Here is a 57,671-nt window from a genome sequence, read left to right on the forward strand (position 1 = left end):
CGACTCACAAGGTCGCGTCATCAACACCTGGGCTGATGTCATCAACCGCGCTAACTTGGGTATGGAAGTAATGCACGAGCGCAATGCTCACAACTTCCCGCTCGACTTGGCTGCTGGTGAAACAACTCCCGTGGCTTTGGTTGCTCCTTCCATCAACGGTTAATTTTTAACTCTTGATTGACAAAAAGCGCTCCTAGAAATAGGGGCGCTTTTTGTTTGGGAAAATATATTTTTATCAGGTTTGTAGTGAGGACTTTAGTCCTTTGATGCGGAGGGCTGCCGCTTCTTCTCAATATACTGCTGGTGGTAATCCTCGGCCATATAAAATTCACCAGCGGGTTTGATTTCGGTGGCAATATCTTTGTCGTATTTACCGGAAATTTGCAATTTTTGTTTGGATGCGCGGGCGGCTTTTTCTTGTTCCGAATTGTGATAAAAAATGACTGACCTGTACTGTTCGCCTCTGTCGGGGCCTTGGCGATTGATTTGGGTTGGATCGTGACAGTTCCAGAATATATCTAGCAGTGTTTCGTAACTGATTTGCGATCGATCGTACTCCAAGAGCACTGCTTCAGCGTGACCGGTAACTCGGGCGCAAACGTCGAGGTAGCAGGGATTCGGCCAGTGACCTCCTGTGTAGCCCGCAGCAGTCGAGATGACACCCGCAACGGCGCGAAACTTGTGTTCGACTCCCCAAAAACAACCGGCGGCAAATGTGGCTTTTTCCATTGTGTTAAGAAGAAGGAAGAGTTGACAGTTGACAGTTGACAGTTGACAGTTGATAGAAGGAAGAATAGAAATGGAAGTCGGAAGAAGGAAGAACAGAAATAGAAGTCGGAGGACGGCTTTAGTTATCGTCCCGAGAGAAGTGATAAGACATATACAGCAAGCTTTTTAGCGATCGATATTTTATTTTTAATTAGGTGAATTTATTTAATTATTGTATTGGGCTCAAACTTGGCACTCTTATTATGGTTGACAGATTCCCATTAGTGTGCATTCCCAGACTAATCGCGGCTGTACGTAGTTTAGCAAATATTGTCGGGCTTTTTCTAAGGGTTCTAAGGGCGATCGGCTAATTCGGCCTGCCAAAAATTGCTGCCAGTAACAATGCTGTAAATAATCAATTAACCACAACTGAGATTCAGTATCTAAAGTTTTATCAATTTCCTTAGCCAATTCCAAAGCTGAGCGCAAATTTTGAGGCAACTGCTTGACTTTTTGCAGCAAATCCTCGGGTATTGATTGCAGTTGTTGCCAAATAGCAATTGCTTCTCCAGGACTTCCCTGCGCCATCCCGATTACCTCGGGATGGGATAAAATCTCGGCAAATCCCCCTTGCTGCAAAACTTGTCTCATTGCTTCGGGATTCAGCCGCGAAAACTGGATTTTTTGACAGCGGGAAATCAAAGTGGGTAGCAAAGCTTCCACAGTCGGAGCAATTAAAATTAGCGCTGCTTTTCCCGGTTCTTCCAAGGTCTTTAACAAGCCGTTGGCTGCTCCTTCACCCATTGTTTCTGCTTGTTCTAAAACTACGACTGAACGCCCAGCTTCTAGTGGTGGCCTGCTCAGAAATTCGCCGATTTCGCGAATTTGTTCTAGGCGAATTTGGGGCGGTGCTTTTCGCTTTAATCCTGCTTCCTCTGCTTCTTTTGCGGAAAGCCGTTTGCCTTGGTTCATGTAGGTTGGTTCTACCCAGAGTAAGTCTGGATGATTTCGCTGTCGGACGCGATTTTGCAAGGATTCTATCGATCGCCTTTCGGGAAGATTTACTGAGAATAAAAGCTCGATGAAACACTGTGCTGCTAAGCTTTTGCCGGTGCCGTTGGAGCCGACAAATAGATAGCCGGGAGCAATTCGGTTGCGATCGACTGCTTGGGTCAGCAATTCTACTGCTCGATCTTGCCCGATCAATGATGTGAAATATTCCATGTTTTAAGAGTGATAAATACAGCGTATTCCAAGTTTATGAGGTACATTGACAAGTTAAATTACTAACATGAAGGTAACATTAACATCATTCCATTTAGTTTAGTTGAGATGACTGCCCATGATATACTCGCAATACAGTTGGCATTGTAAAAATTAGAATTGTAAAAATGTTTATTTTTTATGTTTAATTTAACAAAAAATATATTTCTCCGGTATCTACTTGACTTTGCCCCTAATCTTGTTGTATATTATTTAATGATAGGAGGTTTGCCAAAATAATATTTTGACATAAGATTTAAATCATTAAGCAGTAAAATTAGTTAAAGTGTTAGCTTTTCTGCCCATTTATGAAAACAATTCCTCTGCTCGCCATAAGTTTTTTAGTAGCAATTTTAGCAAGCGCGATCGGCATAATCTCAGTCCAGAACGCCGCGCCAGTAGCCTTAAGCTTTATCTTGTTTAAATCCATACAGATTCCTGTAGGATTAGTATTGGCCATGAGCATTAGTGCGGGACTGATAGGCGGTGCAGTGCTACAACCGCTTTGGAACCTTTCAGATTCCCAAGACTCGCGTCCTAGATTTAAAGCAAATCCCGAAGACTCGGACACCGCAGAATATTAAGTTAATTTTTCACACCTTCGATGGAATAAACCTGACCTTCAATCAGCAGCCGAGTAATTCCTTTGGCTAGCAAGTAAGGCGCGGCTTTTTGCAACAGCCTGCCGTCGGGAATCTTGAAAACTCTTTGATTGCGAGTAGAAAATCGGCGCGCCACTCGGTGATTATCAAAAACTGGTAGGGTTTTCTCGCGAATTTCGGCCGCCGGAATTTGACCGAGTTCGCCAAATGCTTTCAGAGGTCTGGTGATTAACTCTGCCGCCCGATCGACTACTAAATAGCAAATTTTGGGCACAGATGCTTCGCTTAAAGGCAAAACTTGAATCGGGCCAGCCCGAAGTTCTATCGACTCCCCGGACATCGAACCCAGCAGACTCGCTTCAAACAGAGAATCTTCATCCTCTAAATCTTCGTCGAAGTCGTCATCTAAATCCTCCTCATCCTCATCCTCATCCTCCTCCTCATCCTCATCTTCGTCGAAATCGCTAAAATCTTCACCACCAAGCATTGCCTGTAGTTCCCCAGTCACAACAGCACGGTGGCTGGGTTCGGCAAGATTGCCGACGGGGGCATCTGGTAAATCAGAAACCTCGAAATCCGACTGTAAAGTTCCTGGAATTTCGATTTCTGGTACAGGTTGGGTGGCTGATACAGAACGCTTTCGGATCGTCGGCCTCGAATTTGGGGCTGACTGCGTGACGGGGAGTGACTCAGACAGGGGAGTATCTCCAGGGGCGATGGAGTTCTTAGCCGGCGATTCAGCAGCCGTTTCTGTTGGTTGAGAAAGGCTGCTGGTGCTACGATCGGACGAACGCTTTTGTTTTTGCTGGACTAGAAATGCGTATTCTAACTCGGACAAAGCCCCCTGAAGGATGCGCCTTACAGTCGAACTACTCACTCCGTAGCGCTTGGCCAGAGTGATAGTATTCTCGTCCGACTGTCGGTACAGCCTGAGGAGTTCCCGTTTGTCTGAATCGGAGAGTTTTGTGGGCGTCATGCCAAGTTTTCCAGCAAAAAGACGTGAAAAGACGTAGGAAGTGCGATCGGCAAACTTTGACATTCCCTGACCTAACTAAAGGTACAGGGATTCTTTAGAAGAGGTAACCACCGTTGGTTATTGCTCGTAACAACCACATCGCCATACCGTGCCTTAACACGTATATAGCAGCAGTCCACAAGGGGATGCCAATTCCCACTACTCCCTCCAACTGTGGTGTAACACAGGTATTGGGGCTACTTTTGGTTTTGTTTGATTTACTCGCCCTAACTCGGTTTAACTGGCTTTGGGCTAGAAGTAGAGTATTGTTCAATATCGAGTTACCCATGGAGAGTAAGAACCTTTTAACTACGGCGTCCCAGAGCTATCGGCTTTTCACCATCTTGTTAGAGGTCAACGTAAAGACTGCTAATTGTAACACATAAAGCCGTCTTTAAAGGACGGGGTTTCCACCCACATTTTCGGATGATTTTTCATTTTCGATTTGAAGTTGACAGATGCAGGGAAGGGCAAAAAAGCTTTCACGTTCCCCTCCCTTGCCGAAGCAACCCCAATCTCAAATCGCTACGCGGAGCGACGAGTCCGCCTGCTTTGACGAGAACGGGTGGAGATGTCATGTTCCAAAACAGCTCCTATTCCGAACAGGATGCCACTGAAAACAAAAAAGACTTCCAGTAAACTGCCGCTTTGATAACTACCCTCAGCCTGAGTATCGCGCCATTTGAAGTACATATCTGCGATGTAAAGCGAAAAAGTTGCAGCCGCAATCATTCTCCAAGATTGGGAGAAACGTCCTCCCCAAAACGCCAGCAGCAGCGCAGTAGCAATAATCAGCAGAAAAACGTCCCCGACGATGTAAAACAAATTGATTGCATAGGCGTAAGGTGATAGTTGCTTGTCAAGTGCCATCACCCATTCGGGAGCTTTAGTTGCTTCTGCTGATTCTTCCGATGCCGATTTAGCAGCCGCTGCTGCCGTTCCTTTTGCTTTTGACTGGGCAGAATTGTCCAAAGCAGGGGCTTTTCCTTTGGCAGCCGTTGAGTCAGGTGCAGATCCTGTCACTACTTCCTGGGGAGCAGCCGGAGCCATTCCTAGCTGTTGTCTCCAAGAGTCGGGCGCAGCAACCCAGATAGCTACAGCAATCCCAAAGGCTGCTATTGCCGCTAACAAACCCCATTGCCAAAATTCTAGATTCAGTCGCTTGGAAGTCACAGCTAGAACCATGCCTCCGATCAGTACCACATAGCTGCCCAGATAAAACGCATCTGCTGGGGACACATCTGGGTCTAACTCGAAATAGAGTTCCCAAATCCCGAACAGCACGCCGGCGATAAAATAGAAGAGCATCCCCAAACCAATTCCCAGCCAGACGTTACGCCCGCTTGCCATGTGGGGGCTTTTCCAGTTTCTCAAACAGACTAAAGACGCTCCAAGGTATGCCCCGCATTCAAAAACATAAGTGCCGATCGAGTACCAAGGCGGTAAACCATCTTCTTGTGAAAGAGGGACGCTGAACAGCAAAAAGAACAGCAGCGCCATGACAGCCCAGACAATGCCCACAATCACGAGGGTCTGAGCTGATAGTAAAGAGGTAGATGTAGATGACTTTTCTGAAGTGCTACTCATAGGGATTTCACGATACCTAACTAGCGGTTGAACGCACCCCATCTCAATCTTTGATTGTAGATGAGGATTCTTTCGCCAAAGAACCTTGATCTGACGCTCCGGGAAAAACTGGCGTCCTCAGCGTGTCATCGGGACTTTGGCCTTCGTACACTCTCGGAAGACTAAGCAAAAATACTATCTATTTACTAATTAAAAGAATTAGTTCTTAGTCGATGTTTTGCCCGGGAACAGATGATAGAAATACGGTCTGCGCCTTCACCATTAAGGGTTTTACCGTAGCCTATTAAACTCGGAAATTATATCCTCAAATGTTGTTTTCTCTGTTTTTGGCTTTCACACTCCCCCACTCATATCAATGATTCTGGGTGGGAACTGCGATCGGATTTTAGTTAAATTGCCAGACTGTAGCTGGCCTCTTAACTGATTTAACAATTATGTCGATCGATCAATACAAGTTGGCAATCCAACCTGTATCTCCCTTGCCCCCGACAGTGAAATTATCTCAGCTCGATTATCTGGGCCCAATTGTCAGAGCAATTGTCAAAGATTTTCTATGCTGCGATCCACAACTTGTTGAGGGCTGATTGTTTCAGCCAATCGAGAAACTGAGTGCGATCCTGTGCTGGCATATCTTGCAGCACATCGCTCACTCCCTCAGCGAAGTCGGTATTGCCAAAATATGATTTGCCCAAACGGTGAAGTTCTTGCAATAAGGTTTTGAGATGTTGCTCTTGCCAAGGGGGCACCTTATGATTTTGCAAGGGACTAACGGTCAGCCAATTTTTGATCGCATCAGCGGAGTCTGCCTGGGGGAAGTTTCCTTGCTGAAATACCTTGGTGATATCTTTCTGAAACGATGTGGCTTGCCTTGCGCCTAAGAGGTCTTCTACGTCAAAGTAAACAGCTTGGAGGAGTAGCAGACAACCCTGCGCGAATAGCGGTGCTTTAGCGGATTCTGTACCTGCCGGTTCTTCACCGGCAAGCTGATCTAGACGGACTTTTCCCCAGACGCTGTATCTATCCGGCTCTTCTAGCAGAACACAGGCTTTGCCTCGGTTGTCGGTTAAATCCCGCCACAAGGCTCTGGCGTCTTCTGCTTGCTTGCCGTTGAAGGCGCTAATGAGACGAAAAGTCTGCCCCTGATAATTGAGAATGGGAATTTGTTGATCCCGTTTTGGGTGTTGAAAATTGGATATTTCAACATCCTGCCGTTTCAGAATAAACATGACACTGCGATTTGACTCCTGTCATGGCCGAGGTGCTGTGCTTTTGAAGATCTCCAGGCTTTTAGGCTCGGAGATGCTTGATTCAACGATTTCACTTTAATTAGCAGGATTCCCCTCCTCAAGCGTTCCGATACTTTTTTGCTAACAAATGCTAACAAGTATCTAAGCTGAGATTGTCTCTCAACCATGGCATATGAACTAATGCACGAAGGAAATTCCCCCGCGCACAACTTACGACTGCTGTACTGGCAACGCTTGATTTTTGAGCTCGTGCCGATCGGGCGATTGACTATTTTGCTTTGATGCCGTAGAGGAAGCTTATATATAGGCTTCCTGCCATCAGGGATTTTCACCTGAGTCTTTCAATCCTAGTTCTACCACATTTTTCTCAAATATCAAGTCGAGCAGAATGTTGGCAAACATCATCAAAGATCGGCAAGTTAGTCACGATTGCCTCAACTCATGCCTAAAATCAGGGGAGGATTTCTGGTTTTTCGATCTTGTGGCCTACGTTTGAGGCTTTGTCACTATCGAATTTTAACAATTGTGTTGTTTGCAGGTGAGTCCCTCCAGCTTTTGTGAATTGCTATCCTGGACGCAAGGGCACTCTCATCACTAGCGTGTTCGCTCCCGATCGCGCCGCGCTCCACATCGTAGTTTTTTAGATAGAACCGGTTTCTGTCTAAGTTAAAAAATATTTACTTGCTCGATCGCACACTCCACCGATACAATGATACTGTTAAAGATTTTTTGAGTTGGGTGCGTAACTCAGTTGGATAGAGTAGCTGCCTTCTAAGCAGCGAGCCGCAGGTTCAAGTCCTGCCGTACCCGTTAACCAAACCTATACATGACAATAGTTTCAGACGTTTTCCCCAAAGCTGACAGACTACCTGAAACCTTGTTTGTTTCGCAGTTGTTGCGGATTCGGGCATCCAAAACACCATGAAATTCGTCCTGAAGCCCGACCTGCCAAATTTGGCAAATCTTCCGGCTTCCGCGCGATCGACACTCCTACGCCTCTTCCTCTTATGTTTGACAAGCGAATTTCTGCATGTTCCGCCACGTGATTTATCGGTGGAATCAATCCCAAATCGAAAATCTCAAATCCTCTCTTCCCCCGAATTTATCCGTGGGGTCGCCTCTAAAATCTAAAATTTAAAATCTACAATCTAAAATCGATTGACACACCGGATGTGTTATCATAAAAAGTCTTTTGTGTCAATAGCCGATCGCCCAAAAGTTAAAACAGCAGCAGGCGATTGTGGGTCGAGAAGCCCTCAGGAGTTATCCTTAGTGATCGGGCTATTTTTGGACAGGTTTGGATATGTTAAGAGCAATTTTATTTCATATACCCCAAAATTTAATGCTATTACTAGACCGCAGCGCGATCGACCAGTTACAGCCGATATTGGCGCAAGCAACCGGAATGCCGATCGTGGCATCGGAAAATACCGCCACAATTGCACTGGTATTGGTTGCTGTGGGAATTCTGGGTTGGGGATTTTATCGCGCCAGACCTTTTGGCAAACTGGGAATGTTAGCTTGGTTGCAGTCAGTGGTGCTGATGAGTCCGTGGCTGCTGTTCTTTGGTTTGTTCGGTGCCGGGATTTACCTAAATCTAGTGGCGGTATTGTTGCTGCTGGTGACATCCACGGGATTGTACATTTATCTGGGCAGGCAATTGCGGAAGGCAGCAGCCGATGCAGTGATCGACTCGCGCCCCGATCCGGCCCAGATCGAGTCCCAAAGCGATGGAAACTCCCCTGCAAACGAACAACGGGTACCAGCAAAAGAAATTATTAAGATCGTCACATCGCCTGCAACTAATGAATTAGAAATAATTCCCGTTCCAGTTGAAGACCTCAAGGCAATTCAAGGCATCTTTGGCATCGATACTTTCTTTGCTATAGAAACGATTCCCTATCAAGATGGGGTAATCTTGAAAGGCAATCTCCGGGGAGACCCAGAACAAGTACACTCGCGTTTGACGGCAAGTTTGCAAGAAAGATTGAACGATCGCTACCGCCTGTTTTTAGTAGAAAATCAGGACGAGAAGCCGGTAGTTATTATCTTGCCCAGCACAAACGACCCGCAGCCCACTACCCTATCTCAAAAAATCCTCGCAGTCGTACTGCTACTAGCAACAATTGCTACCAGTTTGGAAACAGCCGGTTTGCTGCTGAGTTTCGATTTCTTTAACTCGCCTGGTAGATATCCAGAAGTGCTGCCAATTGCGGCGGGAATTTGGGCGGTTTTAGGTTCAGGCGAAATTGCTCGCCGAGTGCTGGCAAATCAGTACAAGGTTGGCTTGAGTTGGCCGTTTTTTATACCAACTTTTCAGATAGGTTCTTTTGGGGCGATCGAGCGTTTTGAGTCGCTGCTTCCCAACCGTAAAGTTTTGTTTGACATTGCTTTTGCTGGGTCAGCCGCTGGGGGAATAATTTCTCTGCTCATGCTGGTAACGGGTTTGCTGCTTTCTCACCCCGGCAGTTTGTTTCAAATTCCCGCAGAGTATTTCAAGGGCTCGGTTTTGGTGGGAACTTTGGCAAAAGTGGTTTTGGGTGCGGCGTTGCAGCAACAGATTGTTGACGTTCACCCGCTGGTAGTTATTGGTTGGTTGGGCTTGGTAATCACGGCGATTAATTTGATGCCTGCGGGACAGTTGGACGGAGGTAGAATTGTGCAAGCAATCTACGGCCGGAAAATTGCCAGTCGCGCTACTTTGGCGACGTTTGTGGTGCTGGCGATCGCTTCTTTAGTTAATCCTTTGGCTTTGTATTGGGCGATCGTGATTCTGATTTTACAGCGGAATCTGGAGCGGCCGAGCCTTAACGAGCTGACTGAACCTGACGACGCTCGCGCAGCTTTGGGTTTGTTGGCTTTGTTCTTAATGATTTCTGTACTTTTGCCCTTGACTCCCGCTTTAGCTGGGCGTTTAGGAATTGGCAACTAATCATCTGACCATTGGTGGGCTGGGTGCGCTTGGGCGCACCCCAGATATTTATGAATTAACCCAATAGAAAAGCTCGGAATTTGTTTAAACTTAATTTAGCAAGTAAAAATCACGGATATGAGCATCTAGGCTAAAGTTATGGCTAATCAACTTCCTCCTGTATTGGTAACTTTTGATGCGGATGTTTTGATGGCTGGCAGAACCCAAGTTTGGCAAGAATATGCCAAGGTGGGAAGTTGCTATCTCCCGGAAGTAGTGTATGACGAAATAGATTATCTGACAGGGAAAGCGGTAGAAAAAGCTCAAGAGCAAGTGGCCAGAGAGTTTATGCGCTTTTTTGCAGATAGTGGCTGGATTGTGACTGATGCTCAAGAAACGCATCGGGGCCTAGAACCCTCGATGAAAAATCAAAGCGCACAAGCAATGCTAGTAGTAGCTACAGCTCAGTGCGTTTACGGTCTGGCTCAGGAACATCCCGACGCACTGGTGGTGTTTGTGTCCAACAGTCAGCCTCTGCTGAAGCGGATAGCTTCTGTGGGGGCTGCGAATCTTTGCGGCATTACTGCGGCGATGCTGTTAAATTGGGCGAGGAAAGCGGAACGCCCGCCGGCTGCGACTCAGCAATTGCAAAGTTTGATGCGAACTTTAGCCGATCGCCAATCAACTCAGCGCTCTAACAGTAGAATACAGAATGCTGGTGTTGGCAAAACCGGGACATCTGTTAGCAAGTTCACGATGCGTGGCGCTTCTGATTTGGACTCGCCCAGTAGTTCTACTAAAACTAATCAAACGGGTTTGAGTGGGAGCCCCCGTAAGAGTTCGCGCACCAATGCCAAAAAGCCGGTGCCCAGTCGCGAGGAACGGAAAGATTACGAGCCGGCTGTATATCGGATCAAACACATTACGCCTCCGAAAAAAAGGGATGGCGGTTTTCTGTCTGGTGCGTTCAATTTTTTGGGAGCGTTATTTTTCTTGACGGTAGCGGTGGGTATTTTGTGGCGAGTGTTGGATGCTCGGGGTTTTAGAAAGACTTTTGTACCGGCTCTACCGCAGCCTGTGCAACAATTTGTCAAGTCGATCGACCCTAAATGATATATCGGTCTGAAAATTCCGCTTTCTAGCTTCAATAAGGACTATCACCATCGACAGCAAGTAGCAAAAGTCTGTGATAGCCTTAATCTGTAATTGCCAGCCCGGTTAATTGGTAACTATTCACAGATTGAGAACACATCAAAATAAGCGAGAAAGCATTAGCGGAATTAGATTTTACATCTTTGGGCGATCGCAAATTTTTTCCTTCTCCTGTCTAATTTATTAATTTTTATCATTTATAAGGTTTGATCGTTCGGACTTCAGTCCGCATCAAAAATCAAAGGACTGAAGTCCCATGGCAAACGCATCTAATACCAATTTAAAAAATCCTTGCTGCAACACTCTTAGTTGACTTTGTTTACTCAAGTATTGTCGCGCTTTGTGTCGCTGTCAGATTTTCTGTATTTTTTTTGTACGATCGATGAATCCACACCCTACCAATATTGTTGCATTAATTTTTCAAATTGGCATGAATTCTGTAAGCATTACCTAGCAAGGGTTTCAGCATTTGGGAACACAAATGCACAATAGCCCAAACCTTTGTCTAGCAAGCATCCTAAAAATAAGATGCGTTTGTTCTGAGAAGTCCGAACCCTCAAACCTATTTTATAGGGGTTGTTCGAGCAATAATCCGGACAGTTTTTTTGGGGTGGTGGCTGAAACTGGCATTCTACCGTTAAGATTTCAGCGTCTGAAGAAGCTGAAACCCTTATTATACCGTTCGCGATAAAAAAATGTCCGGACTATTGTTCAAGCCGACATAATATTAATTAAGATTTCACTATTTGCGCCGAATTTAAAAATGCTGAACTGGAACGAAATAATTAGTGGATTAGCCTTAGCTATTGCGGGTTTTATTTATGCTGTATTCTTTTTTGTAGTTCTTCCCTTCAGACAGTACGATTATGCGGCACCGATTTGGGCGATAGGAATTGCGATCGGCCTTACAGTAGGAATGAATTGGCTACTATCTGAATCCTTGCTGAGTGGGTGGATTTGGGTAGCTGCATTATTTGGTTTTCAGATACCCCTGATGCTTTTTTGTAGCGAGTTTCTGGGAGATGGACTCTTGCTGCCGAGTCTGTTATTTTTCGGAACAATGGTAGTAGGAGTTACGAGCGTTTATACCAATTTTTCACAACCAAAAACACTGTTGATTGTGAGTTTCTGTACAGTATTTTTCCTAACTTTAATGTACATATCTTTCATTGGTGGCTATGTGCTCAGAGGCAAAAATCCGTTTCATGGTTCTTCAAAGCAAATGCTGCCGCTGTTGAATCAGAAGGTAGAAATTCACACTGACGATCCCAAACAATTGCAATTCAATGGTAAAACAGGCGAACTCACTCAGATCGATCGCTATGAAGTGACAGTCAGGCTAGATGATGATAAAGTATTCTGGCCTTATGTCCAACTTTGGTGGGAAGATGTCAAGCCTGCTAACTAACAGAAATCCTCAGAGTTATCAACCCTCAATAACTTTCTCCCCTTGTCTTCTCTGTGCGCCCTCAGCCCCATCTGCGGTTTATTTCGAGCCCCGAATTCTGTCAAGCAATTTTAATAAACCCGCACTGACTAAGCCTCCTGCAATTCCCAAAAGCAGACTCAACACGAGAACTTGACTGGCCGACATCGGATTTTCCGGGCTAGCGGGGCTTTTGATTTGGCTGGCGTAGATGCTGGCGGCGACTCCGCTGGTGCCAATTCCCACGCCCACTGTACCAATGGTAAAGTTTAAAGTGCGATCGCTCTTAGCCCTCTCAATCTCGATAATCCCCTCTACAGTCTCGATCGCATTTTCCAACAACCGCAAACCCGCACTCAAACTTCTATTATCCGCTTTAACTTGGGTGACATACTTTTCCTCAGCAAAATCGCTGAAACTTGCCATAAATTTTAACTCATTTTTGTCATTTCCCATTCTTTCCGCTATAGTTTCTAGCCGTTTATTATAGTTGTTCAGATTAGTTTTAATTGTATTTTCTTGTTCTTCCAATCGACTAATATAATTAGCATAAATCGAAAAAATTGTCAAGCAATAGACCAAATTTTGCTGCAATTGTTTCAAGTCAACTTTAGCAGCATTGACTTGTTCTGGCAGTAGGCTGACAATTTCTTGAATCTTCCGCGAAGCATCCTTGAGATTCGACTTAAGTTGGCGGCTTTGTTGATAAGCCCAAATCACTTTATTGCGGTATCCAAATAATCGGAGGAACTGCGGATAAAGTTTAGTCATTTTTTGGCGAGTAGTGGGAATTGATGCCTCGCCACTGTTAGAAAACAAGCAAATTAACACATGATAATTTTGGCTGATATTGCCTCTATCTCCCGGAGGTAGCCACAATTCATAAAAATTTGCCCCTAAAAATTGCCCTGATGCTTTTAAATCCCGATCCCATTTAGCATTCGGGACTAACTCAAGTTTGTTGTAGCAATTTTTGGCAGTTTTTAAAGCATCTTGCCCGCTAGTCAATTCACCCCAAACTAGCCAACTTTGACCGATAGTAGCAGGTTGATTGAAGCGCGAGATGATTGTAGATTTCAGCCATTCTAAACAATCGATTTCTTTGGGTACAAATTTCTTATCGCTGTCGGGTTCTATTTTGCCGGATAAGTCAAACTGCACCGCATAAGTATCGCCGAATTTGACAGGATAAGCATAGCCATCGAGGGGAGATTCAAATGCTACTACTTTTTGGTTGCCGAGTAAATCGATGTAATCACCGATTTCGGTTTCAGCTTGTTCGATTTGTGTTTGCTGTGGCTGCGAGAGTTTATCGCCATAGATTTTTTGCCAAAACTGCTGGCGGTTTTGGCTGATTTTGTCTTCACTTTGTCCGATACCGTCGGCTAAATCGTAGACAAACAAATCGACGGTAGGGTAAATCAGCCAATTTTCGTTAGTCATGGGTGAAACTGTCTGCTATTGACGATAAAATTGTATCGCGACTTGCTTGCACTGAATCCCCAGCTTGCAAGATTTTTCCCAGAATTTTTTTTAACCCTCGCGGCTTAACTTTGGTATCGATTTCATTGATGATTTTTGGTAAATTTGTTAAATCGCTGATATCGCTGGCTGCGTTACTAATTTCGGGGTTAGTAGTGTTTTCTTTTTCAGATTCACTATCCGGCAAAACATCTAATCCTTTGCTACGTTCATTGCTATGATACATCAACCAATTATGAGTTTCTTCATAAGCAGCTAGCAGAGGGGGATGCAATTCGGCAAGTCTTTCGATATCGATAATTGTGAAAGCTTCATCAATTTTATTAAACTCTAATTGAACTGGTGCGGGTAGCGGTTCTGTTTGTTGGAGTACCGCGCCAATGAAAGCTGTAAAAATATCGTCATTATTATTTTTCATCATAATCCCGTTAGAGTGAAGGCTGCCCAGTAATACGGATGTTGATAAGGTTGGTCTGATTCCATTTTAGCCAAGTTTTGCTGATTGCTTTTAAAGAATCGGCGCAGGCTAACTTCAGCTACAGAAAGTTCGCTGCTGTTTTCGGAAATCTTGTCAATTTCCCGCTGATACCAAGCGGCTAAATCTTCGCGGGTGGCTGATTGCAGCCATTTTTGAGAATTTGCTAAGGCGACGGGTAGCGAATCGCCCTCTTCTCGCCACCGTCGGTAAAAGTCTATCATTAATAACGTACTCGCCCCGGATTGGACTGGCCACAGGGTACTGACGACAAAGCCAACTCCCGCCCGCATAAAACCGCTAGTCAATCCTACATATTCGGCGAGAATTGTTTGCTTGTCTGTGACTGCGGTTTCGCAGGCGGAAAGGCAGATTAATTTGTAGTTACTGAGGTTGAGTTGGATGATTTCTTTGACTGTTAATCGGTGAGTATCGCTTAAGTATAAAGTTGATTGTTGAGGATTGTCAAAATCATAGCTACCGTGTCCGGTAAAGTGAAAAATGTTGTGGGGCTGTGGCAATAATTTGGTGACTTCATCGAGGGTAGCTGCATTTTCTCCCCGTCGGGTAGAGTTGGCAAACATTCGGCAAATAATTTCGGATTCTATCTCGGCGGCTGGTAAAGGAAGCAATTCTTTTCGTTTGCCGTTTTCATCAATGATTATACTGTTGGGATTTTCGATACTGAGGATAGAATTCACTTCCCCTTCTTCAACCCGCGGAGGCGGGTTTTGTCTGTGTAGCCGCGAATTCCATTCGCCGACTGTATTTGGTGTATTTGCTGTATTTGCCGCAGTTGGAGGATTCAACCGATGTTTCAAATTCAACCCAAATTGAGCGCTAGGCAAATAACTAACCACAAAATCCCGACTAAACAAAGCATGAATCGGGAAGCGGTGCAAGTCCCGATGCGGAATCAAAATTAACTGGGTAATTCCCTCTAATTGCTGTTCAATCGCATCAATTTTCAGGATTGCATTGAGTCGGGCAAATTTACTTGCCATTTCCGCACGCCAAGGATGATTTACTTGACTTGTTTTCTCCTTAGATTGATAGTCGGTGTATTGTTGATTCCACTCCTTCACCCATTTTTCAAGTTCATCGGGAAAATCGCTGAAACAGGTTTCGGGAGACAACAAGCCATCGGATTTAATGATGAATGTTGTCAGGGATGCGTCGCTGAGATGCCAGTAAATCGCGGCTGTTGTCGGATTGAGGAGTTGCTGAATTTGGGCGTGAGTGACTGTCTCTTCTGTTTCGTAATCGGGAATTGGCAAGGCATCCACCAGCCAAGATAAGCAGACATTTTTATCGGTTTCTGCTGTGGCTAAGGCTTCGGCAAACTGCCCAGATTGCATGAATATATTTACGGTTAATTGTTCAAAGCTAACTAATTTGTCGGTGAGTTGCTGTTGGGTGAGTTGGGAATAGTTTTGCTGTTTCAGTAAGCGTTGCAATAAATCGGTGGCATCTCGTCGTAATTTATTTGCTTCATCAGTTTGCTTTAAGCTGACTAAGGTTTTGATTAATTTCTGCAATACTTGTAGATGCAGTTTTAGGAAAGTATCTGGTGTTAGAGTTTTGAGGGATTCTTGGTAGTTGGTGGTGGCTTTATTCCAATAGGTGTTGGGAGAAGTGAGTTTTCCGCGACTATAATGAGCATCTCCTAGTGCTTGATGCAGTTCTCCATATCCTTCGGGGTGGGTATTTTGTTGGCAATACTCTAAGCCTGTTTTTAATGTTAATATTTGACCTTCATAGCCGCGCTGTGTCAGGTTGTGAGTTATGAGAGTTCTGGTTACTGGTGGAGATTTAGGGAATTGTCCCTGTAAGATTTCATAAACTAGCAGCCTATGTTTAGGTGCATTTTCGACTGCTATACTCCGATTTTTCCAGGCTGCGTGGTCATCTGGTTTGATTTCTAAAGCTTTGTCACAGGATGCGATCGCCTCTTCTAACTTTCCTAAATGATACAGTACACCGCTCCGATCGAACCAGGCTTCCTCTTTATCTAGTTTAATTTCTAAGGCTTTGTCGTAGGATGCGATCGCCTCTTCTAACCTTCCTAACTTACGCAGTGCAAGGCCCCGATTGAACCATGCGTTGTGCTCATCTGGTTTAATTTCTAAAGCTTTGTCCCAGGATGCGATGGCATCTTCTAACTTTCCGAAATTATCCAGTGCAATGCCCATATTGTACCAGGCTTTGTCAAAATCTGGTTTGATTTCTAAAGCTTTGTCGAAGGATGCGATCGCCTCTTCATATTTGTTGAAATTGTCACAAAGAATACAGCCCCGATTAATCCAGGCTTGGTAAAAATCTGGTTTGAATTCTAAAGCTTTTTCGTAGGATGCGATCGCCTGTTCAAACAAGCCTAAATCATTTTGTTCTTTCCCTCGCTTATACCAAACCTCAGCCTCCAGCCCCCGCGCCAATTCCTGAAGCGATGACACCGCATCCGCAGACGCTGTACTCCCCTGCGCGCCCTCCAACAATCGAGATCCAAACCTCGGCAACCAAGCCGCCAAATCACCATTTTTAATTTGTTTTGCGATTAAGAATTCCGCAACATCGCCTCTTCCCCAGCCCTGATTCACCCATTCTAGAAGTTTCATCAACTTCGCCTCGTATTCCGCATCAGTCAAAGTTGGAAGAACCCCCCTCAGTCCCCCCTTGCTAAGGGGGGAAGCAAGATTTGTTCCCTCTTTCCCCCCCGCTGTTGCTAAGGGGGGAAGCAAGATTTTCTTTCTTGTCCCCCCCCTTACCAAGGGGGGGGGCCAGGGGGGGTTAAAATACTGAGTATAAGCGCACAAAATCCGCTGAATTAATTGTTTGAGGAAGCGCCAGATTTTATCTAACATTGGTGAGATGGTGAGGCGGTTGGTTTTTGTTATTGTAGCAATAATTGTGGGGATTCGCGATCGCCTTGAGCACCCGGCGGTTGAAACCGCGTCTACACAAACAATGTCCGCCTCCGCGGACTAAGAGATCAGTCATTGTAGGGTGCGTCGCCCTAGAAAATCTCTGAATTAGAGCGATAATCTCATAGCGACGCACCTTTGCTATTCAAGGGCTTCTGGAAATAAACCTAATACTTGTTTTTACCGGATATAGACATGAGGTGCGTCGCTATGAGATTTTTCATCTTTTTTTGAGATTGTTGATGGACCTAATACTTGTTTTTACCGGATATAGACATGAGGTGCGTCGCTATGAGATTTTTCATCTTTTTTTGAGATTGTTGATGGCGACACACCCTACAAGTATTATGGTAAGTGGCTCGCGCCGGACACGGCAATGCCGTTTCCCTACAAATATTATCAATTCAACGCGGGGGCTGCGCCTTCTACTGGCCTCACAATTGCGGGTTTATTCGTAGATTTTGGCTGAAAAAGTGCCTTCAGTGCCTTGTCGAGATTCTCCGCCATCACAATTCTATTTTCGTAGGCAACAATCACTCTAATTAAAGTTGGCAAACTATTGCGTTCAGCCTCCAAATAAAGAGGTTCCACGTACAGCAAAGATTGTTCGATCGGAATTACTAATAAATTGCCTTGAATCGCCTTTGACCCCTGCCGATTCCACAGAGATATTTGTTCGGAAATCACCGGATCTTGGTTGATTAAAGCTTCTATCTGTTCCGGGCCGTAAACTAATCGCTGTTTGGGGAATTGATACAATAGCAATTTACCATAATCATCATCATCCGATCGCCCTGCAATCCAAGCAATTAAATTATTACGACTGACTGGCGTAAATGGCAATAGCAAAATAAACTCTTCTGATGTTTCTGTCGGTAGTTTTGTAATCAAATAATACGGTTCTACGGGCTGCTGTTTGCCACCATAAATCTCATTAGGAACGCGCCACAAATCCTCCCGATTGTAAAATACCTGCGGATCTTCCATGTGATAAGTTAACAACCGTTCCGATTGAATGCTCAACAAATCTACGGGATATCTAATATGTTTGCGGAGTGCCGGAGGCATTTTGTCCAGGGGTTTGAAGAGTCCGGGAAAGATAGCCATCCAACTCTTAATAATCGGATCGGAAGGATTGCTAACGTAGAAGTTGACAGAGCCGTTGTAGGCGTCAATGACGACTTTTACCGGGTTGCGGATGTAGTTAAATTCATTGCTTCCTGGATCTGAATAAGGGTAGCGATCGCTCGCTGTATAGCCATCGATAATCCAGTAAAGATAGTTGGGAGATTTATCGTTTACCGAGGGTGAAGGTTTAATCTTGTTGCCAATTTTATCCGGTTTTTTTTCGATTTCGCCTTTGCTGAGATTGGCGTTTGCTACTACCAAATACGGGTCGGAATCGTAGCGCAAAAAAGGAGCGATCGCCCGGACTCTTTTGTTAATATTGCGGCGATAAAGTAACTTAGTTTCTGGTGTGAAATTGCGGGTTAGCGCCATTTGCCAATTTTTGAGATAACTCGCAAACAGCAAGCGCTTCCATATAGAGTCGATCGCAATTCCGCCCGTACCGCTGTAGGTATTGTAAACATTGTCTTGGCCGCTGGGATAGTCGAATTCCTTGACTTTTGTCGGTGCGATGGCGTCTGTATCGGTGACTTCGCCGTAGTAAATGCGCGGATAGCCGATCGGGATACTGGCCCGAATGCTATCTTTAGTGACATCTAAAACACTCTCTCCTGTCTGGGCTGTAACCCCAATATCCTTGACAAAATAATCGGGTAAACCGCCGGCACCGACTGTGTTTACGGGAGAAAGAGTAAAGCCGTAACCGTGAGTGTACACGAGGTGTTCGTTTACCCAAGTTTGAGCTTCCGGCGCCACCGCTGTGTAATCTAATTCCCGCGCCGCCAGAATTACTTGCTGGCTTTCCACATCTCCCTTTTTTGCTGTGGCGTTTTTGATTGTGTAGCGATCGATATCCGCATCAGGAAATGTATAATAAGGTCGAATTTGCTGTAACTGTCGGTTAGCTTGCAGCAGTGGCTGCTTGTCCCACAGCCGGATGTTGCTAATAGTAAGTTGATTTTTTTCTAAGTCTTGATATGTAAGTTTTCCGCCTGGATCGAAAGTTTTAATTTCAATTTTTTTCAGGTCAAAAGCTTGTTGAGTAAAGGCAATGCTGCGCTGAATGTAGAGCTTTTCGCGGGCTAATTCGTTGGGTTTGACTATCAGTTGCTGCACGATTTGTGGTAGCAGCAAACCTAGACAAAAACTTACAGTCAAAAATGCTAAGATGATTTTTTTAAAGTTATGATTATTGATCTTTAATTGAAAAACAGGCCAAAGCATGAAAAGTGCGATCGCCCCAGCCACTATACTCAAAAATCCATAGACGGGCAGCCGCACTGTCACGTCTGCATAATTCGCCCCGTAGCTAACGTCTCCGCGCGAGTACAGCAAGGTGTAACAGCCCAGCCAGTACCGGAGTGAGACGGCTACCATGCAAGCTGCTCCCAAGCCGTACAAGTGCCGCTGTTGCGATCGCGAAAACCCCAAAAATATCCCTTGACTGAGGCTGTTTCCCGACAGCAAATAGGTTAAAGTGCAAGATACTAAACCGTACACAGATACAACAGTCAGCCCGAAACTTAGTAATTCTAAGATGGGCAAGATAAATACATAAAAGCTAATATCTTGATTAAAAATCGGGTCGGTGATGTTAAAATTAGTAGGGTTAAAAAATTGTAAAAGTTTAGTCCAGCGACTAGCGGCAATTATCCCGATCGCCAAACTGAGCAAAAGAGCGATCGCCCGCAACCAAAAATCCGGCTTAATTGCTACAGCTAACATCATCCCCAGCAGCAAGCCCAACTGCCACAGGTGAGAAGATAGCTGCACAACTATTTCCTGGATTGACTGAAATCCCAAGTGAATTGGCGGCGCAGACAAACCCCCGACTATCCTAAAATCGCCGATGCTACCGGCGGCTAAGAGCCCGCAGTGAATTACTGTTAAACTGGCGATCGCACTTAATCCAAATATCGCCAACAACAGCCAGGGAAACGCAATTTGAGATTTAGCAGCAGGTGATTGATGATTTTTCTTCGTGTTTCTGCCACTTGCGGGCGCGATTAACTGCCTAAAAACAGGTGATTTAATGTTTTCGGTGGGAAGTTGCAGGCGGCGGGCTAGGGCTAAATTTCCGCAGAAGAAGGCGGAAGATACCAAAAGTGCGATCGCGCCCAGCAACCCTTGAGTTTTCAGTTTTAACAGCAAAACCTGAAGATATCCAACTTCCTCAAACCACAGCATTTCTGCCGCAATCCGGGAGGAAAACTCAAAAACTAACCACAGCCCTACAAGCAATAGAATTAATTGATGAATTCGCTTAATAGTCATTAGTTGTTAGTTGTTAGTTGTTAGTTGTTAGTTGTTAGTTGTTAGTTGTTAGTTGTTAGTTGTTAGTTGTTAGTTGTTAGTTGTTAAACTGGTTCCCAGGCTCTGCCAGGGAACCGATATCGAGAGGCTCTGCCTCATCCAAAAATGGAGGCAGAACCTCCGAATCTGCGTTACCAAGCTCCAGCCTGGTAACAAGTAATATTTTTTGCGGTTACATCTCACATCTTGCCGCATTCTCAATAACAGGCAAGATGCCTGTTCCACAAAAAATAAATTTTCTTGTGGGATGGGCATCCTGCCCGTCCGTGAAAGGCTAGTTAAGAATGGTGCAAGATATCAGTTACATCGGAATTATACAGTGCTGTCCCCGCTCGCGCGACTCGCCAGCAGGGACAGCAATGCACAAAATGATCGTTCCAATGCAAACAGAAAGGATATAAAACGCTAAATTTGAGTTAAGAAACCCCATTACTTAATGAGCAAATGGGTAAGTCCTAATTACATTAAAAGCTGATGCAAAACATCACCAATGACAACTGTCAACTGTCAACTGTCAACTGTCAACTGTCAACTGTCAACTGTACTGCTGATTTACATCAACATCCAAATTAAACAGAGTTTGCAAAGTGTGCATCGCTTGTCGGCGCGCCTCAATATCCTGCTGCGCCCGCAACTGCACCATCGGATCGTGCAAAATCTTATTCACAATCCCTCTTGTTAAAGATTCAATCACATCTTGATGTTTCTCCGAAAACTCGGAACCCAGACGCGATAAAGCTTTTTCTAACTCTTGTTCTCGAATTAATTCGATCTTATCCCGCAAACAGCTAATGGTAGGAACAGTTTCTAGACTGCGCCACCAGACATCAAAAGCCTCGACTTCCTGTTCCAGCAAGCCCTCAGCTTCCATTGCCATTTTGCGGCGGCTTTCGTGATTTTGAGCTACCACTGCTTTCAAATCGTCCACATTAAACGACTTGACGTTAGCCAATTCCTTAGCATCCGAGTCAACGTTGCGCGGCACAGAAATGTCCACCAACATCAAAGGGCGATCGGGTTTTAAGACAGCTTCTAATTTAGCTTTATTTAACAGCGGATCTGTAGCGGCTGTACTGGTAAACACCAAGTCAGAATCCCCAATTACCTGCATCATGTCCGAGAGCAAATGCAAGTGCAGTGTAGCATCTTTAAACAAACCGGCCAATTCCTCAGCGCCTCGCATCGATCGATTGACGATCGCAATATGACTCGCTCCTTTCGACAGCAAATGCTGCACCAACAAGCGCGACATCTTCCCAGCACCGATAATTGCAATCCGGCTAGTTGCTAAATGCTGACCTTTTAATTGAGCTAATTCCGCCGCCGCTGAACTAATCGAAACCGCACCGGTACCAATGCTAGTTTCCGTGCGAACACGCTTCCCGGCTGTCAGAGCTTGCTTAAACAAACGTTCTAAAATTCTGCCAACACCTTTGTACTGCTGGGCGAGTTTGTGAGTTTGTTTCACCTGAGCCAAAATTTGTCCTTCTCCGAGCACCAAACTGTCGAGGCCCGCAGACACTCGCATCAAGTGCATCACCGCATCTTCGTGCAGCAAAATGAACAGGTGAGGGCGCAAAGACTGCAAAGGAAGTTTACTGCATTCCGAAAGGAACTGCATCACTTCTCGCACTCCCGGCTCTGACTCTGTGGTAACGATATAAATTTCTAAACGGTTGCAAGTGCTGAGGATTGCAACTTCTTGAATGTGGGGGTAGCCGCGCAATTGGGCGATCGCCGCTTCAATCTTTTGTTCTGGAATGCTGAGTTTTTCCCGAACTTCAACCGGCGCTGTTTTGTGGCTGAGACCTACGACTGCAATATTCATATCTGTCATTTGTCACTATTTATTTCTTAGTTATCTACAGTCACCTGTGATTAACTCTTAGTTTATCGCTAATTGTTAATCACTGGTGACTGTCAACGGTTAATAGTCAAAAATTAACATTTAAAATTTAACTGTTAACCGCTAACTAATGATTATTTCAATTGCAGAGATTTAGGCTGGTCAAACATATGGATTGTATCCACAAACCGAGCAGTCTTCGACTGAGAAGAAATAATCAAACTTTCAGTACGAGCGCCGCCACCAAAGAAGCGAACTCCTTCCATCAGCGTTCCGGGAGTAATTCCGCAAGCCGCAAACAGAACTGTTTCTCCAGATGCCAATTCTTCAGCATTGTAGATCTTGTCTGGATCTGTGATGCCCATTGATGTAAGTCGAGCGATATTGCTCTCTTTACTTTCACCGATCAAACCAGTTTTTACAACAGCCGGATCGTAAATTAACTGTCCTTGGAAGTGACCGCCCAAACAGCGCATGGCTGCTGCGGAAATCACACCTTCAGGTGCAGCACCAATACCCATCAGGGCGTGGATGTTGGAACCAGAAAACGCACAAGAAATCGCAGCAGAAACGTCGCCGTCGCTGATCAGTCGAACTCTTGCACCAGCTTGGCGAATTTCATTAATTAAATCTTTGTGACGAGGGCGATCCATCACCACAACCACCAAATCTTCAACACTACGGCCGAGACAATCAGAGATAATTTTGAGGTTTTCGGTTGGTGTCTTGCGAATATCTACATGATTTCTGGCAGCCGCAGGAGCAGCCAATTTGTTCATGTAGAAATCGGGAGCAGCAAACAAACCGCCTTTTTCAGAGATTGCCAAAACAGCCATCGAACCGTTTTGACCGTAAGCAACCAGGTTAGTACCTTCGCAAGGGTCAACAGCGATATCAATTTCGATCAATTCATCTATGTTGCAGACATCTTTAGCATCTTCACGAGTACAAATACCCACTTGTTCGCCGATGTAAAGCATGGGTGCGTCATCGCGTTCGCCTTCACCGATCACGATGCGGCCGCGCATATGAATTTTGTTCATCCGCTCGCGCATTGCTTCTACAGCCACTCTGTCGGCTTCATCTTTCTCGCCTTTGCCCATCAATCGAGCGGAGGCGATGGCTGCCTGCTCAACTACTTCGATAATCTCTAAACCGATTGCATTATCCACGAACTATATACTCCCAACTAAGTCTTGCGTGCCTTGTGCTTTTTGCACTCCCAGCCATCAAGTTTATCAGAGGCGGGGATCTGTGCGAGCGCAAGCAGTTGGTTTGTTTGTGTTAACTTTTACTTCTTTGAGACTGGGGCTGATAAATTGGGCAAAATAAGCTGAAGGCTCGATCGCCCGAATGCTTGACTCTTGCGATGGCGATCGTCTTACACAGGCGGGCCCGATCGTCCAAGAGCGGACTCTCGGAGGCGGAGGCGATCCCAGGCGTAAGTTGCGATAGTCATGGTAAATCAGGCGTCCCACAATCGAGATACACTCTAAGTGTATGAGCTGGGAGCAAGAAAAAATGATGATGAAAGCCCAAGATATTATGACAAAGGAAGTTGTCACCATTCGTGGTTCGGCAACGGTAGCTGAAGCAGTGGCGATGATGAACGAACTGTGTCTGCGCGCGCTAATTGTGGAACGCCGCCACGAACAAGACGCCTATGGCATAGTCACAGAAACGGATATTGTTTACAAAGTAACAGCCTACGGAGTAGACCCGCAAAAAGTCCGCGTCTTCGAGATTATGACCAAACCGTGCATCACGGTGAATCCCGACTTGGGCGTGGAATATGTGGCGAGGTTGTTCGCCAATACCCGCATCCGTCGAGCTCCGGTGATTAAGGACAAACTGCTGGGCATTATTTCGGTAACGGATATTTTGACAAAAAGTGATTTTGTTGAGAAGCCGAAGAGTGTTGTCTTTGAGGATGAAATTCAAAAGGCGATCGCCGATGCTAGAACAGTCTGTTCAGAGAAAGGTGCTACTTCTAAACAGTGCGCCGTAGCTTGGGACATCGTAGAGGAAATGCAGGCTGAGGCCGCTCACCAGCGATCGATCAAGCTTGAAAAAACGGCTTTTGACGAGTATTGCGAAGAAAATCCCGACGCGGCCGAAGCCCGGATGTACGACAGTTAATTTAGTCAGTTGACAGTTGACAGTTGACAGTTGACAGTTGACAGTTGACAGTTGACAGAAGGTAGAAAGCTGAATTTTTAATTATGCCTTCTACCATCTGCTTTCAAATACTAACGATCTCGCTGGTAAGCTTTAAAGTTTGTTTTGAAAGAGTTCAATAACCTGTTGCCACGCATCAGCAGCAGCTTCTCTGTATCCTATTATATTAGGATGGTGTGCTAAAAACGGGTACTTATCTACGAACAATCCACCAAAGAATCCATGTCCTGCATCGTATCGAAATACACGATGATTGATTTGATGTTTCTGTAATTCTGCCTCAATTTTTTGGTTTTCTTCCTGTGAAACCAATGTATCCTTCGTACCAAAAAATGTATAAATCGTGCCTTTGATTGCCGATGTGCGATCGATAGTTGGAGTATATTCTCCATAGCTAGAAGTTGTAATCCCCCCGCCATAAAACGAAGCAGTTGCTTTGATATCCTGTAAGGTTGCAGCCATATAAGCAATATGACCACCAAAGCAAAAACCAATGCAGCCAATAGAATCAGCTTTAACGTTGGGTAATGTGTTTAGATAGGCAATAGTTGCTTGAATATCGCTGAATATTTCCCAATATTTGACTTGTTGATAGTATTGCAACCCCAATTGGTAAGCTTCTGGACTATAACCAATATCTGGTTCGCTAAACCCAAATTCAAAACCGGGAGCAATACGTTGATACATCGCAGGTGCAATTGCTATATATCCTTGTTGTGCTATCAATTCGGTAATATCCCGAATATTTTCATTGACACCAAAGATTTCGTGAAACACAATAACCGCAGCAAAAATTCCCTTTTCTACTGGTTGGGCTAAGTAAGCATCGATTTGTAAGTTGTTGTTAAGGATTTTGACTGTTGTGGTATTAATTTCGCTATTTTTCATTTGCTTTTTCCAGCTTCGCTCGTTCAGTTTTCTAATCCTGCTCATAGCTTAGAAAATTGGCGATTCTGAATTCTAGAAAAAAATTGCGGGATTTTGGTAGATTATTGCGATCGCCCTGACTGAAATTGTTTAGGTGTCATCCCCAGCAGGTGCTTGAAACATCGAGTCAAGTGACTTTGATCGCAAAATCCGACTCGGAAAGCAATCTCTGCGATGCTCAGTTTGCTCTCTTGCAACAGATACTTGGCTTTGTCGATGCGGCGCTGCAAGATATACTGGTGAGGTGTTATGCCCATGCTTTGCTTGAACAGGCGTAAAAAGTGATAAGGGCTGATTTGGGCGATCGCAGCAAGTTCAATTAGTTTTATCTCTTGATGAAGATGTTCGTTAATATATTCCCTCACCTGTTGCAGTTTGGGTTTAGATAATCCATCCGTATAGCTAGAAAGCCGAGGTTGTGTGGTGCAGTAATTCCGCAACAGGTGAATCGCTAATGCGGTTTTAAGACTATCAATCAGCAAATAACCGCCGATTTGTCCAAATTCTAATTCTTGTCTTAAAGCGCCGAATATCCCTTGAATCAGGATATCTTGTTCTTCCATGTAATGAGGAATGAGTTCAATGCGATCGCAATTTACCAAATCTTGACCCACTTGTTCCAGGAGTGTAGGGGCGATCGCCAAAATGGTAAACTCAGATAAAGTATTCCAATTGCAGCGCTGGGAAATACCCGCCGGAATCACCGCAATGTCTCCCTGATTCCGGGCTTCTGTTTTCAGCTTACCATCCAACCATCGTTCTCCCGATCGCTCTCCCGATACATCAAAAGCAGGACAATGGGCAATAACGTGCCATGTACCTTGATGTTCGGGCGTGTCAAACTGCGGCTGTTGATGGTGTTCGTAATAGATTTTATCCCATCCCGAACTTGTCAAGACAGCAGGCTGAGGCAACATAAAATCTGTTGCCTTTTCTTGGCTGAAATCAATCAGTTTTACCTCTGGTTCTGATGTTGTCATCTTTTATCGTTAGCGCACTGGTAGTCAGAAACCGGGTTTTTACGAGAATACTTGATGACAGTGGAGAAACTCGAAAAAACCCGGTTTCTTTAGTCGGATCCGAAAAATCTTAACTGTTTGGTTCAATCATACAAAACACGTTCAACTTATTTCCATCAAGATCCCGGAAATATCCCGCATAAAACCCCGGCAAAGCGTCTCTCGGCCCTGCTGCTCCTTCATCCTGAGCGCCAAGTGCGATCGCTTTGTTATAAACTAAGTTGACTTTTTCGGGACTGTCAACTTGAAGAGCTATCATTACTCCATTGCCAACAGTTGCTCGGTTACCATCAAATGGTTTTGTAATAGCAAGTCCTGGCATCTCTGGAGAAACGCTCCATGCGATAAATTGGTCGAATTCCATGAATCGTTGAGCGCCAATTTCAGCAAGCAAAGTATCATAAAAGTTGGCTGCACGTTCAAGATTGTTTGTGCCGATTGTAACGTATCCGATCATATTTTTTGTCCTTTCAGTGATGTTAAGATGAAGAAAAGTCTTTAAGAATATCACAACTGAGTTTAACTGTAATACTCCTCGACTTCTTAGTCTGCGGAGGCGGACTTCCTGTGTGTAGACGCGGTTTCACACCGCCGAGTTATAAGGGGATAGCTTGAATGCACTCAGGACTGTCTTTAGTTGGACTGTTGACGATCGCACTTACGGCATTTGCTATCATTGCTGCTGGATCGTAGGGCTTTAACAGTGGCAAAACTTCCTGAGCCTTGTCAACAGAAGGATCGAGCCATTGTTCCCAATCGCTTGCGGGGAGAATCACCGGCATTCGATCGTGCACGGGTTGCACTGTTTCGTTAGCAGCAGTAGTAATTATACTGCAAGATACAATGTTTTCTGCTTCGGCAGATTCCCAATTTTCCCACAAACCGGCAAACGCAAAAGGTTCGCTGTTTGTCATTGTAAAATAGTAAGGCTGTTTTTTCTTGCCCTGCGGTTGCCATTCGTAGAAGCCGTCAGCGATTATCAAACACCGCCTGTGCTTGATGGCGCTGCGAAAAGCAGGTTTTTCTGCTACTGTTTCCGATCGGGCATTAATCGTATGGCTGGCGATTTTCATATCTTTTGCCCAACTGGGAATCAAACCCCAGCGCATAAATTGAAACTGTCGCTGATTTTTTTCGGGAGAAACTGTGACGGTAGCAATTGATTGACTTGGGGCGATGTTGTATCGCGGTTTGATGTCGGGAATTTCCGAGAGTTTGAAGAATTCGGCGATGATTTTAGCTGGAGTATTTAACGTGAATCTGCCGCACATAATTTATAGTTGGTATTAACAAGAAAGTAGATTGCGATTTACCGTTGGGTGGGGGCGGGTTTTTGAGATTATTCGTATTAGGCCGAGATTGTTGGCGAACCCGCCCCTAGGAGACACTGCTAAATTGTGGAACATTTGCAGACAACCATTCGGCGCGCAACTTGTCAATAGCTAATTCTTTGAATTTAGCTTCTACTTCAATCCAAGGAGCATCATAATAGCAATTGGGCATATCTACAATCAAGTCGCTGTGGCGCGGATCTGCAAAAAATTCTTTGCCATTTGATATGTGGACTAATTGCCATTCAGGAACAGGCCAAGAAGTGCGGGCTGCTGCGAGCATTTCGGCAACGTTTGGATCGTTGTAACTTTCTAAATGTTCGTGAATGACGTGGTGGTGCGCGTCAAAAACCATTGCTACGCCTGTATCGAGACAAACGTCTAACAATTCCGACGAACTGTAGGCGTATTCGTCATTTTCAAAGGTTAAGCGCGATCGAATAGATTCGGGTAAGTCGCGGATGACTGATTTGAGTTGCGAAGTGCGATCGCCCTTACCGCCGTGAATGTTCATCAGTGCCCAGGGCGATCGGGGTTGTTGCAACTTGTCCATAATTAAAGCATGAGTCGCCAGAATTTTAATGCTGTTTTTCACAACATCCGGCTTGTCGGAACTGAGGACAACGAATTGATCGGGGTGGAACACCAAACGGATATTGAGGTCAATTGCGCGATCGCCAACTCTTCGCAATTCCTCATTCATCGAATCTAAAACTGTTTCCCCCAAATCTATATCTGCAAAAGGGAAGAGTGCAGAAGTCATGCGATACAATTTAATCCCATTGGCGTAGCAGAAATCAAGCGCTTTGTCAAGTCTTTTTAAGTTATCTGCATACAACTCGCGCAATACTTTTTCTTGTTCTATTTCTGTAAGTTGCAACAGCCGCTTCCGCGTGACCGTGCGGAAACGAACTGCATCGGAAGTCGTAATGCAGACTAATCCTAATTCTGGCTGTTTTTGACTTGATGACACTTGGTTAAGTTTGCTCATTTAAAATAATATCTATCTCTAATCTTACTTTAACATAGGTTTGTAGTCAGGACTTTAGTCCTTGTTTCTGGAATTTGGAGAAACTTGCATTTGGTGCATCTCATTTTGGCAAGGGCGAAGCATTTCGGCAGACAGTTTATTAGTGAGAACCAGAGATTTAATCCCGAAATGCTTCGCCCCTACGAATATATTTGCCAAAATTCAGATGCACCCCTGGCATTCCCTACTACAAACCTTAATCTAACTTAGGTTTGTAGTAAGGAATAAAATCCTTAATTTGGAGGGACTGAAGTCCCCACTACGAACCTTTTAACTCCGCAAACGCCCAGACCTGAGAATACTCACAATCAACCAAAAACCCAAAAAACTCGCCGCCCCAAACAAACCGTTGCTCAAAAAAGATAGCTGAGCAGTTTGCGCGTTAGAAGAAATAATTGCCGCCCCCATAATCAGCGAACCTACCACAATACTAAAAGAAAGTCGGTTCGCAGAATCCCCCAGAGTGCGGCGCAGCGGATCGAGTTCTTTGATGCTCAAGTTCCACTTCAAAGTTTCTGAAGTAACCCGGTCTAAAAGCACTTCCACCTGTCGCGGAGATTGTAAAGATAAGCTTTTTAGATCCAAAGCAGTTCTCAGCAAAGCTTGCACCGGGTCTTCTCCTAATAACTGACGCCGAAACATATCGGTCATCAGCGGTTTGACCTGTTCTACAATATTAAATCTGGGATTAAAAGAACGCGCTACTCCTTCTAAATTAGCGAGAGTTTTTGCATACAAACCGAGATTACTGGGAAGCCTAATCTTATTTTTGCGAGTGATTTCCAGCACTTCATAAAAAATTTCCGACAAGTTCATTTGCGACAAGCTGACATTATAATACTTCCGCAGCATTCGAGCCAAATCGTTCTCTAGATTAGCTAAACTTGTAGGCTGAGCAAATTCTGCCATTTGCAATGTTAATTGAGCGCAGCGCTGAGCATCTAAATCGACAATTGACAGCAACATTTCTGTCAGATTCTGTTGGGTGCGCGGGTCTAATCTGCCGACCATGCCGCAGTCGAGCAAAGCTATCCGGCCGTCTTTGAGATAAAATAAGTTGCCTGGATGCGGGTCTGCGTGAAAGAAGCCGTCAATATATAACTGCTGGAAGAAAACGCGGCAAAGCAGGGTTGTAATTTCTTCGCGTTCGGCATTTATATCTCCTTTGTGGCGAATTCCTTGCAAATCGCCTGACAAAATTGGGACTCCGTTCAGCCACTCCATGACTAAGAGTTTTTTTGTAGTTAATTCCCAGTTAATTTCTGGGAGGACAACTTGTGTGGGGTCAAACCAGCGACTTTTTGATAAATTGCGGCGCAGTTCGTCTGTGTAGCTGGCTTCTTGAATGAAGTCTAATTCTGCACGCAGGGCGATCGCAAATTCTTCTGCTAGGGCCACAATATCGTATTGTTGACCGAGGTCTGTCAGCATGACAAGTTCTGCTAAACCTCGGAGCACGGCGATGTCTTGTTCGATGACAATATCAATACCGGGGCGCTGAACTTTTAGGGCGACTTCGCGGCCGTCTTTTAAGGTAGCTTTGTGGGTTTGGGCGATCGAACCTGCGGCGATCGCCTGAGTGTTAAATTTGGAGAAGGTTTCTTCGATCGACTGTTTGAGTTCCTGGCGGACGATTGCTTCTACTTCCAACCATGATACGGGCGGCACTTCCGCTTGTAAAGAAGAGAGGGTTTCGATGTAAGCAGCGGGTAAAAGGTCGGGACGGGTACTCAACAATTGTCCCAATTTTACAAAAACTGGGCCTAATTCGACGAGGATGTTGCGGAGAACCGCTGGAGTTGGGAGACTGGGTGCGTCGGTTTTGCGGCCGGTGAGGAGACTTTTCATGTAGTCCCAACCGTTGCGGAAGACGACCTCTAGAATTTCTCCTTTGCGAGAAGTGTTTTGAACTAGGCTGAACACGTGGTGGCCTCCGGGTCGATCGGGTTTAAGGGCTATATAACTACTAGGATAGCGCTGTTAACCAAGCTGACCTTGGTCTTGAGGAATAACTTTGGTAGAAATAGCGGGAATGGGTGCAATTCCTGCTGGGGATAGCTGCGCCGCGCGTACTTTGGGGTGTGGGGGAGGGCGATGGCGTTCCGCCCCGCAAGCTACGGTTTTTGGCGGTGGCATTAATCCTCATGCTAATATTACAGTTAAACCAGACACGATCTTTTTATAATTAAAATTATTGAGTTGAAAAATTGTGTCAAAGACTTGAATTAGTAAGTTATTACAAGCCAAATTCTAAATGTGTTTCAAACCCAATAAAAAACATGATTGCCATCCAATCTCCTGCAACCTCGATCGAATTATCCATAGACTTAACTGACGAGCAATTTTTTCAGCTTTGTCAGAACAACCGCGATTATCAATTTGAACGTACAGTATCAGGGGAGTTAATTATTATGCCACCAACGGGCAGCGAAACTAGCAAGCGCAATATGGATCTATCGTATCAACTTCAAGCCTGGAGCAGGCAAAATAATCTAGGAGTTGCCTTTGACTCTTCTGGAGGTTTCACCCTCCGTAATGGTGCCGATCGCTCTCCTGATGCCTCTTGGGTCAAAAAAGAACGGTGGGATGCTTTAACACCGGAACAAAAAGACAGTTTTGCTCCTTTATGTCCCGATTTTGTAGTTGAGTTGCGCTCAAAGACTGATTCGTTGAAAAAGCTGCAAGATAAAATGCAAGAATATATAGATAACGGTGCGAGATTGGGTTGGTTAATTGACAGGCAAAATCGGCGGGTAGAAATTTATCGCCCCGGTCAAGATGTGGAAATTCTCCAAAATCCTGCCACTCTTTCAGGGGAAGATGTACTGCCGGGTTTTGTGTTGGATTTAGTAGAAATTATGTAATTCTAGAATTATAGATATCGAGTAAGGACACGGCAGTGCCGTGTCCCTACGGAATTAGTTACAGTAAATCTTTCAATTTCTCATCTTCTCCCAATACTTTAATCACCTGTTTTATCTCCTGCGTCCTGTCTTTTTTCACAATCAAAGTCACATTACCATCTCTGACAACGACGACATCTTCTAAACCGATGGTGACGATGACTTCATTCTCATCCGCTGCATAGAAAATAGCGTCTTTGGTATCAATTCCGATGTGTTTTGCTAACTCGACATTCGGCTTGTCTCCTTGCAACAAACGGGCGATCGCATTCCAGTCACCCAAATCGTCCCAACTAAAGCCTACAGGTAATACACAGGCTTTTTGCGTCTTCTCCATCAGCGCGTAATCGATGCTAATTTTCGGCAATTCCGAGTAAGCAGCAGCGCCTTTTGCTTCCAAAGCTGCCATCATTTCCGGCACATGATTTCGCAATTCTGTCAAGACAGTGCCAACTTTAAATACAAAGATTCCGCCATTCCAACTAAACTTGCCGCTGGCTACAAATTCCTCGGCGGTGGTGCGATCGGGCTTTTCCGTAAACCTAGCGACGCGATAGGCCCGAAAACCGCCAAAATTGCCAATTTCCTCGCCTTGTTCGATGTAGCCGTAACCAGTAGAAGCATAACTCGGCTTGACTCCCAAAGTGGCGATCGCACTTTCCTTTGTCGCCAATTCAGCCGCCGCCTCCAAAGTCTTGACAAACTCCTCCGGTTCCCCAATCCAGTGATCCGCCGGGAAAAACCCGACAACCGCATCCTCACCGTAACGTTTCGCAATTTCGATCGCACTCCAAGCCACCGCCGGCGCAGTATCCCGGCCTTCCGGTTCCGCCAGCAAATTCTCAGGAGGTAGCAGCGGCAATTGTTCCCGCACTCCGTCGGCCAGCATTTCCGATGTTACTACCCACAAATCTTCCCAGCCGTTACCTAATGTTAATAGTCGATCGGCTGTAGCTTGCAGCAAACTCTTGCCGCTACCGTCGAGACTGAGAAACTGTTTGGGGCGCTGCTTGCGACTCAGCGGCCAAAAACGTTCGCCTTTACCGCCGGCCAGAATCACAGGAATTAAGGTTCTACTCATGGTTTAAAGTTTAAACAATTGATGTCTATATTTTAAATTCTACCTTCTATCTTCCACCTGTCACTTTGTCAATCCAATTAGCATAAAATGATACCCGCGTGTCGCCGGAAATTTCGCCAAAACTGCCATTATCGTCAATTTTATCAATATCGCCGATATTTGTTTTGAAAAATCCGCGATCGCTATAACCCCAAGAACTAATCCCCGCAATTTTCCCGTCCACAAACGAAGGCCCGCCCGAATCTCCGCTAGCCGTAGCTATTTCATTTTTCCCCAAACCGCGATCGGCTAATTTAGGAAAATGCCTCCCCAAACTATCGTGTTCGGCGGTTCCGTCATCAAAATCAAAAATTAACTGACTCCCCAAGACTAATTCAGACATATCAGATTCAGTAGAACTTTTGAATATTTCGCCTAGTGCATCGTAGCGGTTTTGACCTCCATATCGTTTCGCCTCAGAATTAGAATTCTCATTTTGTCCTTTATTACCCAGGCCGATATATCCATAGCCAATTTTTGTAAACACCTTGCCAATTTCATTTTTATTCCTGTTAATTTCGTACTGTTCCACAGTACGCGGTGCGGTTTTTTTAAGCTTTAAAATAGCAATATCGTTTCCGACTTCTGATTCGTAACCAGTCCATCCCGGATGGATATAATAGTTGCTAACAGGGATAGTAACTTGACCGCTGGGCAATTTAAAAGTTGCCGTTACAGCAGTTCCAGCAGGAACCTTGACCCCGCCTTCATTGAGGCAGTGGGCGGCCGTGAGTACGTACAATCCTCCGGTTAACACCGAACCCGTACACTGCACCGGTTCGAGGTAGGCGACACCTGTATATCGCTCTAAAGCTAGGGGTTTGCGGGAACTGCTATCGCCAAAAGCACTAATTATCGATCGCCCTGCTTCGGCTGCTTCTAAAACTAAAAGTACAGTCAAAACTGTCATTAATAATATTTTTATAATTTGCTTCATTTGATGCTGTTGATAATTCGTGAAAAAATTAGGATAGTTTGCGATCGCACTCCGACTCAAGAAACCGGGTTTTTGGCAGAATTACGGGCTGTAACCAATAATTTTGGTGAAAAAACCCGGTTTCTGGCTACCCGTTCGTCAGAGTCGAGAAACCGGGTTTTTGGCAGAATTCAGCCCTGCAACGATATATTTTGGTGAAAAACCGGGTTTCTGGCTACCCGTTCGTCCTATATAAAATTGCGTAAGTCCTGAATAGGCGATTAGCTATTAGGAATGAGAATTAAATAACTTACACAAGTTTGTGGGGTGTCCCGCCCGCTCTTTTTGGACGGGCGGGACGCCCATCCCACAATAACAATAAAAATTGTAACTTATTTAATTCGCGATCCTTAGCTATTTATTGGACAATTCGATGTTAAGTTCGTTCACGACACGGCGCTTGAGCGGGAGCGATTTTTCTCTAGGAAGCAAGTCGAATACTTTCCGAAAGGCATCATCTACCTTCTCAAAAGGTATTTGTCCTTTTTCATTAAAAACTACTTTTCCCGATTGGTCGAGGATGACAGTTTGAGGTACGAAACCTTCGTAATAATGACCGGGTTCGGTTATTTTTGGTGACGGTTGCGAAGGCAAAGAGTCAATGCTTATCGGCATAAAATCTGCTTCGCGGCCGTAAAATTCCTGGAGGTTTGAGACAACGATCGCGTATTGCTTGGAGTCGCTACTGTCGTCAGTGTAAAAAACTAACAATGCGGGTTTTTTGCGGTTGAAAGAATCTGTGAGCTTGACTTTAGGAGGAACGAGGGAACCGTTGCCGGCGTAGAGAGCGAAGATGGTGCCGTCGAAGCGATCGTCCGTGAGTGTTGCGAAGGCGGGCGGCTGACCGGTGAGCAGTATCAAGCTAAGTGCGATCGCCACAGTTAAAAGACTAGCAGACACGATTCGCCGCAGCCAGCGTTTGCCTGAAGCTGCAATCAAAATTAATTTTTGGGAATCAGAAAATATCATAGGTGGTTGGCAGTTGCTGTAAAGTGGCGAAAAAGCGTGCAAAACATTATTAAGTTTATCAGCAAATGCCTGTATTTACAGTTGAGTAGGTTAAATTGGTTTTTGACAAACTATTTTAATCTGCTTTTATTGGCGATCGACAACACTATGGGTAGGGATACGGTACTGCCCATTGGTTTCAACTTAAGACTAAAACCCTTGATAAATCTCGCTTTTAGTCGAGTCTAGATCCCCCTAAATCCCCCTTAAAAAGGGGGACTTTGAGTAATTTCTTGTCCCCCCCTTAAGAAGGGGGGCTAGGGGGGATCTGAGTTTTATAGTCAAACAGCAATCTCTGACTACGTTTGAGTCTTAAGTTGACACTCCTTTGGTACTGCCGCGTTCCTACAGATATCCCGTACAATCCACGGGATTTGATATCAACCGATCGCTGGTGACTGACAGATAGAAACTGACAACTAGGAACTGACAACAAATGATGATTGCTTTGCTTCACTTATTCGCGCAAACGCCCGTTGCTGAGGCTTCCGGGCCAGCTCAAATTAATATCTTACAGGCTATTGTTTTAGGCATTGTCCAAGGATTAACGGAATTTTTGCCAATTAGCAGCAGCGCTCATTTAAAAGTCGTGCCTTTAGCCCTCGGCTGGGCCGATCCGGGTGTTGCTTATACTGCTGTCATTCAATTAGGCAGCATTGTGGCAGTGCTGTGGTATTTTTGGAAAGACTTAACAAATATAGCTATTGGTGGATTTAAAGCTATTAGGCGCTCAGACTACGAATCCCAAGAGTTTCGGATGGCGCTGGGGATTGGTTTGGGAACTATACCAATTATATTTTTTGGATTGTTAATCAAGATATTGGTGCCAGATTTTGATAAATCACCGCTGCGGAGTTTGGGAGCGATCGCGATTGCTTCGATCGTGATGTCGCTGCTGTTAGCGATCGCCGAAAAAACTGGCAAGCGCGAACGGGATTACGAAAAATTAGATATCAAAGATGGTATTTTAATGGGATTAGCTCAAGCAATGGCAATAATTCCTGGTGTTTCGCGATCGGGTTCTACCCTAACAGCAGGATTGTTCCTCGGATTGCAAAGAGCCGCCGCCGCCCGATTTTCTTTCTTGTTAGGAATTCCGGCAATTACTCTGGCTGGTTTAGTCGAATTGAAAAGTGCTTTGGGTGAAGGCGCCAGCGACGCTGGAGTTGTAGCTTTGATAGTCGGAACAATTTCAGCTTTTATTTTTTCCTATATTTCGATCGCCTGGCTGATGAAGTTCCTGCAAACTCAGAATACGTGGGTGTTTGTGTGGTACCGGCTGGCCTTTGGCGTGGCGATTTTAACTGCTCTCGCAGGTGGTGTATTACAAAATCCACAAGGATAAGATAAATTTTGTAGGAGTGGCAAAAGTCACTCCTACTATACCCGCTAGTCAGAAAAAATGACAGAATTTAACTATGACCGCATATCACGAATCCATCATCGACCAGTTCACCCGTCAAGCTGTACCATTCTCTAACTTGTACGGCCACACAAATCAAGAATCTCTCGATTTACTGATGAAGATGGCAAGCATATCTGACAAGGATACAGTTCTAGATGTGGCTTGCGGCCCGGGTATTGTGGCTTGTGCTTTTGCGGCAGTTTCCAATCGCGTTACGGGCATCGATTTAACACCGGCAATGCTAGAACAAGCCCAGATTTTGGCAGAGCAAAAAAACTTGACTAATCTCTCGTGGCTGCAAGGCGATATCGAAACGCTACCGTTTCCCGATGATAGTTTTTCCATTGTGCTGAGTCGTTACGCTTTCCATCACTTCTTGCAGCCCGATGTTGTGCTGTCGGAGATGGTTCGGGTGTGTCGCGCGGGCGATCGCATTTTGATTGCTGATGTGGCAATGCCACCGGAAAAAGTTGATGCTTACAACTATATTGAGAAGCTGCGCGATCCATCTCATACTCGCGCCTTGACTCTGGAAGAGTTGCCGAAATTAGTCGCAGATGCGAATCTGCAAAATGTCAAATTAGCATTTTATAAGGTAGAATTGGAGCTAGAACAGCAGTTAGCTGCTTCTTTCCCCAACCCCGGCGATGACGATAAGCTGCGACAACTTTTTAGAGAAGATATTGGTGTTGACAGTCTGGGGATTGGCGTACATTTTCGAGGCGATGCAATTCATTATGCGGTTCCCATCGCTGCGATCGTTGGCGAAAAAGCAAAGTTATATAGCAATCCTAAATGATTTAAATCAATTTGTAGGGGTAGTGGATGGTGCGTGCCTACCCCATTGATTTTCTAAATATAATGTGCGTCGCCAGTAATAACTCTCGCTGCTACAACTATTAAGTCCAGGTACGTTGTTGCGCTTTAGCGCTCTTTCCAATATCCCAAAAAGAGCGCCCAAGCGCAACAACGTACCTGCTCAAAAATAAAATGCTAAGTCTTTAATTATAAGAGACGATTCCCTACGATCGCACCAGCAACTCCCCAAATCGAATACCTACTCTAGATACCAACCTCCCGGTTCAACCTCCAAATCCAGCATTGTTTTGAAATCAGCCAAATAGTTGAACATTTCCGAGTTCAAATAATTCTCTTCATTTTTGAGTCCACCCTGCCACACCTTTTTATCGAAGGTTCCGACAACAAAATAGTCATTGCCGATCGCCTGCGGTGCGATTTTCTGCAAGCCTAATATCAATTCTGCCTCCAATTCATCTTGATGCGCCATAATTAACTCGCATTTAGAGCAGTAGCGACAGGTTTTTCCCTGTATGAGTGGGCCCAGGCCCTCAATCCAGATAAACAAAGCAAATTTCCGCAGATGTGTCAGTTTTTCACACTTCGGGCATTTGCTCAACCGGATATCGCTATACGGGTTCAGCATGAAGGAATATCGAGGTTTTAATTTGCCAATGTAAGTTTTAGACTTAGCCATCGCAGTAATCCCTGGAAAAATCAATGATTTAATGTTAGCAGCAAGACATTCGATCGGAGATAAGATGCAATCTTTGTTGCTTTTTGTATAGGCCCGATTGTCGATCGCGTTGCTCCTGATAAATACGATCTGTTGGTAGGATGGATTGCATTGCTGGGCGTGTTGGTGATTACGCACCTCGCAGCTAGCAGCCGGAGCCCGGGGAATTATACCATTTTCAATTTTCAATTATTGTAGAATGCAGCGGGCTCTCCAAGTCGATCGCGCTCTGGACTTGTTCGCAAAGTCGATCGGCTAAAATTAAACTTGAACTCGGGCGCAGGAGTAGCTATGCAAAAAGTAGCAGTATTTGGCAACACCGGAGGCGGTAAATCCACTCTCAGCAAGAGATTATCGGACATCACTGGATTGCCCCTTCACATCTTAGACAAGATTCAATATCGATCGGGCGGCGCTGAGGTTCCAAAGGAAGATTTTAAGCGCGCCCATCAAGAAATTTTGCAGACTGACAGATGGGTTATTGACGGGTTTGGTTGCATAGAAACCCTCTGGCTGCGACTTGATGAGGCGGATACCCTGGTTTTTATCGATCTACCGCTATACGTGCATTTCTGGTGGGTGACTAAAAGACTGATGTCGGGTTACTTTAAACCACCCGCAGGCTGGCCGGAAAACACCCCAATATTAAAGAGTTCGCTTACCAGTTACCGCGTGCTTTGGTTGTGCGACAAATATTTGAACCCAAAATATCGCGAATATATCGATCGGGCACGAAGTACCAAAAATGTTTATCACATCACATCGACTGAGCAGATTTCGCAATTTTTTGAATCAATTGAAAATGAGTTTAACTTTGAAAATGGTGCAGCAGCCTCACAAGCGGACTAAAATTCTATCATCGTCGATCGAACTTGGAAATTATTGGCGAACTTCCTCGATAGTTTGTGCTTTGAAAGTCACTACATAGGCATAGAAAGCTTTGCGATCGTCTCTGTAGGTGAGAATGTATCGCTTTAATTTGCGATCGCTCATTCCAGCATAATTGACGTTATTCATGGCTCAATATTCCCATCTATTTATAATATAGTATCAAGGGCGATCGCTCTGCGAAAATACTCCTCTTTCGTTCGATCGAAGGCAAATCGAGGGCGATCGTATCCTATTTTTCTCACCTCCTCACTCAGGCGGGCCAAAGCGATCGGGCAAGTCATCAAGAGTTAACCCACGCGATCGCAAAAAATTTGCCAAAGCTTTCATTTGGGCAATTGTGAATGTCGGCACGTTATCTCCGGCTTAAGAGCGACTCACAGTCCGTACCGATGTCCCAATTTGCCGAGCAAATTCTTCTTGGGACATTCCTAACTCATCTCTCAGTTTTTTAAGCAGTGATTCGCCAGCTTCTTCTTGAGGTTGTCTTCGCTTTGTCATTACAAAATCTGACATTGTGTCTAGACCGCTTGACAAGACAATTTTGTCCAGACACTATGTCTATATAGACAGCAAAAGGGCAGAGTACGGGAAATCAGCCCTGCCTTTCTAGTGTCTCATTTTGCCCGCAATCTATGGCAGAACTAGGATGAACTACAAACAACAACTTTACCCGTGGGTGATTTACCGTCACCTGCCCAACCTGCAACGCCTGACTGTGGCGCGTTTTCGCCGCCGAAACGACGGCGAGGAACACTTGCGGATTATCAAAAGATTGCTGCCGCAAGTGGAGTTTGCGATCGCCTTTGAGGTGAATTCGCAGCAGCCAACAAATTGTGCAAGATAGTATAAGAGCGATCGCACTTTGGGAATAAAAGGGCGATCGCATTTCCCAGAATTGTAAATTGAGATATAATAGAGAGCAAGCAAAAACTCTTACAACCAAGTCTATGTTTACTTATAGCAAGGTACTGAATCAAGTTAAAAGCCTCACGCTTGCAGACCAACTGCGGTTATTAGAAGACTTGAAAAAAATGATTCAGTTACGAGAAGAAGTTGCAGAAGATGATGAAGTGATTTCAGCAGAAGAAATAGCAGAGAGTGAAGCTGCTTGGCAAGATTATAAAGCTGGTCGCGATCGGGGGATATCCTCCCAAGAACTCAAATTGAAGCTGTTGGTAGAAAAAATTGCAGCAAGTAATGTCTTTGAGGATATTAGCGATCCGGTGGAATGGCAGCGAGAGTTGCGTCAAGATCGTCCACTTCCTGGTAGGGATGAATAATATCGCACTTTGGAAAGATAAAGGCGATCGCACTTCCTTCGATCCTAAATTGCTATAATGACAATCAGCCCAAAAATATCAACATAAAGCCTATGTCTACTTATAGCGAGGTACTGAGTCAGGCTCAAAGTCTCACTCCTGACGAGCAACAGCAGCTTTTAGAAGTATTGTCAGCATTGATGCGCGATCGCCTAACAACCCATATTCAGGGTAGCAGTGAAAGATTGTCCAGGAAAAATTTAAAGAGATGGCGCGGTTTTTTGCCGTATCGTGTGGATGCTTTGGAATTCCAGTTGCAACTTAGAGCAGAATGGGATGAGTAAGAGAGGAAAGAAAAGGGGCGAGGCAGTCATCAAGAGCTATAATAATAAAAATAAAGAATAGTTGATATTAGCTATGCAGCGAATATTTGAGGCTATATTGAAGGGAAACCTTTTAGAATGGGCTAATGAGGTTCCAAAACAGGGCGATGAGCCTGTCAAAGTTTACGTTACTTTGCAAGAAGAGCGATCGACTTTAAGTGCTGAGTTTCCCCGTCAGAGAATAGTTGAAATATTGGAAATAATAGCAGCAAGTAATGTCTTTGCTGATATTAGCGATCCGATGGAATGGCAGCGAGAGTTGCGTCAAGATCGTCCACTTCCCTGGTAGGGATGAATAATATCGCACTTTTGGGAAAAAATGGCGATCGGCTCGCTGGTGAAAAGAGACAAGTTGCGATCGCCTACTTGATGACTTAAAATAGAAGAGACATAGAGCTGCGTGGTCAAAATGGACAGAATCTCCGTCAACCCTCAAATTCACTTCGGTAAGCCTTGCATAGTGGGTACGCGCATTACTGTACAGAGCGTTCTCGAATTACTAAATGAAGGGCTTTCTTTTGGAGAAATTATCCAAGATTACTATCCAGATTTGGAAATGGATGATATTCGGGCGTGTTTGCGTTATGCGATCGCACTGGTGGCGGCGGAAGATGTGCATTTGGCATTAGCTTAAATTATGAAATTTCTGATAGACTAAGATGTGTACGCTGTCACCACAAAGTTTTTGATTGATGCAGGACATGATGTAATTGTGGTCGCTCAAATGGGTCTAGCGCAAGCAAGTGATGAAGAAATACTGAGAGTAGCCCAAACAGAAAATCGCATCCTGGTTACGCGAGACAGAGATTACGGAATTCTTGTTTTTGTGAGGGCGATCGGAACAGGTGTAATTTACCTTCGAGTCTTACCTAAAATGGTGAATGAAGTTCACAAGGAACTAGCAGGAGTTATAGAAAATTACTCTGAAGTAGAACTAAAAGGGTCATTTGTCGTTGTAGAACCTGATGGACATCGGTTCAGAAAACCTCTGAGATAGGGAGTTAATTAGTTTGGTCTTGGAATAAAAGGGCGATCTAACTTTGGTGAATTTCAGACTATCTGGTATAATTAAACAGGTAGCTCTAATAATTTTCAACAGCTATGAACTATGAAAACTCAAGAACTTCGCCAGAACCTTAAGCAATCGATAGATAGCTTATCTCCTGAACGGCTGCTCGTTGTGGCTGATTTTTTAGCTTATTTAGCAGAACGTGAAAGCAATGAAGCTACGATAGAATTATTGAAAATTCCCGGTTTTATAGAAGCATTTAATAAAGCCCAAAAGGATGTAGCAGCAGGTAAGGTGACGACCGTTGAGCAACTCAAACGAAAATACTGATGAAAATCTGAATTTTTATTCAGTGGTTCTTAGCTTTGATGCTCAGGAGTTTTTTGAAGAAGCATCAGCTTCTTTACAACGCAAGCTAGATCGATGTTTTGAAATGTTGAAAACTGACCCTCGCAGTCATCCAAATATTAAGCAACTCAAAGGCGACTTAGCTGGATACTATCGCTATCGCGTTGGAGATTATCGGGTTGTTTATGACATTGATGAGGAGCAAAAGCGGGTGGTTGTGACTGTTATTGCTCATCGTCGTGAAGTGTATTAGGGCGCAATGCAGGGAAGATAAGGGCGATTTCCTACGGGATAGCTGCGATCGCGCGCAGTCCCCTCGATCCTAAATTGCTATAATGACAATCAGCCCAAAAATCTTAATGCAGAGTCTATGTCTACTTACAGCACGGTACTGAATCAGGTTCTCAAACTTGCACCAGATGAGCAAATGCGACTCATCTCTGAATTGTTTACACATATTCGTCAACGGGTGATTCTATCACCCAAGCGCAGTATTTTAGAATTATCAGGTTTGGGTAAGGAAATTTGGCATGGGATTGATGCTCAAGAATATGTCGATCGGGAACGAAATTCATGAAATGGATAGCTCAGTTACAGAGACAACTGTACTAAAGTTGCTATTATTTATTGATAATCCCACAGACTAGGAGATTAAGATGCAAGTCAAAGATATGACAGTTGAGCAACTGCGGGACTTGATTCGACATACCGTTGAACAGTGTTTAGAAGAATATTTGGGCGATGCTGATGCAGGTTTAGAAGTTAAGGAAGAAGTTAAGCTGAAATTGTTAGAGTCAATGAAGCGTAAACAATCAGGAGAAAACAGTCTTGAACCTGTGGAAGTTCATCAAAAACTCGGCATGAAGGCGTAATGAGCTATTCGGTGCTATAATAACAATCAGCCAAAAAATCTCAACATAAAGCCTATGTCTACTTATAGCGAGGTTCTGAGTCAGGCTCAAAGTCTCACTCCTGACGAGCAACAGCAACTTTTAGAAGTATTATCAGCATTGATGCGCGATCGGGTAACAACCCAAACTCAGAGTAAACGATCAGAAATTGATGCAGCACTGATTGAAATGGCACAAGATCCAGAGTATCAAGCTCAAGTGCTACAGATGGAGGCTGAGTTTGCCGTAGCGAGTTGGGAAGCGTTGCAATTGGGAGAATCTCCTGTATGAACCGGGGAGAAGTCTATGATGCTAGACTTGAACCTGTTGAGGGTTCTGAACAAGGAGGAACCCGTCCTGTGATCATCGTTAGTCGAGCTACAATCAATACATATAGCCCTGTAGTTTTGGCTATTCCCTGCACTACTTATCAAACTGGTAAACGAGTTTATCCCACTCAGGTATTAATTAAAGCTCCCGACGGTGGATTAACCAACGATTCTATCGCTATGGCAGATCAAGTACGGGTATTATCTAAATCTCGTTTATTGAGTTTACGAGGAATGCTTAGTGATGAAGCAATACTTCTGCTGAATCAAGCTTTATTAATTGCGTTGGATTTGCCTGGTCAAGTTTAATTGCATTTGAGGAAGATAAGGGCGATCGTACTTTGGGGAAATAAGGGCGATCGCGCTTGGGGAAGATAAGGGCGATCGGTTTACTCATCATCATACCTAGATAACCAGGCTCCTATCAGAGTTCCTACTATTCCAGCTCCTGAAAAACCTATTATTATTGGAGCGTTTAAAAGTCCGGCCACAGCAGCTCCAAATCCCGCCGCTGTTCCCATTGACTGCAAAACTGCCTCAACAAATTTTCTTCTAATAATAGCTTTTTGTGCCTTGTTAAAACGGGTTCGCTTTGTTATACTCGGAGTCAAAAAACTTAGTAAAGCAATCATACCTTTCATAGATACACGCTCCGCTACTACTGTAAAAAATTCTCCAAGCCATTCCTTACCGTCTGGTGTTCTGTCACTTTTACCATCAGGTGTTGTGTCATTCTTATTAACTATTGCAACTGCTGGAATCTGATATGCTATATCCGTATCTTTTATGCATTCGGCTATTGCTTGTCGAACACTTTGTGTTCTCTTAGTTAATTTTTTTTGATACTCTGAAGCACTAAGCTTATCAGCAAAAGTGAAAACTATAACAGCGTGTTTCCATGATTCTATACCCAATGCTTCTGAAATAATTTTGATTCCTCGCTTATCATTGTCTGTGATTCGAGTTTCGTCGAGCCTGTTTACATATAACATAGAATCAGGCTCTTTGATTTCGGAACGTATCTTCTCTATGTATATACGATCGTTTCCACTACCATCGCAAAGACCAGGAGTATCAAATATTATTGCTTTAACACCATTCATTTCAAAATTAAACCCAGTAATATCTGTTGTTGTTGTCTCATGATCGCTAACTTCACATACATCTTGACCTACTAATGAGTTTACCGTGCTAGATTTACCCCAACCTGCACGACCAATAACAAAAAATACTAGCCGTTGTCCCCTAAGTGCTTGCACCTTTCTTTCAAGAAATTCAATGAATTGTGCTGCTTTTTGGTCATCCATATTACTTTACTTTTTAAATTTATTGCAATAATTTACCGATCGCCCGTTTGTACAGCAGACGATACAGTCATCAAGGTATATTTTCTGCTAAGCCGTCAGTCGGAAATGTCGGGACTTTCCCAAGACAGCCCGATCGCAAATGTCGGAATCTTGTCGGAAATATCGGAATCTTGTCGGAAATGTCGGAAAGATCGGATATAATACGACAAATCGCAGCACACGACTGACCTATGGAAATCGCAGAAGTCTTAAAACTCGCCGACGAACTAATCTTCGCCAAGACGGGAGAACATATAGACTATCTGCAAAAAGCTATCCTTGAAGGGACATTCCAAGGTCGGACATACCCACAAATTGCTGAAGAGACTCATTCCAGCGAAGGTCATACCAGAGATATTGGTTCGGAATTATGGAAAATACTCTCAGAGGGATTCGGAGAAGATATTACTAAAAGAAATTTTCGAGCAATATTAGATAGTGGTAAAATTTACAATATTTCATCACCTATAGGCAAGAATTTTGTAGAAATTAATAACGTCAATATTTGCCAAGAAAGGGCGAGAAGTCCAACAAATTCCCAAAACTCCCCACAAACTCCTAAACAACTCCACATAGACTTAGGCGACGCACCGGAAATATTCACCTTTTTCGATCGCACTTCTGAACTCTCCACCCTCGAAAACAGGATAACGCGCGATCGCACACGCCTCATTGCACTCCTCGGAATCAGCGGAATCGGCAAAACAACCCTCTCCCTAAGCCTAATCGATCGCATCAAAACCCAATTCGATTACGTCATCTATCGCAGCCTCCGCTTTTCCCCAACCCTAGACGCAACCCTCACCAACCTGCTGCAAATCTTTTCCCAACCATCCGAAATTCCCCAAAACATCGAAACCAAAATTTCCCAACTCCTCGATTACCTGCGAAAATATCGATGTCTGATTGTCCTCGATGACGTACAGATGCTTTTTAGCAGCGGACAACTCGCGGGACAATATAAAACTGGATATGAAGATTATCAGTTATTTTTTAAACTTATTGCCGAAGTTTGTCATCAAAGTTGTTTGATATTGAATAGTTGGGAAAAACCCAGAGAAATTGCCAGATTATCAAAAGATAATCGTCCCGTGCGATGTTTTGTATTGGGAAGTTTAGGAGTAGCAGCTAAAGAGATTTTGAACTCCCAAAAGTTATCCGATGAGGAAACATGGGAAACTTTGATTGATATTTATCAAGGCAATCCTCTGTGGTTGGAGTTGACTGCAACCCTGATTCGAGAGTTATTTGGGGGGAGAGTTGCGGAGTTTTTGCAGTGCGAAATGCCGATTTTAGATGAATCGCTGCAATTTCAATTATCTCAACCTTTTGGGCGTTTGACTCCGGCAGAGTTGGCAGTGATGATTCACCTGGCTAATCAACCTGAACCCGTTGGTGTGTCGCAATTTTTCAACAAAATACCATTTTCCCCGTCAGAAATAGTCAATGCAGTGCGATCTCTGGGAAATCGGTTTTTATTGGATGCAATAGAAGATGAAAAGATAACTTTGTTTAGTTTGAATCCCGTGATGAAACAGTATGTGCAAAGATGAAACGGCGGTTGAAACCGCGTCTACACAAACGAAGTCCGCCTCCGCGGACTGAAGAAAATAAGATAATTTCAACTGCCCGGTCTTCTTCAACCCGCGGAGGCGGGTTTTGTCTGTATAGACGCGGTTTCAACCGCCGGGTATTATGCCGTGTTCGTATCCGTGCTCGCGCCGGAGGTGGCACTACCGTTTCCCTAGGGTAGCTGATTCTGTAAGCGCGATCGTACCCACTCTCTAAACTCTCTAATTCTCGCATTCTCTCCCTTTTCTGAGTCTAAATTCATAAACTGTGCGAGTTCTTTGACAGGAAACGAGGCAAATGCCAAACTCGTTTCCGACTCGGCATAACCCGTATCAGTTAAAATGTTAATTATTAGTTTTCCTTTCTTCCAAATCCAAACTTCCGGCACTTTAAGTTCCGCATAAACCGCCATTTTATTAATAGATGAGCTAGTCAAATCCATTTCCACAACTAAGTCTGGCGGCGGGTCATTTTTGAGATCGATAGTTAACTTTCCCCGCATTAAAGCTTCATTTTGGATATAAAAACATTCATCAGCTTCGTTGCCAGCTTTTTTCGGTTCCGAACGCCAAGTAGATGATTTTAATCCGATAATTTCAATCCCAATTTCCTCAGAAAGTGCTACAATTAGCCGCCCGAGAGTCCAGCTATACCTCTCATGTTCTGGTAAAGGTACCATGAGTTCTAAAGTTCCCTGATAGTAAGTCATGCGCGGCGTTGAACGTTCCGCAAATATTTCTAACAAGTGTTCGTAGGTTTCCCAACTGATATCATGTAAAACGAGGTGAGAACCTGCAAGCTCTTCTTTACTGTACGTCAGGGTTTGAACCATTGCCAATACTCCACGAGAACTTTAACTCTATTTTACTCTATTGAACATTGGACAGGTGCGATCGCACTTTACCAAATCGACTCAAGATTCAGCACAAATCCGGGGAGAACATCTTCACCTGATACAGTGACTGGAGATTCTAACACTTCAACTTCTTGATTCGGACGATAAATTTCTACTTGTCGAGACTTGCGATTAATTAACCAACCTAAAACAGCACCATTATCTCGATACTCTTTCATCTTATCCTGAGTTTCTTTCAAACTATCACTGGGAGACATTAACTCGACGACGAAATCAGGACAAATTGGGGGGAATTTCTTTTGTTGTTCGGGAGTCAAAGCATCCCAGCGTTCTAATTTTACCCAAGAAGCGTCAGGCGCTCTATTTGCATTATTAGGAAGTTTAAAACCTGTTGAAGAGTCAAACACTTTACCCAGTTTTTTTTGCTGATTCCAAATCCAAATCTGTGCCGTTAATCCTGCATTGCTGCTTCCAGTTTCTCCTCCTGCTGGTGACATGATAATTAATTCTCCCTTAGCCGTGCGTTCCAATCTAATATTTTCATTCTCCTGACAGAGTTGAAAAAACTGCTCGTCTGTCAGCTTGATAATGGGGTTTAGGTTGAGGGTGAGGGTAGTCATAGCGGTATTTTATCGTGGCTAAACGACCTATATTGGCGATCGTAGCATATTGAGTGAGTTGTGAGGACGATCGTGCTTCGTAAGTAATGCTTTTGCTAAATGGTAAACCACAGGAATTGATACAGCATGATCCAGAGGATAATCCACATTTATTCACTGCTTTTTACGTGGTGTTCAACATAAGAGCGCAGCACAGCATTCATCAGAGATTGATAACCTTTTCCTTGACTTTTAAACCAATCTAATACATCGCTATCGACTCTTAAAGAAATAGCTTGTTTTGTTAGCGGTTTTACCAGTTTAGCTGTTTCCCAAAAACTCGCATCTAACTCAGAAATATCAGAGGTATCGATCGCAGATTCTGGAATGTTTTCTAATTCTTCAAGTCGTTTGGGCGAGATAGTCATATTCAAACGGCAGAAATTGTATATACAAAACGTATCTACTTATAGAATAGCATAAAGGGCGATCGCCTGTGATGCTATTTCAACTACGCAAACATCGATCGATCTTTCGGTTGAGGAATAGGATAACCCAGTGCGTTAGCCGTTTCTATCCACTCCTGCATAATAATCTCTAGATTTTGCAATGCTTCTTGATAAGTTTCCCCATCCGCAGCACATCCCGGCAATTCAGGTGCTTCGGCAATAAATGCCTGGTCTTCCTCACTCCAGTAGATGATGACTTCGTACTTCATTATGGTTCAACCCCCGCCTTTATTAAAAACTCCCTCTCATTAAAACCCGAAAGCTAAAGCATCCATCATATATTTACTTTTCTCACGTCCCACTTCTAAATATATTTCCAATAATTCCTCGTAAGCAGTAGCTCCGCCTACAATATTCCAAAATTCATCTCCAATAACTACAGCTTCATCAAAAGGCAGATAATTCCTTGCCTGAGACCACTTATAAACAGCTTTTGTTACACCATAGGGATTATAAGGCATCGCATAGTAAGCTTGCAACTGCGGACGCTTTGCACCCCGCAGTAAATGAAACCTCAACAGACGCTGGATCACTTCTAAGCATTGACCTTTATTGGGCTTAGGAGCTTTAATTTCAAATAAGTATTCTGTTCCGTCATTAGCAAAAATATAAAGGTCAGCGCGTACAGTTTTTGTTGCCAAATCATCGGTTCGTCTAGCATTCAGCACTGCTGTTATCATCTGCTCAAAAGATGGTTTAGTTTGTCCTTTTTTATCCATAGATTCATAGTATTCTTTCTGACGTTGAGCTTCTTCAAAAGCTGCAATACTTACTTCCGCTCTGATATCATATCCTCGACGTGCATCCTGATGATGTTCAAGGGCGATTAACTTAGCGCATTCTTCAAGAGAGTTTCCTAATCTGGTACTTAAACCTCGCTCAAATTGATTAATTCGTATTAATTCTGTTGGAATTAATGCGGCTTGAAAAGGTTTTAATTCTCCATTAGTTGAACTGCGCGATAGATACTCTATTCCAGTAGTTGACTTGTGAATAATCCGACCTTTATATTCATCTACAATACCCTGAATAAAACCTTCAAGATATCCTTTAATTATTTCTCGTTGTTTTGTACTAATAGCTGCCATATTTTAAGTCACAATTACAAAATAATTTCGAGTAATGCTTTGGCTAAATGGTAAACCACAGGAATTGATACAGCATTACCCAATTGATGTTTGGCTGTAGTTTCATTTTCAGAAATTTTGAACCATTCGGGAAATCCTTGCAATTTTGCGTAATCCTGTGCAGTTAAAGGTTGAAAGTTTTTCTTTTCATAAATTTCCCTAATAAATGTTTCCTTATATGCTGCGGGTTCTTGACATTCAATCGAGATTGTTGCCACAAAGTCTCTAGTTCCAGTTGCGGTTAAAGTTGCGATCGCATCCGCATGAGGTAAGAAAATTTTAGAAATACCGTTAATCCCTGAAGAAATTTTAGAATTCACAAAATCATAGCCTTTCTCGTCTACACTCCGCAAAATTTCTTTTTCAACTAAGTTGTCAATTTCTGTTTGTTTCAAATCAGGAATTAGTTTGGCTAACACTTTAAATTCTAAAGGATTACCGTCCTTTTCTCCATAAATATTTTTTCTCCGATTTTTCATAATCGTTTGACAAATTAATTTTTCCCTGCTAGTTGTTTCGATTAAATCCCAAGAATGGATGGTAGTATGTCCATCTCTAATATCAGTAAATAAGAAAAAGTCGTTTAATTCATCTAGCTTTTGAAATCTGCCTCTGGAACCCGGTATTTTGCCATCAAATAAAACGGTTGGTGAAAATTTTTGCTTCGTAAAATTGCTACGCTGAATCCCTGGTATCACATCATAAAGCTTTATAGCGCTATCGATGGGTTTAGGAAATGTAAATCCCCAGCATTTTTCTATGTCATTCCTAATGCCAACTATAAACATTCTATCTCTATCTTGGGGTAGCCCAAAATCATAGGAATTTAGCACTTCGTATTTGACAACATAACCAGATGATGTTAAATTATCAATTATGTATTTCAAGCTTTCTATATTTCTTGGTTCTGTCAAGCCTTTGACATTTTCAAATATAAAAGCTTTGGGACGATTAGCTGTTACTACCCTAAATACATCTGTCCATAACTTGCCTCTTGGGTCGTCTAAACCTTGCATTTTACCTGCAATAGACCAAGGTTGACAGGGAACACCACCCACTAATAGATCTATGGCAAAAGGCAATTTATTTAGATTGGTAATATCTCCTAAATATGCCTCATCTGAATTGGCATTTTTAATAAAATTATCTCGATAAACTTGAATGGCTTTTTTATTAATTTCTGAATAGCCTAAGCATTTACAGCCTAATTCTTCGAGAGGAATCCTAAAGCCACCAATCCCAGCAAATAAGTCTACGAACGTTAATTGCGATCGGGTATTTTTAATAGAAGTTGGATTGAATAGTTCAAATAATTCAAGTTGTTGAGCATACATAGTTGGATTCATTTTATTTTCGTTATGACTGACCTTCGACATAAGATTATCGCATATTTACCGTATCTACTTATAACATAGCATAAAGGGTGATCGCACTTTGGGAAGACAAGGGCGATCACTATCATCTGTTATCTAAGTCACGTTTTTCTGTAGTCGAAATACTCATCGAAAATTACTCTCAAAGCCAAAACTTTGTTCTAATTGCTTCATGTAAGTATTCAATTTGTTTAAAACGTAGCCTGCTAAATAACCAGGAGTATTATTAACGGTATAACAAAATTCTAAGGCAATATATTTCTCATTTTTAGCATTTACTAATATATCAGGTCTAATATTTGGTAGGTCTGGATGGGGTTTCTCACAACTAAATGATAAATTGGATTCTTGATATAAATCTTGTAGAGCTAAATATAGACTTTTATTTAAAAGGCTATCGCTGATTTTATTATTGACTATATCTTTATTAATTTTCTCAAAAGGGTCTTTAGCATTTGCTAGTCCCTTTTCTACAGTACCACTTTTACGTTTTCCAGCAGTGATAGGACGACTTAATAATTGGAAGTATAAAGGAGTAGTAGATAAAGTGTTTTGAGCCGCTTTTTTTCCAAACCAATGATCAAGAACTTTATATTGGTTAATAAACTCTTCTCTAGAAATAGGAATCTTTGCCTCTTTAGAATAGGCAGCGATGCAATTCACTAAAGCATTTGTTGGTAAGTACATAATTTTTGTTGTTAATATGCCATTAAGTGCCAAAGTAAGACGACCAGGTTTCCAATCAGCTTTTCTTTGGTTATTTTCTTTAATATAAGTGAAAAGCGCACTGTAATTTGCGTTCCACATTTCGTTAATGTTATCAGACTGTTTAGCAAATTGAGCTACAACGCTTTCTGCTTTAGGATAAGAGAATATAAACCAGACTTCTGTCGGTCTAGGAACATTCTGCATCAACTGTTGTGTATATTTTGTTCTATCTCGTGAAAGATCTCTTATGTCTCTTAAATAGTCCCTGATAATAATTCTATCTTTGGGTTTTTGTTCATATTTATCCTTAATAATGTCATCAAAATCATCATCGTTTAATTGAAAATCATAACACGTTTTTCCTTGGTTAAAAAATGCAATTGTGTTCTTAGCAATAGTTGGATATTCTTCTATTGGTGGTCCAGTAAACTCTAGAGTAGGTATTTTTTGATAAAACATTGTACTAGAAAAAGTTTTTGCTAAATCTTGCATAGTTGTTAAATCTTGCCTATCTGTTACTGGCCAAATAATCAGAATAGGGTATTTACGTAGTAATCCATTTAAATCTCTAAAGAAAGCTATTACTTGCTCATTATCTTCACCCTGTAAGTTTTCTAAATAATCAATAACAATGCACAACTTATCTTTATTGTCATTTTCCGCCAAAAACTTAATAGACTCCTGCTTGAGACGAGTGAGTAGATTTTGCAACTTCAAACTTGGGTCATTAGTTAAATCACTTGCATCAATAGGCACAATTTCTTTGATACGAATATGTTTCCTCCATTCCAATGAACTTATGAAAGTTGATTTTCCTACTCCTGAAATACCGTATAAAAATAATAGATAACCAGATAGTTTAATTTGACTAACTACTTGAATTATTTTTTCTTCAAATTCAATTACAGGCGTAATAAACCGTGCCATTAGAGCTAAATTTTGTGCTATTTTTTGTTGATTGACTTCTTGTTGTAGGGTTTCCTCATAAGTTTCAGGTATAATTAATTCCAAAATTTCATCAGACAATCTATTGAAAGCAGTTTCTGTTATATTAGCAGATTCTGAAATTTTATTTTTATCAGTTTCATTCGAGACAACTGATGTATTAGTATCATTTATATATTCATCTACGGACTTCATGTAAGATTCGGTATCTGTTTTATCTGTAGATTGTACTACTTCAACCAAGTTTGATTTTTCAATATCATAAACTAAATCTAGCTCTAATTGTTTGTAACCGTTATTATCATTATCTGCTTTTTTTCTAGCCATATGTAGTTAACGCCATAATTGAGAATTACGAGTTAGGCAAGATACCTACTTATATTATAACCCAAGTTCTGCTCTTTAATTGTCTTAGACCAACAAGCTTTACTTAATGAGACTTTTAGGACTGTTAGATTAGCGCTATCATAGTGCGTCTTTTATGATTGGGAAGATGGGCAGGCCCAAAAGCCTGCCCCATACTAAAATCCTACTCTACCCCTTCAATCCGATCTTCCACCTCCTGATAAAGTTCACGCAACCTGTCCAAATTACTCTCCGAAGTCTCCCAATAACCCCGACCATTCACCTCCAGCAAAGTGCTGACAATCTTGCGGAAAGAATGAGGATTCAAATTCAGCAAACGCTTCTGCATCTCCTCATCTTGGATAAACGTACCGTTCACATCCTCATACACCCAATTATCCACCGCGCCGGCAGTCGCACTCCATCCAGTCGTGTTCACCAGACGCTTAGAAATCTCCCGCACGCCTTCATAACCGTGCGATAACATCCCCTCGTACCACTTCGGATTCAGCAGCTTTGTCCGCGAATCTAAACGCACGGTTTCTGATAGCGTCCGTACCTGGGCGTTGGCTGTTGTGGTATCAGCAACAAAGGATGTTGGTTTCTTCCCATCTGCGCGCAAACTGCCGATTAATTTAGTTGGATCGGAGTCGAAATAGTGCGACACGTCGGTTAGCGAAATCTCCGCAGAATCTAAGTTTTGGAAGGTGACTTCAGCAGTTTTTAAGGATGATTCAAAAATCTGCCTGTCTTGTTCCATTGTTCCGGGATTGTCGGAAGAAAAGGCGAAGGATTTGCGGGTCAAGTACATTTCCTGCAACTCGGCTTCACTTTCCCAAGTGCTGTTTTCTACCGCTAAGTTGACGTTAGATGAATAGGAACCGGAAGCATTGGAAAAGACGCGGGTGGCTGCTTGGCGCAGGTTGATTCCCATTTCTTCCGCTTGCTTCAATGCGTGTTTGCGGACGAAGTTCATTTCTAAGGGTTCGTCGGCTTCTGCTGCCATTTTCACGGCTTTATCTAACAAATTCATTTGGTTGATGAACAAGTCGCGGAATACGCCGGAACAGTTAATTACTACGTCGATTCGAGGCCGTCCCAACTCTTCTAAAGACAGCAATTCCAGTTTGTTTACCCGGCCTAAAGCGTCGGGTACTGGCTTCACTCCCACCATCCACATTACTTGGGCGAGGGATTCGCCGTAAGTCTTGATGTTGTCGGTTCCCCAGAGCACAACGGCGATGGTTTCGGGATAGTTGCCGTCGTTATCAGTGCGCTGTCTTTCTAATAGCCGATCGACTACAACCTTAGCAGACTTAATCGCCCCTGTGGTGGGGATTGACTGCGGGTCCAAAGCGTGCATATTCTTGCCAGTCGGCAAAACATCCGGGTTGCGAATCGGATCGCCGCCTGGGCCGGGGATAATGTATTCGCCCTCTAGCGCGCGCAATAGTGCACCTAATTCGTTGTCGGCGCAAACTTGCTGCAAGCAGAATTCCAGATACTCAAACAGCGGTTTAATCAGGTCTACATCGACTTTTTTGTAACCCGCTGCGTGTAAGGATTCAATCCAAGGTGTTTTCTTGCCCATGTTGAAGAAATTCAACTTGGAAACTAGGGAAACTCGACCCTCAGCATCGGTTTGTTCCTTCACTAAAGCGGTGACGGCATCGCGGCAAGCTAAGGTGATGTTTTGCAGCAATTCGACATCGGTTAAAATGCCTTTGTCGTTGTTGGTGTAGATATCGTCAATATTCCGATCGCAACTTAAAGCAATAATCCGCGACAAACTGACTAATCCGTCTTCTTCCCGGTCTAAATTAGCGATATTGACGAGTGTTGCGATCGCCTCTTCCGCAGTCGGTGGCTTCCCAACAACGTGCAAACCACAAGGTAACAACCGCGATTCAATCTCCATCAACTTGCGGTAAACCAAGCCAACTAAATTGTCCCGATCCTCCGCAGTCATGCCCGCAGCAACGCCTCTTTCCTGTTCCGGAGGTAAGGTGATATCCTTGTCCAAATTGACCAAACGGCATTTTTCGACGATCGCATCCACGATCGGCACACCCCGGCCCGTATCCTTCAAAGTTTGATAGGAAGCAATCAACTCGCTGAGTTCCTGCAAACCTTTGTACAAACCAGCATTTTCTGCCGGAGGAGTCAGATAGCTGATGGTTTCAGCATAACTGCGACGCTTAGCAATTGTTGCCTCGCTGGGATTGTTGGCGGCGTAATAATAAAGGTTAGGAATCTTGCCGATCAAACTGTCGGGATAACAATCGATAGACATTCCCATCTGCTTACCAGGCATGAATTCTAGGGAACCGTGAGTGCCAAAGTGCAGCACCGCATCCGCACCCCAAATGCGCTCTAAATAAGTGTAGTAAGCAGCAAAACCGTGGTGCGGACTAGCAGAACGAGAGAATAACAACCGCATCGGATCGCCTTCATATCCAAAGGTAGGTTGCACTCCGATAAATACGTTGCCGAAATGTTTGCCGAAAATCAGCAAATTTTGTCCGTCGCTGTTCAAATGCCCAGGAGGCGGGCCCCAATTTTCTTGCAAACGTTCCGAGTAAGGAGTGAATTCTTCGTATTCAGCTACCGACATCCGGTAAGCAATATTCAATTCCGGGCTTTGGTATTGGGCTGTTGCATCGTGGATGACTTCTTGCATCAGTTTTTCGGCGGAATCCGGCAGTTCTGGCAAGTCGTAACCGTTACCTTTTAGGGCTTTCAATACTTCGTAAATTGAGCCGAAAACGTCCAAGTAAGCGGCTGTGCCGACGTTGCCTTTGTCGGGCGGAAAGCTGAAGACTGTGATCGCAACTTTCTTGTCTAATTTTGGTTTGCGCCGCAGCATTGCCCATTTCATGGCGCGCTGGGAAATCGCCTCGATTCTATCTTGCAGGGCGATCGCCTTTCCAGTTGCGCCATCTCTACCCGACAAAATAATTGGTTCGATCGCACCATCCAACTCAGGAATCGCCACTTGCAAAGCAACTTGAATCGGGTGCAAGCCCAAATCGCTATTTTCCCACTCTTCCGTCGTTTGGAAAACCAGCGGCAAAGCCACCATATAAGGGCAGTTGAGCTTTTTCAAAGTCTCGATCGCCTTTGGGTGATCTTGTTTCGCCGGGCCGCCAACCAACGCAAAACCAGTCAGAGAAACTACCGCATCTACGATCGGCAGCGGTGCCACACCTTTGGGCCCAACTTCCAAGAAAAAGCTTTCAACCGGTTTCGAGAAGTCCAAACCGCCTGCAAAAATCGGTAACACCCGCGCCCCCATTGCCTCCAATTCCTGCACAATTGCTACGTAGTGCGCGTCATCTCCAGTAACTAAGTGAGTGCGCTGCAACACTAAACCAATGCAAAGTGCGAGGGGATCTTTGAGGTCTGCGGAAATATCTTTGCGGGCATTATACCAGTTCAGATATCCTTTGACATCCTCAAACATGGACGGTGCTAAAGGATGCCAAATCCCCATGTCGGGGTAGACAACAGGTTCTTGAAAAGTTAACTGTTCCTGGCCTTTGAATACATATTTATGTGACAGCATCAGCAAGAAGTTTTCCAAGTTTTCTTGGGAACCGCCCAGCCAATACTGGAAACTTAGCATGAAGTTGCGGGCATCTTGAGCTTTGTCGATCGGCAAATATTTCAGCACTTTCGGCAAAGTTTGCAGCAGTTTCAGCATTCCGTCTTGGAAGGAACTACCGGATTTTTCCTTCCGTTTTTTCATGAATTCGCCGATCGCGCTTTTGCTTTGTCCCAACTGCGCCATCGAGAAACTGCCCATTTTATTGAGTCGCATCACCCCAGGCATCGACGGGAAGACGACGGCGACATCCAAGCTGTCGCGCAGCGGTTCCACAGCCGCTACCACTTTTTCGGCCAAATCTTCGATAAAAATTAGAGAAGCAATAAATACATTGGCATCAGCCACATCCCGCTTGAAGGCCTCGTAATTTTCCGGGCTGCGGAGTTCTTCGATCAGATAGCCGCTGATTTCTATTGCCAGATTCGGATTTTTGTTATTTATCGCTCGAACCGCTGCGGAGAGGGCGCTTTGATACTGCGGTTCTAGTACGACATAGACCACCTTCATGAGCGATCGCCCCTGCAAGTTTTCCGGCACGACGTGGCGAATGGTGGGCTTGACGTGAGTGAACATCCGGTTAGGCTCCTTTAAGATGCTGTTTTCGGCAATCGGGAATTTTTTTGTCCCCTAAGCATTTTTACCAGAAAACGCTTGCCATTAGGCGATTCGATCCTGCTAATTACACAATTCGACAAATTTATTGCAATTTTTAGTTACATTATTTTACAAATTCCTTGAGCAAATGCTCCAAATTATCTTTACAAAAATTTACTTGACATATCTTATAAAATATGTTTAAAGCAAGCTATCATAAAAAAATCCCCAAAAATCAACAAACCTTTGAGAAAAAAAATCCCGAAACAAGCTCGAACTTTTGTATAACAGATCATACTTGCGATAGAGCAGTTAATTGAGGGGGAAAAGGCATAATCTATGAAGATAGAATAAAAAATTCTAGTAATTTGTATGTCACAAAACTCAATATTTGCCTAGGAACTTAAAACCATTTTATAACTTCTGAATTCTATACAGTATATGCCAGGTTTATGAAGTGCAGTAGGGACAAGGCAATGCCGTGTCCCTACCGGAATTTCTCGATCCGAGGCGTACTTCATAAACATGGAATCTGCTGTAAGTTCCCGATCCGCGATCGAGTCAATGAAAAGCTAATTGGTATTCACAATCAAGCTCATCAAAACCATAGGTATAAAACATGGCTAACTACGCAATTTTCGACGAAAAATACTACCTCGCCCAATATCCTTGGGTCAAACCGGCCATTGATGCCGGAGTAATCGCATCTGGCAAAGAACACTTTGAAAAATTTGGTAGAGCAGGTGGCTTAACTAAAGTATCGCGTTATTTTGACGAAGCTACTTACCTTGCAGGCAACCCAGATCTCGCACCCTTTGTCAAAACTGTCAACCCAAACGCGCCTTTTGCCACCGGCCTCGATCACTTTATTCAGTTCGGTTACGATGAAGGACAGCGCCGCACTAAAGTATCGCCTGAGTACAACGAAGATTTTTATTTGGCAAATAACTCAGAATTGCGATCGTTTATCGGGGCTAATGCACCTTTCAAATCAGGATACCAGCATTTCATTCAATTCGGGGCCAAAGAAGGCCGTTTTGGAACTTCATTTTTTGAACCGGAATACTTAAAGAAAAATCCTGATATTGTGCCATTTGTCAACTCTGGAAATTTGAAAACTGGTCGGGAACACTACTTCAATTTCGGGAAAAACGAGCCAAGCCGCGATGCAACTTTTGTAGGCAGCCGCAGCAACGACATTATCACAGGCGTTGGCGTGGGGAATACCGAACTTGTGGGAGTAGAAGTAGGTATCGATCGCAACGGAAACCGGCAGTATGAAAGCTTTGGAACTAATGAATTCGATGTCCTAATTGGCAGCCCGGGAGTTGATACATTCGTCCTCGGAGTTCCTGCATCAGCCGGGAATCCCTCCGCCGCAGCGCTGTATACAGGTAACGGTCAAGCTACGATTCGCAACTTCGACATAGAAAATGATTTGATCCAACTGCAAGGAAATTCTTTAAGCGGTTAC

59 protein-coding genes, 1 tRNA gene and 1 pseudogene (1 of these 61 running past the window's edge) are annotated in these 57,671 nt (G+C 43.8%); 26 read left to right on the top strand and 35 right to left on the bottom strand.

What is annotated here, in order from left to right; all coding sequences use genetic code 11:
• A pseudogene (locus tag JGK16_RS00005) lies at positions 1-163 on the top strand (photosystem II q(b) protein); the annotation flags it as partial.
• A gap of 92 nt (positions 164-255) precedes the next feature.
• On the opposite strand, the gene msrA reads toward JGK16_RS00005, so the two are convergent.
• Positions 256-729, bottom strand: a complete 474-nt coding sequence (gene msrA / locus JGK16_RS00010) for a peptide-methionine (S)-S-oxide reductase MsrA (protein ID WP_293186763.1) — start codon at positions 727-729, stop codon at positions 256-258.
• A gap of 240 nt (positions 730-969) precedes the next feature.
• Positions 970-1,932, bottom strand: a complete 963-nt coding sequence (locus tag JGK16_RS00015) for a DNA polymerase III subunit delta' (protein ID WP_293186762.1) — start codon at positions 1,930-1,932, stop codon at positions 970-972.
• A gap of 347 nt (positions 1,933-2,279) precedes the next feature.
• On the opposite strand from JGK16_RS00015, the gene JGK16_RS00020 reads away from it, so the two are divergent.
• Positions 2,280-2,555, top strand: coding sequence for a LapA family protein (locus JGK16_RS00020; protein ID WP_293189100.1), 276 nt, complete (start codon positions 2,280-2,282; stop codon positions 2,553-2,555).
• A gap of 1 nt (position 2,556) precedes the next feature.
• Here the strand turns inward: JGK16_RS00020 and JGK16_RS00025 are convergent, their stop codons facing one another.
• The 3 genes from JGK16_RS00025 to JGK16_RS00035 form a co-directional block, all read right to left on the bottom strand.
• On the bottom strand, positions 2,557-3,549 hold the full coding sequence (locus JGK16_RS00025) for a hypothetical protein (protein WP_293189267.1): 993 nt from the start codon (positions 3,547-3,549) through the stop codon (positions 2,557-2,559).
• Positions 3,550-4,113: 564 nt separating this feature from the next.
• Positions 4,114-5,175: a hypothetical protein gene (locus JGK16_RS00030; RefSeq protein WP_293189102.1), complete on the bottom strand. Its 1,062-nt coding sequence runs from the start codon at positions 5,173-5,175 to the stop codon at positions 4,114-4,116.
• Between the two features lie 551 nt (positions 5,176-5,726).
• The gene (locus JGK16_RS00035) at positions 5,727-6,401 is read right to left on the bottom strand and encodes an Npun_F0813 family protein (protein ID WP_293189104.1); all 675 of its coding nucleotides are present in this window, start codon (positions 6,399-6,401) and stop codon (positions 5,727-5,729) included.
• A 757-nt stretch (positions 6,402-7,158) separates the two neighbouring features.
• On the opposite strand from JGK16_RS00035, the gene JGK16_RS00040 reads away from it, so the two are divergent.
• The 4 genes from JGK16_RS00040 to JGK16_RS00055 all read left to right on the top strand — a co-directional run bounded on the left by JGK16_RS00040 (position 7,159) and on the right by JGK16_RS00055 (position 11,893).
• Positions 7,159-7,232 (top strand) — tRNA-Arg (locus JGK16_RS00040).
• A 595-nt stretch (positions 7,233-7,827) separates the two neighbouring features.
• On the top strand, positions 7,828-9,354 hold the full coding sequence (locus JGK16_RS00045) for a site-2 protease family protein (protein WP_293189269.1): 1,527 nt from the start codon (positions 7,828-7,830) through the stop codon (positions 9,352-9,354).
• Between the two features lie 138 nt (positions 9,355-9,492).
• Complete coding sequence (locus JGK16_RS00050) at positions 9,493-10,446, top strand: PIN domain-containing protein (protein ID WP_293186757.1); 954 nt, start codon at positions 9,493-9,495, stop codon at positions 10,444-10,446.
• A gap of 802 nt (positions 10,447-11,248) precedes the next feature.
• A complete protein-coding gene (locus JGK16_RS00055) occupies positions 11,249-11,893 on the top strand; it encodes a hypothetical protein (RefSeq protein ID WP_293189106.1) in 645 nt (214 codons plus the stop codon).
• A 78-nt stretch (positions 11,894-11,971) separates the two neighbouring features.
• On the opposite strand, the gene JGK16_RS00060 is transcribed toward JGK16_RS00055, so the two are convergent.
• From JGK16_RS00060 to JGK16_RS00090, 7 genes are all read right to left on the bottom strand, one after another.
• On the bottom strand, positions 11,972-13,354 hold the full coding sequence (locus JGK16_RS00060; protein WP_293176750.1) for a hypothetical protein: 1,383 nt from the start codon (positions 13,352-13,354) through the stop codon (positions 11,972-11,974).
• Positions 13,347-13,814: a hypothetical protein gene (locus JGK16_RS00065; protein WP_293176748.1), complete on the bottom strand. Its 468-nt coding sequence runs from the start codon at positions 13,812-13,814 to the stop codon at positions 13,347-13,349. Before JGK16_RS00065 ends, JGK16_RS00060 begins: the two co-directional genes overlap by 8 nt.
• Entirely contained in the window at positions 13,811-16,513 is a 2,703-nt protein-coding gene (locus JGK16_RS00070; protein ID WP_293189108.1) for a CHAT domain-containing protein, read from the bottom strand. Before JGK16_RS00070 ends, JGK16_RS00065 begins: the two co-directional genes overlap by 4 nt.
• 675 nt (positions 16,514-17,188) lie before the next feature.
• Positions 17,189-20,191, bottom strand: a complete 3,003-nt coding sequence (locus tag JGK16_RS00075) for a UPF0182 family protein (RefSeq protein WP_293176744.1) — start codon at positions 20,189-20,191, stop codon at positions 17,189-17,191.
• Positions 20,192-20,765: 574 nt separating this feature from the next.
• On the bottom strand, positions 20,766-22,058 hold the full coding sequence (locus JGK16_RS00080) for a glutamyl-tRNA reductase (RefSeq protein WP_293176742.1): 1,293 nt from the start codon (positions 22,056-22,058) through the stop codon (positions 20,766-20,768).
• 152 nt (positions 22,059-22,210) lie between these two features.
• Positions 22,211-23,248, bottom strand: coding sequence for a class II fructose-bisphosphatase (gene glpX / locus JGK16_RS00085; protein ID WP_293176740.1), 1,038 nt, complete (start codon positions 23,246-23,248; stop codon positions 22,211-22,213).
• Between the two features lie 66 nt (positions 23,249-23,314).
• A complete protein-coding gene (locus tag JGK16_RS00090; protein WP_293189110.1) occupies positions 23,315-23,554 on the bottom strand; it encodes a hypothetical protein in 240 nt (79 codons plus the stop codon).
• A gap of 43 nt (positions 23,555-23,597) precedes the next feature.
• Here JGK16_RS00090 and JGK16_RS00095 point away from each other — a divergent pair, with 43 nt between their 5' ends.
• A complete protein-coding gene (locus JGK16_RS00095; protein ID WP_293176760.1) occupies positions 23,598-24,215 on the top strand; it encodes a CP12 domain-containing protein in 618 nt (205 codons plus the stop codon).
• A 132-nt stretch (positions 24,216-24,347) separates the two neighbouring features.
• Here JGK16_RS00095 and JGK16_RS00100 read toward each other — a convergent pair whose 3' ends face one another.
• The 7 genes from JGK16_RS00100 to JGK16_RS00130 all read right to left on the bottom strand — a co-directional run bounded on the left by JGK16_RS00100 (position 24,348) and on the right by JGK16_RS00130 (position 30,697).
• A complete protein-coding gene (locus JGK16_RS00100) occupies positions 24,348-25,142 on the bottom strand; it encodes a dienelactone hydrolase family protein (RefSeq protein ID WP_363319244.1) in 795 nt (264 codons plus the stop codon).
• A gap of 101 nt (positions 25,143-25,243) precedes the next feature.
• Positions 25,244-26,161, bottom strand: coding sequence for an AraC family transcriptional regulator (locus tag JGK16_RS00105; protein WP_293176734.1), 918 nt, complete (start codon positions 26,159-26,161; stop codon positions 25,244-25,246).
• A 109-nt stretch (positions 26,162-26,270) separates the two neighbouring features.
• Positions 26,271-26,657, bottom strand: coding sequence for a VOC family protein (locus tag JGK16_RS00110; RefSeq protein ID WP_293189112.1), 387 nt, complete (start codon positions 26,655-26,657; stop codon positions 26,271-26,273).
• A gap of 139 nt (positions 26,658-26,796) precedes the next feature.
• Positions 26,797-27,471 (bottom strand): SOS response-associated peptidase, encoded by a 675-nt coding sequence (locus JGK16_RS00115; protein ID WP_293176730.1) that lies wholly within the window; start codon positions 27,469-27,471, stop codon positions 26,797-26,799.
• A 106-nt stretch (positions 27,472-27,577) separates the two neighbouring features.
• Complete coding sequence (uvsE, locus tag JGK16_RS00120) at positions 27,578-28,522, bottom strand: UV DNA damage repair endonuclease UvsE (RefSeq protein ID WP_293189114.1); 945 nt, start codon at positions 28,520-28,522, stop codon at positions 27,578-27,580.
• A gap of 309 nt (positions 28,523-28,831) precedes the next feature.
• Complete coding sequence (locus JGK16_RS00125) at positions 28,832-30,484, bottom strand: AarF/ABC1/UbiB kinase family protein (RefSeq protein ID WP_293189116.1); 1,653 nt, start codon at positions 30,482-30,484, stop codon at positions 28,832-28,834.
• A 57-nt stretch (positions 30,485-30,541) separates the two neighbouring features.
• Positions 30,542-30,697, bottom strand: a complete 156-nt coding sequence (locus JGK16_RS00130; protein ID WP_293176722.1) for a hypothetical protein — start codon at positions 30,695-30,697, stop codon at positions 30,542-30,544.
• 143 nt (positions 30,698-30,840) lie between these two features.
• On the opposite strand from JGK16_RS00130, the gene JGK16_RS00135 reads away from it, so the two are divergent.
• Positions 30,841-31,425 carry a Uma2 family endonuclease gene (locus JGK16_RS00135; protein ID WP_293176720.1) on the top strand — a complete coding sequence of 195 codons (585 nt, stop codon included), beginning with the start codon at positions 30,841-30,843 and terminating at the stop codon, positions 31,423-31,425.
• 58 nt (positions 31,426-31,483) lie between these two features.
• Here JGK16_RS00135 and JGK16_RS00140 read toward each other — a convergent pair whose 3' ends face one another.
• Complete coding sequence (locus JGK16_RS00140) at positions 31,484-32,545, bottom strand: mannose-1-phosphate guanylyltransferase (RefSeq protein ID WP_293189118.1); 1,062 nt, start codon at positions 32,543-32,545, stop codon at positions 31,484-31,486.
• Between the two features lie 46 nt (positions 32,546-32,591).
• Positions 32,592-33,521 carry a trypsin-like serine protease gene (locus JGK16_RS00145; protein WP_293176716.1) on the bottom strand — a complete coding sequence of 310 codons (930 nt, stop codon included), beginning with the start codon at positions 33,519-33,521 and terminating at the stop codon, positions 32,592-32,594.
• A 3-nt stretch (positions 33,522-33,524) separates the two neighbouring features.
• Between JGK16_RS00145 and JGK16_RS00150 the strand changes: the two genes are divergently transcribed.
• Positions 33,525-33,719 carry a hypothetical protein gene (locus JGK16_RS00150; protein ID WP_293202686.1) on the top strand — a complete coding sequence of 65 codons (195 nt, stop codon included), beginning with the start codon at positions 33,525-33,527 and terminating at the stop codon, positions 33,717-33,719.
• Between the two features lie 195 nt (positions 33,720-33,914).
• Here the strand turns inward: JGK16_RS00150 and JGK16_RS00155 are convergent, their stop codons facing one another.
• Positions 33,915-34,529, bottom strand: coding sequence for a thylakoid membrane photosystem I accumulation factor (locus JGK16_RS00155; RefSeq protein WP_293176714.1), 615 nt, complete (start codon positions 34,527-34,529; stop codon positions 33,915-33,917).
• A 478-nt stretch (positions 34,530-35,007) separates the two neighbouring features.
• Here JGK16_RS00155 and JGK16_RS00160 point away from each other — a divergent pair, with 478 nt between their 5' ends.
• Positions 35,008-35,913 (top strand): undecaprenyl-diphosphate phosphatase, encoded by a 906-nt coding sequence (locus tag JGK16_RS00160; RefSeq protein WP_293176756.1) that lies wholly within the window; start codon positions 35,008-35,010, stop codon positions 35,911-35,913.
• Between the two features lie 73 nt (positions 35,914-35,986).
• Complete coding sequence (locus JGK16_RS00165) at positions 35,987-36,772, top strand: methyltransferase domain-containing protein (protein ID WP_293176712.1); 786 nt, start codon at positions 35,987-35,989, stop codon at positions 36,770-36,772.
• 258 nt (positions 36,773-37,030) lie between these two features.
• On the opposite strand, the gene JGK16_RS00170 is transcribed toward JGK16_RS00165, so the two are convergent.
• A complete protein-coding gene (locus tag JGK16_RS00170) occupies positions 37,031-37,696 on the bottom strand; it encodes a hypothetical protein (protein ID WP_293176710.1) in 666 nt (221 codons plus the stop codon).
• A gap of 102 nt (positions 37,697-37,798) precedes the next feature.
• Here JGK16_RS00170 and JGK16_RS00175 point away from each other — a divergent pair, with 102 nt between their 5' ends.
• Positions 37,799-38,356 carry an adenylate kinase gene (locus JGK16_RS00175; protein ID WP_293189120.1) on the top strand — a complete coding sequence of 186 codons (558 nt, stop codon included), beginning with the start codon at positions 37,799-37,801 and terminating at the stop codon, positions 38,354-38,356.
• A gap of 30 nt (positions 38,357-38,386) precedes the next feature.
• Here the strand turns inward: JGK16_RS00175 and JGK16_RS00180 are convergent, their stop codons facing one another.
• From JGK16_RS00180 to JGK16_RS00190, 3 genes are all read right to left on the bottom strand, one after another.
• The gene (locus tag JGK16_RS00180) at positions 38,387-38,524 is read right to left on the bottom strand and encodes a hypothetical protein (protein WP_293189122.1); all 138 of its coding nucleotides are present in this window, start codon (positions 38,522-38,524) and stop codon (positions 38,387-38,389) included.
• Between the two features lie 20 nt (positions 38,525-38,544).
• Positions 38,545-38,679, bottom strand: coding sequence for a hypothetical protein (locus tag JGK16_RS00185; RefSeq protein WP_293189124.1), 135 nt, complete (start codon positions 38,677-38,679; stop codon positions 38,545-38,547).
• Positions 38,680-38,761: 82 nt separating this feature from the next.
• Positions 38,762-38,896, bottom strand: a complete 135-nt coding sequence (locus JGK16_RS00190) for a helix-turn-helix transcriptional regulator (RefSeq protein ID WP_293189126.1) — start codon at positions 38,894-38,896, stop codon at positions 38,762-38,764.
• Between the two features lie 148 nt (positions 38,897-39,044).
• On the opposite strand from JGK16_RS00190, the gene JGK16_RS00195 reads away from it, so the two are divergent.
• The 12 genes from JGK16_RS00195 (at position 39,045) to JGK16_RS00250 (ending at position 42,925) form a co-directional block, all read left to right on the top strand.
• Positions 39,045-39,242 carry a hypothetical protein gene (locus tag JGK16_RS00195; RefSeq protein ID WP_293189128.1) on the top strand — a complete coding sequence of 66 codons (198 nt, stop codon included), beginning with the start codon at positions 39,045-39,047 and terminating at the stop codon, positions 39,240-39,242.
• Positions 39,243-39,345: 103 nt separating this feature from the next.
• The gene (locus tag JGK16_RS00200) at positions 39,346-39,678 is read left to right on the top strand and encodes a hypothetical protein (RefSeq protein ID WP_293176700.1); all 333 of its coding nucleotides are present in this window, start codon (positions 39,346-39,348) and stop codon (positions 39,676-39,678) included.
• A gap of 92 nt (positions 39,679-39,770) precedes the next feature.
• Entirely contained in the window at positions 39,771-40,001 is a 231-nt protein-coding gene (locus JGK16_RS00205) for a hypothetical protein (RefSeq protein WP_293189130.1), read from the top strand.
• Between the two features lie 73 nt (positions 40,002-40,074).
• On the top strand, positions 40,075-40,329 hold the full coding sequence (locus JGK16_RS00210) for a hypothetical protein (RefSeq protein WP_293189132.1): 255 nt from the start codon (positions 40,075-40,077) through the stop codon (positions 40,327-40,329).
• Between the two features lie 120 nt (positions 40,330-40,449).
• Positions 40,450-40,674 (top strand): DUF433 domain-containing protein, encoded by a 225-nt coding sequence (locus JGK16_RS00215; RefSeq protein WP_293189134.1) that lies wholly within the window; start codon positions 40,450-40,452, stop codon positions 40,672-40,674.
• 27 nt (positions 40,675-40,701) lie between these two features.
• On the top strand, positions 40,702-41,037 hold the full coding sequence (locus tag JGK16_RS00220) for a DUF5615 family PIN-like protein (RefSeq protein WP_293189136.1): 336 nt from the start codon (positions 40,702-40,704) through the stop codon (positions 41,035-41,037).
• 111 nt (positions 41,038-41,148) lie between these two features.
• Positions 41,149-41,379, top strand: a complete 231-nt coding sequence (locus tag JGK16_RS00225) for a hypothetical protein (RefSeq protein ID WP_293189138.1) — start codon at positions 41,149-41,151, stop codon at positions 41,377-41,379.
• Positions 41,354-41,650 (top strand): type II toxin-antitoxin system RelE/ParE family toxin, encoded by a 297-nt coding sequence (locus JGK16_RS00230; RefSeq protein WP_293189140.1) that lies wholly within the window; start codon positions 41,354-41,356, stop codon positions 41,648-41,650. The genes JGK16_RS00225 and JGK16_RS00230 overlap by 26 nt, the downstream gene beginning before the upstream one ends.
• Positions 41,651-41,767: 117 nt before the next feature.
• Positions 41,768-41,974 carry a hypothetical protein gene (locus JGK16_RS00235; protein ID WP_293176690.1) on the top strand — a complete coding sequence of 69 codons (207 nt, stop codon included), beginning with the start codon at positions 41,768-41,770 and terminating at the stop codon, positions 41,972-41,974.
• A gap of 79 nt (positions 41,975-42,053) precedes the next feature.
• A complete protein-coding gene (locus tag JGK16_RS00240) occupies positions 42,054-42,269 on the top strand; it encodes a hypothetical protein (protein ID WP_293189142.1) in 216 nt (71 codons plus the stop codon).
• Positions 42,270-42,323: 54 nt separating this feature from the next.
• Complete coding sequence (locus tag JGK16_RS00245) at positions 42,324-42,578, top strand: CopG family transcriptional regulator (RefSeq protein WP_293189144.1); 255 nt, start codon at positions 42,324-42,326, stop codon at positions 42,576-42,578.
• A complete protein-coding gene (locus JGK16_RS00250; protein ID WP_190739752.1) occupies positions 42,575-42,925 on the top strand; it encodes a type II toxin-antitoxin system PemK/MazF family toxin in 351 nt (116 codons plus the stop codon). The genes JGK16_RS00245 and JGK16_RS00250 overlap by 4 nt, the downstream gene beginning before the upstream one ends.
• A gap of 80 nt (positions 42,926-43,005) precedes the next feature.
• Here JGK16_RS00250 and JGK16_RS00255 read toward each other — a convergent pair whose 3' ends face one another.
• The gene (locus JGK16_RS00255; protein WP_293189147.1) at positions 43,006-43,923 is read right to left on the bottom strand and encodes a GTPase; all 918 of its coding nucleotides are present in this window, start codon (positions 43,921-43,923) and stop codon (positions 43,006-43,008) included.
• 230 nt (positions 43,924-44,153) lie between these two features.
• On the opposite strand from JGK16_RS00255, the gene JGK16_RS00260 reads away from it, so the two are divergent.
• A complete protein-coding gene (locus tag JGK16_RS00260) occupies positions 44,154-45,515 on the top strand; it encodes an ATP-binding protein (protein WP_293189149.1) in 1,362 nt (453 codons plus the stop codon).
• A 191-nt stretch (positions 45,516-45,706) separates the two neighbouring features.
• Here JGK16_RS00260 and JGK16_RS00265 read toward each other — a convergent pair whose 3' ends face one another.
• The 8 genes from JGK16_RS00265 to JGK16_RS00300 form a co-directional block, all read right to left on the bottom strand.
• Positions 45,707-46,366, bottom strand: a complete 660-nt coding sequence (locus JGK16_RS00265) for a Uma2 family endonuclease (protein ID WP_293176680.1) — start codon at positions 46,364-46,366, stop codon at positions 45,707-45,709.
• 68 nt (positions 46,367-46,434) lie between these two features.
• Positions 46,435-47,010: a Uma2 family endonuclease gene (locus tag JGK16_RS00270; protein ID WP_293176678.1), complete on the bottom strand. Its 576-nt coding sequence runs from the start codon at positions 47,008-47,010 to the stop codon at positions 46,435-46,437.
• 149 nt (positions 47,011-47,159) lie between these two features.
• Positions 47,160-47,417, bottom strand: coding sequence for a BrnA antitoxin family protein (locus JGK16_RS00275; RefSeq protein WP_293189151.1), 258 nt, complete (start codon positions 47,415-47,417; stop codon positions 47,160-47,162).
• An 83-nt stretch (positions 47,418-47,500) separates the two neighbouring features.
• Complete coding sequence (locus tag JGK16_RS00280; RefSeq protein ID WP_293189153.1) at positions 47,501-47,707, bottom strand: type II toxin-antitoxin system HicB family antitoxin; 207 nt, start codon at positions 47,705-47,707, stop codon at positions 47,501-47,503.
• Positions 47,708-47,746: 39 nt separating this feature from the next.
• The gene (locus JGK16_RS00285; RefSeq protein WP_293189155.1) at positions 47,747-48,586 is read right to left on the bottom strand and encodes a TdeIII family type II restriction endonuclease; all 840 of its coding nucleotides are present in this window, start codon (positions 48,584-48,586) and stop codon (positions 47,747-47,749) included.
• A 14-nt stretch (positions 48,587-48,600) separates the two neighbouring features.
• On the bottom strand, positions 48,601-49,971 hold the full coding sequence (gene dcm, locus JGK16_RS00290) for a DNA (cytosine-5-)-methyltransferase (RefSeq protein ID WP_293189157.1): 1,371 nt from the start codon (positions 49,969-49,971) through the stop codon (positions 48,601-48,603).
• A gap of 153 nt (positions 49,972-50,124) precedes the next feature.
• Complete coding sequence (locus JGK16_RS00295; protein WP_293189159.1) at positions 50,125-51,978, bottom strand: ATP-binding protein; 1,854 nt, start codon at positions 51,976-51,978, stop codon at positions 50,125-50,127.
• Positions 51,979-52,180: 202 nt separating this feature from the next.
• On the bottom strand, positions 52,181-56,176 hold the full coding sequence (locus tag JGK16_RS00300; RefSeq protein WP_293189161.1) for a magnesium chelatase subunit H: 3,996 nt from the start codon (positions 56,174-56,176) through the stop codon (positions 52,181-52,183).
• Positions 56,177-56,816: 640 nt separating this feature from the next.
• Between JGK16_RS00300 and JGK16_RS00305 the strand changes: the two genes are divergently transcribed.
• Positions 56,817-57,671 carry the 5' portion of a calcium-binding protein gene (locus JGK16_RS00305; protein ID WP_293176662.1) on the top strand. The gene runs 132 nt beyond the window's last position, so 855 of the gene's 987 nt are visible here — the first part of the coding sequence; the start codon lies at positions 56,817-56,819; the stop codon falls past the right edge of the window.

The organism is Microcoleus sp. PH2017_09_SFU_O_A (assembly GCF_020738625.1).
GTDB lineage: Bacteria > Cyanobacteriota > Cyanobacteriia > Cyanobacteriales > Microcoleaceae > Microcoleus.

Coding starts and splice junctions, on each gene's coding strand:
- msrA (WP_293186763.1), bottom strand. CDS start 729: ATGGAAAAAGCCACATTTGCCGCCGGTTGTTTTTGGGGAGTCGAACAC.
- JGK16_RS00015 (WP_293186762.1), bottom strand. CDS start 1,932: ATGGAATATTTCACATCATTGATCGGGCAAGATCGAGCAGTAGAATTG.
- JGK16_RS00020 (WP_293189100.1), top strand. CDS start 2,280: ATGAAAACAATTCCTCTGCTCGCCATAAGTTTTTTAGTAGCAATTTTA.
- JGK16_RS00025 (WP_293189267.1), bottom strand. CDS start 3,549: ATGACGCCCACAAAACTCTCCGATTCAGACAAACGGGAACTCCTCAGG.
- JGK16_RS00030 (WP_293189102.1), bottom strand. CDS start 5,175: ATGAGTAGCACTTCAGAAAAGTCATCTACATCTACCTCTTTACTATCA.
- JGK16_RS00035 (WP_293189104.1), bottom strand. CDS start 6,401: ATGTTTATTCTGAAACGGCAGGATGTTGAAATATCCAATTTTCAACAC.
- JGK16_RS00045 (WP_293189269.1), top strand. CDS start 7,828: ATGCCGATCGTGGCATCGGAAAATACCGCCACAATTGCACTGGTATTG.
- JGK16_RS00050 (WP_293186757.1), top strand. CDS start 9,493: ATGGCTAATCAACTTCCTCCTGTATTGGTAACTTTTGATGCGGATGTT.
- JGK16_RS00055 (WP_293189106.1), top strand. CDS start 11,249: ATGCTGAACTGGAACGAAATAATTAGTGGATTAGCCTTAGCTATTGCG.
- JGK16_RS00060 (WP_293176750.1), bottom strand. CDS start 13,354: ATGACTAACGAAAATTGGCTGATTTACCCTACCGTCGATTTGTTTGTC.
- JGK16_RS00065 (WP_293176748.1), bottom strand. CDS start 13,814: ATGATGAAAAATAATAATGACGATATTTTTACAGCTTTCATTGGCGCG.
- JGK16_RS00075 (WP_293176744.1), bottom strand. CDS start 20,191: ATGACTATTAAGCGAATTCATCAATTAATTCTATTGCTTGTAGGGCTG.
- JGK16_RS00080 (WP_293176742.1), bottom strand. CDS start 22,058: ATGAATATTGCAGTCGTAGGTCTCAGCCACAAAACAGCGCCGGTTGAA.
- JGK16_RS00095 (WP_293176760.1), top strand. CDS start 23,598: ATGATGATGAAAGCCCAAGATATTATGACAAAGGAAGTTGTCACCATT.
- JGK16_RS00100 (WP_363319244.1), bottom strand. CDS start 25,142: ATGAAAAATAGCGAAATTAATACCACAACAGTCAAAATCCTTAACAAC.
- JGK16_RS00105 (WP_293176734.1), bottom strand. CDS start 26,161: ATGACAACATCAGAACCAGAGGTAAAACTGATTGATTTCAGCCAAGAA.
- JGK16_RS00110 (WP_293189112.1), bottom strand. CDS start 26,657: ATGATCGGATACGTTACAATCGGCACAAACAATCTTGAACGTGCAGCC.
- JGK16_RS00115 (WP_293176730.1), bottom strand. CDS start 27,471: ATGTGCGGCAGATTCACGTTAAATACTCCAGCTAAAATCATCGCCGAA.
- uvsE (WP_293189114.1), bottom strand. CDS start 28,522: ATGAGCAAACTTAACCAAGTGTCATCAAGTCAAAAACAGCCAGAATTA.
- JGK16_RS00130 (WP_293176722.1), bottom strand. CDS start 30,697: ATGCCACCGCCAAAAACCGTAGCTTGCGGGGCGGAACGCCATCGCCCT.
- JGK16_RS00135 (WP_293176720.1), top strand. CDS start 30,841: ATGATTGCCATCCAATCTCCTGCAACCTCGATCGAATTATCCATAGAC.
- JGK16_RS00140 (WP_293189118.1), bottom strand. CDS start 32,545: ATGAGTAGAACCTTAATTCCTGTGATTCTGGCCGGCGGTAAAGGCGAA.
- JGK16_RS00145 (WP_293176716.1), bottom strand. CDS start 33,521: ATGAAGCAAATTATAAAAATATTATTAATGACAGTTTTGACTGTACTT.
- JGK16_RS00150 (WP_293202686.1), top strand. CDS start 33,525: ATGCTGTTGATAATTCGTGAAAAAATTAGGATAGTTTGCGATCGCACT.
- JGK16_RS00155 (WP_293176714.1), bottom strand. CDS start 34,529: ATGATATTTTCTGATTCCCAAAAATTAATTTTGATTGCAGCTTCAGGC.
- JGK16_RS00160 (WP_293176756.1), top strand. CDS start 35,008: ATGATTGCTTTGCTTCACTTATTCGCGCAAACGCCCGTTGCTGAGGCT.
- JGK16_RS00165 (WP_293176712.1), top strand. CDS start 35,987: ATGACCGCATATCACGAATCCATCATCGACCAGTTCACCCGTCAAGCT.
- JGK16_RS00175 (WP_293189120.1), top strand. CDS start 37,799: ATGCAAAAAGTAGCAGTATTTGGCAACACCGGAGGCGGTAAATCCACT.
- JGK16_RS00180 (WP_293189122.1), bottom strand. CDS start 38,524: ATGAATAACGTCAATTATGCTGGAATGAGCGATCGCAAATTAAAGCGA.
- JGK16_RS00185 (WP_293189124.1), bottom strand. CDS start 38,679: ATGACTTGCCCGATCGCTTTGGCCCGCCTGAGTGAGGAGGTGAGAAAA.
- JGK16_RS00190 (WP_293189126.1), bottom strand. CDS start 38,896: ATGACAAAGCGAAGACAACCTCAAGAAGAAGCTGGCGAATCACTGCTT.
- JGK16_RS00195 (WP_293189128.1), top strand. CDS start 39,045: ATGAACTACAAACAACAACTTTACCCGTGGGTGATTTACCGTCACCTG.
- JGK16_RS00200 (WP_293176700.1), top strand. CDS start 39,346: ATGTTTACTTATAGCAAGGTACTGAATCAAGTTAAAAGCCTCACGCTT.
- JGK16_RS00205 (WP_293189130.1), top strand. CDS start 39,771: ATGTCTACTTATAGCGAGGTACTGAGTCAGGCTCAAAGTCTCACTCCT.
- JGK16_RS00210 (WP_293189132.1), top strand. CDS start 40,075: ATGCAGCGAATATTTGAGGCTATATTGAAGGGAAACCTTTTAGAATGG.
- JGK16_RS00215 (WP_293189134.1), top strand. CDS start 40,450: ATGGACAGAATCTCCGTCAACCCTCAAATTCACTTCGGTAAGCCTTGC.
- JGK16_RS00225 (WP_293189138.1), top strand. CDS start 41,149: ATGAAAACTCAAGAACTTCGCCAGAACCTTAAGCAATCGATAGATAGC.
- JGK16_RS00235 (WP_293176690.1), top strand. CDS start 41,768: ATGTCTACTTACAGCACGGTACTGAATCAGGTTCTCAAACTTGCACCA.
- JGK16_RS00240 (WP_293189142.1), top strand. CDS start 42,054: ATGCAAGTCAAAGATATGACAGTTGAGCAACTGCGGGACTTGATTCGA.
- JGK16_RS00245 (WP_293189144.1), top strand. CDS start 42,324: ATGTCTACTTATAGCGAGGTTCTGAGTCAGGCTCAAAGTCTCACTCCT.
- JGK16_RS00250 (WP_190739752.1), top strand. CDS start 42,575: ATGAACCGGGGAGAAGTCTATGATGCTAGACTTGAACCTGTTGAGGGT.
- JGK16_RS00255 (WP_293189147.1), bottom strand. CDS start 43,923: ATGGATGACCAAAAAGCAGCACAATTCATTGAATTTCTTGAAAGAAAG.
- JGK16_RS00260 (WP_293189149.1), top strand. CDS start 44,154: ATGGAAATCGCAGAAGTCTTAAAACTCGCCGACGAACTAATCTTCGCC.
- JGK16_RS00265 (WP_293176680.1), bottom strand. CDS start 46,366: ATGGTTCAAACCCTGACGTACAGTAAAGAAGAGCTTGCAGGTTCTCAC.
- JGK16_RS00270 (WP_293176678.1), bottom strand. CDS start 47,010: ATGACTACCCTCACCCTCAACCTAAACCCCATTATCAAGCTGACAGAC.
- JGK16_RS00275 (WP_293189151.1), bottom strand. CDS start 47,417: ATGACTATCTCGCCCAAACGACTTGAAGAATTAGAAAACATTCCAGAA.
- JGK16_RS00280 (WP_293189153.1), bottom strand. CDS start 47,707: ATGAAGTACGAAGTCATCATCTACTGGAGTGAGGAAGACCAGGCATTT.
- JGK16_RS00285 (WP_293189155.1), bottom strand. CDS start 48,586: ATGGCAGCTATTAGTACAAAACAACGAGAAATAATTAAAGGATATCTT.
- dcm (WP_293189157.1), bottom strand. CDS start 49,971: ATGAATCCAACTATGTATGCTCAACAACTTGAATTATTTGAACTATTC.
- JGK16_RS00295 (WP_293189159.1), bottom strand. CDS start 51,978: ATGGCTAGAAAAAAAGCAGATAATGATAATAACGGTTACAAACAATTA.
- JGK16_RS00300 (WP_293189161.1), bottom strand. CDS start 56,176: ATGTTCACTCACGTCAAGCCCACCATTCGCCACGTCGTGCCGGAAAAC.